Below are 56412 nucleotides of genomic sequence, written 5' to 3'. Positions count from 1 at the left end.
TACGGCAGTATTGAGTGTGTTTGCGATCCCCCAGCCCGTGCTAGCGGGTTGCAGCGACGGACCGGCAGCGGCGGTGGATTGGACGGCCTGCTCAAAAGAACGCTTGATGCTGAACGGCATGGATATGACGGCGGGCACCTTCGAGAACGCCTTTCTGTCGGGGACCGGATTTAACGGGGCTTTGATGGCCGGGGCAAACCTGCAACGCAGCGAACTGGTGCGCAGTTCGTTCATCGGGGCAGATCTGACCGGGGCGAACCTCGAAAAGTCGCTGGCCAGCCGATCAGAGTTTGGCGGGGCCATCCTGCGCGGCGCGCGGCTGGTGAAGGCCGAGTTTCTGCGGGTCAGCTTTGCCAAGGCCGATCTGACCGATGCCGACCTGAGCGGCGGCGATTTCTATCGCAACGATTTCAGCGAGGCGCAGATGACTGGCGCGGATCTGCACGATGCAATCATCCCACGCGCGGTGTTCACGGGGGCCGCGATGAAGGGGGTAAATCTGGCGGGTGCCTTTTTGCTGCGAACGCATTTTGAGAATGTGGATCTGTCAGAGGTCACAGGTCTTGAACAGTCTCAGCTGGATCTGGCCTGTGGTGATGCGGCAACCATTCTGCCCGTCGGGCTCACCGCGCCCACGCACTGGCCCTGCTCCGGGGAATAGGCATTAAGCAGCAGACCCGGCCGCGCGGTTTTGCCGTCAGTCACTGGGTCACTGAGGAATAACAACTTAGACGTCAGCCATTCTGGTCGTGAATACCCATCATTCCCGCGAATGCGTGCGATAACGCTTGGTTCGGTTTTGAACCGGTTAGCCCGCTTCTCCGAATGGCAGCCCTGTCAAAATTGCTGCATAGACAACGCCGCGCAAGCAAATGACATTCCCGTCCTTCAGGTCAATCAGGCCGCACTGCAGCTGCAGCATGTTCCCATCGTGCGGTAGCGAACGGCAGCTAAGTCCCGCACAGCTGCCAGCCACATCAGACAAAACCCATAGATACAATTCTCGGGTCAAATACGGTCGCTTGCGCCAAGGACAGAACCGCCTGAGTTCTGTCCGCCGCCACAGGTCGACGTGAAGAGCCGTTAGCTGGCCGCCTGCAAAACGGTGTAGTTTCCAAGATCCGCGACCACCCCGAGTTCTTTCATGAATGCGGCGGGATTAAATCCTTCCTCCGCCTGTCGGGACACAGCGCGCTTCTTTGCCGCTTCATAGCATTCACGGTCTTTCCATTTCACCAACGTGACGATGTTGTATTGTCCCCGACCGTCCACCTGTTCGGGGATGAAGTTTTGCTCACAGCCCGCGGCGGCATCCATAGCATCATGTGTCACGGTCAGCCGTCCGAGAAAGCGATCCTTTGTGATCGCAGGAACGACGAACTTGTCGATCCTGAACACTGGTTTGTTCTGCATCCATAGCCCCTGTTGAATAACGCCAGACAACCGTGCCCCGCTGGTCGATGTCACCGAGGCGGGCCGCCATTCATATTCCAAGGCAGACAATGCTCGGCGGGTATGGTTGGAAGGTCTCGCCTTGACGATCGAAACGCGCGACGTCGATCAGGCGGTTTTGCTTCTGAGACGGGTAAGGGCACAATTGTCGGGCATCTGAGCCTGACAGACCCTGCCCTCTCTGCTGATGTACTGCTCAGCCTACCACTCGACCGGTATGCCTTGGAGGTGGCACCAGCAGCCCCAAGCGCTAACGCCCGGTTAACCATAACCCCAACTCGGCGGATTAACCCAATAAAAACAATGGTCCCGAGTTGGGACCATGCCTAATCAGACCTCGCTGACCAAAACCTTGTCAATCCGCAGCCCATCCAAGTCGATCACCTCAAACTTGTAGCCCTCGGCCACGAACACATCCCCCAGCACCGGCATCCGCCGCAACTGATGCAGCACCAGACCCGCCACGGTATCGTATTCCCCCGCGAGCCCGCGCGACAATCCCAGCCGATCACAGAACTCATCCGCTGGCATCCACCCCGACACCAGCAAACTCCCATCCGCCCGCACCAGCAAGGCAGGCTCGTCCGCGTCAGCCGAGCTCTCCGCCCCGGTGATCGCTTCCAAGACATCATCGGTGGTGATGATGCCCTCAAAGTGACCATACTCATCATAGACCAGCGCAATATGATGCAACGATTTATGCAGCACCACCAAAGCATCCAGCGCATCCGCCTGATCGGACACCACCGGAACATCCACCACCAGCGCCTTCAAATCCAACGCTTCCCGCCGCGACACGATGTTGAACACGTCGGCGAGGGTGACAATCCCCACCACCTCACCCGTGGCGCGGCTTTGCACCAGCATCCGTGGCCGCGCGATCTTGCGGATCATCGCCACCGCCTCCGCCGAGGTGGCCTCCAGCTCCAGCATCTGCACCTCATGCCGCGGCGTCATCAACGCCCGAGCAGTCCGGTCGCCCAGACGCATCACGCCCGCCATCATCTCGCGCTCGCCGTCCTCCAGAACGCCGCCCTCATGCGCCTCCGACAAAAGACTATGGACTTCTTCTTCCGTCACCTTGTTGCCGCCAACGCCGCGCTGGCCCAGCAGCCACAGCACCGATTTGCCGGACTTATCCAGCAACCACACCACCGGAGTCGTCACCTTGCTGAGGATAGCCATCGCCGGAGCCACCCGGATGGCCACCCCTTCAGCATTCCGCAAGGCAAGTTGCTTAGGCACCAACTCGCCAATGATCAACGAAACATAAGTGATCGAGACCACAACCCCGCCCACACCGAAGGTCGAGGCCCAATCGGAATCCACGCCCAAGCCAATCAGCCAGTTGGTCAGCCGCAGGCCCAAGGTCGCACCAGACAACGCCCCGGACAAAACCCCAACCATGGTGATGCCGATCTGCACAGTCGACAAGAACCGGCCCGGATTCTCGGCCAGCTTCAGGGCCGCAGCTGCACCCTTACTTTTGCCTTCCAGCGATTTCAGCCGCGCAGGCCGCGCCGAGACGATCGCCATTTCAGACATCGCCAACACGCCGTTCAAAACGATCAGCGCAGCCAGAACAAGAATTTCTATAATCATGATGTCGCTAAGATCAGGCCCACACGCAGAAATGGCAAGGGGTCACAACGCCACCCCATGACGCGCCGCCAGATTGCAGAAAAATTGCCACGCCACCCGGCCCGACCGACTGCCCCGCGTGGCCTGCCATTCAATCGCCTCGGCCCGCAGCACATCAGCCGCAACCGCCACCCCATAAGCCGCCACATAGCCGCGGATCATCTCCAGATATTCATCCTGCGAACAGGGATGAAAGCCCAGCCACAGCCCGAACCGATCCGACAGCGACACCTTCTCCTCCACCGCCTCCCCCGGCGTGATCGCAGTGGAGCGTTCATTCTCAATCATATCGCGCGGCATCAGATGCCTGCGGTTCGAGGTGGCATAGAGCAGCACATTCTCAGGCCGCCCCTCAATCCCACCATCCAACACCGCTTTCAGCGATTTGTAGTGCTGATCGTCATGGCTGAACGAAAGATCATCGCAGAACAGGATGAACTGAAAGGGAGCCGCCCGCAAATGCGACAGCAAGCGCTGCACCGAGGGCAGATCTTCGCGCGATAGTTCCACAATCTTCAGATCATGGCCTTCCGCGCGCACCGCCGCATGGATCGCCTTCACCAAGGATGATTTCCCCATCCCCCGCGCGCCCCACAAGAGCGCGTTGTTTGCAGGCAGTCCCCGCGCGAAATACCGGGTGTTCTCCCATAAGGTATCGCGCGCGCGGTCCACCCCGATCAGCAGACCGATATCGACCCGGCTCACCTTGGCGACAGGTTCCAGCCGATCCGGCCCGGTGTGCCAGGCAAAGGCCTCGGCGCTGAAATCAGGGCTTGGCATCGCCGCCGGAGCCAATCGCTCCAGCGCCTCGGCAATTCGCAGCAAGGGGTCACTCATTCTTCCGGGTCCACCCAAGTACCATCCGCGCGCTCTTGCGCCTCACGCTTTTTCTCGAACCCGGCGATCAGCCAGATCGAAAGCTCGTACAGCGGATAAACCGCGAAAAACATGATCAACTGGCTCATCACATCCGGCGGGGTTGCCACGGCAGCAACGGACAAGATCGCCACCACCGCGTATTTCCGCGTCGCACGCAGCCCGTTGGATGAGATCATCCCCGCCTTGCCCATCAGCGTCAGCAACACTGGAAGCTGAAAACACAGCCCAAACGCCATGATGAACTGCATGGTCAGTGACAGGAAGCTTTCGACCGAACCCTGATACAGCACCCCCGCCGCCGCACTGGTGATCGACGGCGCGACAGGTTCCGCACCGGGGTTCATCGCCGCCGAGAAATCACCCTGATAGCTGAGGAAGAAGTGAAACGCCCCCGGCAAGATCATGTAATAGGCAAACGCTGCCCCAGCGATAAACATGCCAGGCGAGGCCACCAGGAACGGCAAAAATGCGCTCTTTTCATTGCGATAAAGCCCTGGCGCTACAAAGCGCCACAGCTGGAACGCGATCACCGGGAAAGACATCGCAAAGCCTGCCCAGACCGCGATTTTTACCGCAACGAAGAAGCCTTCCTGCAACTTGATCAGCACGAACTGACACTTCTGGCCGTAATCCGCCATCGCATCACACATCGGGATCGAGAGCACATGAAAGATCGGGATCCACAGCAGGTAGCCCACCAAACATCCCACGCCCAGCACCGCAATCGAGATCAGGATGCGGTTGCGCAGCTCTTTCAGATGCTCGATCAGCGGAGCTGCGCTGCTGTCCACATCATCGGTATGGCTCATACTTCATCCGCCTTCTTGGTCTTGCGAGGGGCTGTGGTTCGGGGGGCTGTTGTTCGAGGCGCGCGGGGTTTCGGCGCAGGTTTGGCTGCGACCACGGGCACAACCGCAGGTTCTGCCGCAGCGACAGGCTTGCGCACCCTGGGCTTCACGGCTGGCTTCACCTCGGCCTTGGAGGCAGCTTTCGCCGTTGTTGCCCCCGTATCCACGGCTTTCAGCTTTTCAGCCGTCTCGGCCAAAATCGCCTTCTTCGCCGCTTGTTTGTCCATCAACGCCTGAGTTTCAGGCCCCAGGATTTTCGGTTCTACCACAGCCGCAGGCGCAACTTCCGCTGCCGCAGGTGCGGCTGGCATCGGTGGCGGCACCAACGGCTTGTTGGCCACGGTGGGTTTGGCGGCATTCTTGATCGGATCCCATTTTTCGAACCGATCCGCCGCTTCTTTCACCTTGCTCAGCCCGAGATTGGCGGGCGAGGCCGCTGCCTTCAGGTCATCCGCCACATCCTTGACGCCAGAGTCCTTGGCCGCCTGCTCCATCGCACGGGAAAACTCGCGTGACATCTGGCGCAGTTTGGCGGTGAACCGCCCGACCTGTCGGAACATGTCCGGCAGATCCTCTGGCCCAATCACAATCAGCGCCACAATGCCGATCAGCATAATCTCGGTCCAGCCGATATCCCCAAACATCTTCGCTTAGCCCCTTCGCGGCGTGTGGCCAAATGGCCCGTAGTCAGGTCTCAGCCCAAAGTGGCAAGCCTCAGACCTTGTCTTTGTCGGTCGGAACCACGGTTTCGGCAGGGGTCACGTCGCGCGCAGCCTTGGCCGCCGCTTCTTTTTCCAACTCGGTCGAGCCATCCGCGACGCCTTTTTTGAACGCGGTGATGCCGCGACCAAATTCGCCCATCAGGTTTGAAACTTTACCCCGGCCAAACAGCACGAGTACGACAATCGCCACCACCAGCAGGTGCAACGGGCTTAGATGCATGATCAATCCTCCAATAAGCAGCGGGTGCTGCGGGTCTGGCATAGACTTAGGCAGGGAACCCGACGAAATGAAACCGAAAATCCCCCGAAACCACCCGCTTTACCCGCATGTAGCTGACAGCTATATGTCAGTTGCCTATGCTCTGAAAACTCCAATCGGGAAAACCGATGCGCCGCACCGACCGCCTGTTTGACCTGATCCAGATCCTGCGCGATGGCCGTTTGCACCGCGCCTCGGATATATCCACGCGTTTGGGTGTTTCGGTCCGCACGATCTGGCGCGACATGGATACGCTGATGGCCTCTGGCCTTCCAGTCGAGGGAGAGCGCGGCGTCGGCTATATTCTGCGCGCGCCAATCACGCTGCCGCCAATGATCCTGAATGCGGTGGAACTGGAAGCGCTGCGGCTTGGCTTGCGGCTGGCTGCCGAGGGCCCTGACGCTGCGCTGGCAAAAGCCGCCCGCGCTTTGGCAAAACGTGTTGCCGCGGTAACACCCGCCCCGACGCATGACCCCGGCGATCTGTTCGCCTTCCCCGGCCAAACCGACAACCGCGCGCCGAAACACCTGCCCGCCCTGCGCCGCGCCATCAAAGCGCATGAGCGCGTTACTATCACCTATATCGACCCGCGCGGCACCGAGAGCCACCGCGATATCCGTCCGCTAGCACTGGAAAAGCACGCGAAAATCTCGACTCTCGCGGCCTTCTGCGAAGCGCGCGGCGACTTTCGCAGCTTTCGTGTTGACCGTATCGTGGCGGTGACCTTGACGGGCGAGCGCTACCCGGATGAGCCCGGTCGCACCCTGCCCGATTACCGCGCACGGCTGGAAGCCGAGACGGTTCGCGATCAGGGTTAAGCCCGCGCTCCCAAGCCCTTAGCTGGCAGGAAACACATAGCAGCGATCCCGCCGGATCATCAACCAAAGCGGCGTCTCGGCTTTCGGCAAAAACACCCCCGGCACCGAGGCCGTCAGGATCGAGCCATCAAACTCCATCCGAAACTCCACAAGGCTGGCATGGCCCAAATATCGCGCCCGCCGCACCACCCCCCGTGCTGGCGTGCCCTCCGGCACCGTGGGATTGGGCCCGCGCCCCGCCCGATCAAAGTCGATTTTCAGATGCTGCGGGCGGATGACAATATCCACCTCGCCGCCATCCGCATGGCCCGGCGTCAGAAACGCCCCAAACGGCGTCTCGGTCAGCGCCCCGCGCGAGGTGCCCCGGATCACGTTGATATCGCTGAAGAACGCCGCAGCCGCGCGATCCACGGGCGCGTTGTAGACGTTGTAAGGCGCGCCCCGCTGCACGATCTTGCCGTCCCGCATAAGCGCAATCTCATCCGCCATCCGCATCGCTTCTTCCGGCTCATGCGTGACCAGCAGCACCGCCGCGCCCTCGGCCTTCAAGACCTCCAGCGTTGTATCGCGGATGCCATCGCGCAAACGGTTGTCGAGGCCCGAAAACGGCTCGTCCATCAGCATCACCCGCGGGCGCGGCGCAAGCGCCCGTGACAGCGCCACCCGCTGTTGTTCGCCGCCCGAAAGCTCATGCGGGTGCTTTGTGCCAAAGCCGGAAAGGTTCACCTTTTCAAGCAGTTCATCGACGCGGCGCATCTTGGCAGCCTTGTCGCCCGACAGCCCGAACGCCACATTCCCCGCCACTGTCAAATGCGGAAACAGCGCGAAATCCTGAAACATCAGCCCAACACCGCGCGCCTCGGGCGGCAGGTTTACCCCGGCCCCGAACACCTGCTGCCCGTCGATCAAGATCCGGCCGTGATCCGGGGTTTCCACCCCTGCAATCATCCGCAACGTCGTGGATTTTCCGCAGCCTGACGGCCCAAGCAGGCACATCACCTGACCCGCTGCCACTTGCAGCGACACATCCGAAACCACGGCCCGCCCACCAAACGAGCGGGCAAGTCCCAGTATTTCCAGACGTTCTGGCACTTCCAAGCGTTCAGATGCGGCGGCCATGATCATCCCGGCATTTTATCCAGACTTCCCTACCAGCCGCCTCCGAGCGTCGCAAGTTCACATCGTCGCGTTCATAGCGCCGCCGTCCAACAGGATATTCTGCCCCACCATATACCCCGCATACTGGCTGCACATGAACGCACAGGTGGCGCCAAACTCTTCCGCCGTGCCGTAGCGCCGCGCCGGAATGCCCGCCGCGCGTTCCGCCTGCGCCTGCGCCATCGTGATCCCGCGGGCTTTCACCACGCCTGCGTCCAAGGATACGGCGCGATCCGTTGCGTGAATGCCGGGCAGCAAGTTGTTGATAATCACGCCATATTCCGCAACCTGGCGCGAGGTGCCACCAACATATCCCGTCAACCCCGCCCGCGCCGCATTCGACAGACCCAATTGCGGAATTGGTGACTTTACCGATTGCGAGGTAATGTTCACCACCCGGCCCCAGCCTTTGGCAATCATCCCCGGCAGCAGCGCTTTCATCAGGGCAATCGGCGTCAGCATATTGGCATCCAGCGCTTTGATGAAATCCGCACGCTCCCAATCCGACCAGATCCCCGGAGGTGGGCCGCCTGCGTTGGTCACCAGAATATCCACCGACCCCGCCGCCGCCAGCACCGCCGCACGGCCCTCGTCCGAGGTAATGTCAGCGACCACCGCAACGACCTTGACGCCAAAGCCGCGCAACTCTGTCGCCGTCGCCTCCAAAGCCTCGGCCCCGCGCGCGTTGATCACCAGATCAACCCCGGCTTCGGCCAAAGCCATCGCACAGCCACGCCCCAAACCCTTTGACGCCGCACAGACCAGCGCCCGTTTGCCTTTGATCCCCAAATCCATCGCCACATCTCCTTCGTTTGCGCCAGCCTAGCAGCCGATCCATCGCGACGTAACCCGCAGTAAAACCACAAAAACGGCCACTGGGCCAAAATTTTACCCCAATTTTGATTTCTACAGGCTTGAGCCGCCCGCGTGCACGGTTCATATCCAGTCTTAACCATTACCCGGTAGCCTTCGCATCATGTCAGTCAAAAACGCCCCTCCTCCCCCCGGTCACGCCTGTCAGGTTCTGTCAGGGGATGCGATTTATGTGATCAACGGGGTGAACAACGGCGATGGGCTGACCGGCCCGGAAGAGGTCTGTCCCGGCGACATCTACGCGTTGGACGAAAGCCAACAGCCGCTGCGGCTGGTGGTGACCCGCGCCGAAGGCTTGCAACGCGTCGGCATGGGCTCGGAAATTGGCCAGCCTGGCGACGCGCTGCGCTTTGAAGCGCGCTACACCATGATGAGCAGCGACGGCGATCAGGTTGATCTGGTGCTGATCTCTTTGCCGGATGGCACGCGCATCGTGCTGCCGTTGTCGCCGATGGCGGCGCAAAACGACTACACGCTGTTAAAGATCGGTGATGCCCCGCAAGACACCGGCCTTGCCGATCTGCTTTGTGTCTCGTTCGCGCGCGGCACCATGATCACCCTTGCCTCGGGCCAGCAGCGCGCGATTGAGTCGCTGAAGATCGGTGACAAGGTGCTCAGCCGCGATCACGGCGGTCAGGCGATACGCTGGATCGGCTCCACCACCCTGCGCGCCGTCGGGGCCTTTGCGCCTGTGGTGATCACGGCGGGCACTTTGGGTAATTCTGGCGATCTTCTGGTCAGCCAGCACCACCGCATGTTTCTCTATCAGCGCAAGCGCAGCCCTGGTTTGGCAACGTCAGAGCTTTTGGTGCAAGCCAAGCATCTTGTTGATCACAAATCGGTTTTCATTCAGGAAGGCGGCTTTGTCGATTTCTTCAGCATCGTGTTTGACCACCATGAAATCATCTATGCCGAGGGCGTTCCCGCCGAAAGCCTGATGGTCAACGACGCCACCGTCAACCGCCTGCCGACCGAGTTGTCAGAGGATGTAAAGGCGCGCTTTCCCGGCCTTAGCCAGAACCAGCATTTTGGCACCGAAGCCGGTCGGCAATTTCTCGATTCCATCGGGCCCGAGGCTTTGTTCAAATCGCCCCGCACAGCCCCTGCGCGGCAACGGTAGACGCGCGCGGCGCTTTCGGCTAAAGCCCGCGCATGCTTGACAATCGCCCGACCCTCCCGCCCGAAATCGCCCGCCGCCGGACCTTTGCGATCATTTCGCATCCCGACGCTGGCAAAACCACGTTGACCGAAAAATTCCTGCTGTTCGGTGGTGCGATCCAGATGGCAGGCCAAGTGCGCGCCAAGGGCGAAGCGCGGCGCACCCGGTCGGACTTCATGAAAATGGAGCAAGAGCGCGGGATTTCGGTCTCGGCGTCCGCGATGTCGTTCGATTTCCGGCAGTATCGCTTTAACCTCGTCGATACTCCCGGTCACTCGGATTTCTCGGAAGATACCTACCGCACGTTGACCGCCGTTGACGCCGCAATCATGGTGATTGACGGTGCGAAAGGCGTGGAAAGCCAGACCCAAAAGCTGTTCGAGGTCTGCCGCATGCGCGACCTGCCGATCCTGACCTTCTGCAACAAGATGGATCGGGAATCGCGCGATACTTTTGATATCATTGATGAAATTCAAGAGAATTTGGCGATTGACGTAACGCCCGCCTCGTGGCCAATCGGCATGGGCCGCGACTTCGTCGGCGCCTATGATCTTTTGCACGACCGCCTTGAAATCATGGACCGCGCCGACCGCAACAAGGTTGCCGAAACCATCCAGATCTCGGGGCTGGACGACCCCAAACTTGCCGAGCACATTGCGCCAGAACAGTTGAAGCAACTGCGCGAAGAGCTTGAAATGGCGAAAGAATTGTTGCCCGCCTTTGATCGCGCCGCTTTCCTGAACGGCTCGATGACGCCGATCTGGTTTGGTTCGGCGATCAACTCGTTTGGCGTCAAGGAATTGATGGACGGCATGGGCGAATACGGCCCGGAACCGCAGCCGCAGAAAGCCAAAGAGCGCCAGATTGACCCGGAAGAACAAACGGTTACGGGGTTTGTTTTCAAGGTTCAGGCCAATATGGACCCCAAGCACCGCGACCGCGTGGCGTTTGTGCGGATGGCCTCGGGGCATTTCCAGCGCGGCATGAAACTGCTGCATGTGCGCTCGAAAAAGCAGATGGCCATTGCCAACCCGGTGATGTTCCTCGCCGCTGACCGCGAGTTGGCTGAAGAGGCTTGGGCAGGCGACATCATTGGCATTCCGAACCACGGCCAGTTGCGGATTGGGGATGCGCTGACCGAGGGCGAAGCCCTGCGTTTCACCGGCATTCCCTCGTTTGCGCCGGAACTGCTGCAAGTGGTGCGCGCCGGTGATCCGATGAAGGCCAAGCATCTGGAAAAAGCCCTGATGCAATTCGCCGAAGAAGGGGCTGCGAAAGTGTTCAAACCGATGATCGGCTCGGGCTTTATCGTCGGCGTGGTGGGGGCGTTGCAGTTTGAGGTTTTGGCCAGCCGGATTGAGCAGGAATACTCCCTGCCGGTGCGGTTTGAACCGAGCCAGTTCACCTCTGCGCGCTGGGTGTCAGGTGCCAAGGCCGAGGTCGATAAATTCATCAACGTCAACAAGGGCCACATCGCCATCGACAACGACGGCGACACGGTGTTCCTGACGCGCCTGAAATGGGACATCGACCGGATTGAGCGCGACTATCCCGAGGTCAAGCTGACTGCCACCAAGGAAATGATGGTTTAAGCAGCGCGATTCTTGCAATGTTCCAGAGACCTACCTAAAACTCCGGCAAAATTCGGAGATCATAATGGCCCTGCCCCTGCATGAACTCGCGGCCCTCGGCTCTGCAACCTGTTGGGCCACCACCGGGCTGTTTGCCGCCGATGCGGTGCGTAGCCTAGGCGCATTTCACTTCAGCCTGATCCGGCAGCTGTTCGTCACCCTGCTACTGGCGCTGATTGTGTTGGCCACGGGCGGCTTCGGCGTGCCGGACAGCGCAGCACTGCTGACCCTCGCGATTTCGGGCGTGATCGGCATCCTGCTGGGTGACACGCTGAACTTTGCAGCCGTCGGTCGCATCGGCCCGCGCCGGGCAGGTGCGGTGTTTGCGCTGAACGCGCCGATGGCCGCGCTGATGGGCTGGGCGCTGATGGGCGAGGCGCTGCCGTGGCGCGCCGTCTTCGGCATCGGCCTGACTGCCAGCGGTGTGGCCTTGGCTATCTTAGGTCGCCCCAGCGCCAATGCGCATCGGCTGGAAACCCTGCAAGGCACCGCCATCATTGGCATTCTGTTCGGCCTTGGCGCGGCCTTCGGTCAAGCTGCGGGATCGTTGATCGCCCGCCCGGTGATGATGGCGGGGATGGATCCTTACCTCGCCTCGCTGTTCCGCGTCGGCGCTTCGGGTCTTGTGATGGGTGCACTCGCCGCAACCCCAATGGCGCCACCGACGCCAAAATTCAGCCGCGAACCTTTGTTCTGGACAGCAGCAACCGCCTTTGTCGGTTTGCTGGTTGGCATGACTTTGTTCCTCTATGCGCTGCAAGGCTCGCAAACCGGCATCATCGCGACACTTTCGGCGACATCTCCCGTGATCATCCTGCCTATGCTGTGGCTGCGCACAGGTCAGCGCCCAAGCGCCTTGAGTTGGGCCGGTGCTGCACTGGCGGTGTTGGGGCTGGGCTTGATCTTTTCGCGCTTGGGCTAAATTTTTCAACCGGACAGCTTGCTGTTTTTCGCCGGAAACCTTGGGCGATCCGTAGGGATTTGCCCTGCATAATGCCGGATGATTCCGGCGATATGCCTGAAATTTGCAGCAAACCCGCAATGCCCCGGCTGATCCGCCCCCTTGCGCGCGCTCGCGTAGGCCTGCTTATTGCGGCAAATTCCCTGCAAACGAGGCCGCCGATGTCGCTGAATACCGAAGTGCAAACCCTGCTGGCTCAGCTTGGCGTCACCCCGAAAGCCGGCCCGATGCCAACCCGCTCTCCGATCACCGGGGAGTCTCTTGGCTCTATTGCCGAACACACCGCCGCCGAAGCCGAAGCCGCAATCCAGGCCGCCCATCGCGCCTACCGCGACTGGCGCAACGTGCCCGCGCCGCAGCGTGGGGAACTGGTGCGTTTGCTGGGGGAAGAGTTGCGCGCCAACAAAGCTGCCTTGGGCCGTCTGGTGTCGATCGAGGTCGGCAAAGTGGTGTCCGAGGGCTTGGGCGAAGTGCAGGAGATGATCGACATCTGTGACTTCGCCGTGGGTCTGTCGCGGCAGCTTTACGGCTATACGATTGCATCCGAGCGCCCCAGCCACCGCATGATGGAAACCTGGCATCCCCTTGGTGTGATTGGGGTTATTTCAGCCTTCAACTTCCCGGTGGCGGTGTGGTCGTGGAACACGGCGCTGGCTTTGGTCTGCGGCAATGCCGTGGTCTGGAAGCCGTCCGAGAAGGCCTCGCTGTCGGCGCTTGCCGCCCATGCCCTGCTGGAGCGCGCTTTGCACCGCTTCGCAGATGCGGGCCACCACGCCCCCGAGGGCCTGTCCAGCCTGCTGATCGGTGGTCGCGCCTTGGGTGAAGCGCTGGTTGACAGCCCGAAGGTGGCACTGGTTTCCGCCACCGGATCGACCCGGATGGGCCGTGAGGTTGGCCCGAAAGTCGCCGCCCGCTTTGGCCGCAGCCTGCTGGAACTTGGTGGCAACAACGCGGCTATCGTCACCCCCTCCGCCGATCTTGACCTCACCCTGCGCGGCGTGGCGTTCGCGGCGATGGGCACCGCAGGCCAGCGCTGCACCACTTTGCGCCGCCTGTTCCTGCATGACAGCATCTATGACGCTTTCCTGCCGCGTCTGAAAGCGGCCTATGCTTCGGTCAAAGTCGGTAACCCACTGGAAACAGGCGTGCTGATCGGCCCGCTGATCGACGACGGTGCATTGGACGGCATGGCGAAAGCGTTGGAGCAAGCCCGCGCCGCTGGCGGCACCGTACATGGTGGCGCACCTGTCACAGGTCTGGGCGGCGCTTACGCGCATCCCGCACTGGTCGAGATGCCCGCGCAAGTCGGCCCCGTGGTGCACGAAACTTTCGCACCAATCATTTATGTGATGCGTTACAAGGACTTCGACGATGTTCTTGAGAAACACAATGAAGTGCCGCAGGGGCTTTCCTCGTCGATCTTCACCAATGATCTGCGCGAGGCCGAGGCGTTCCTCTGCGCCCGTGGCAGCGATTGCGGCATCGCCAACGTCAATATTGGCCCCTCGGGTGCTGAAATTGGTGGCGCGTTTGGCGGTGAAAAGGAGACCGGCGGCGGCCGCGAAAGCGGCTCGGACGCTTGGAAAGCCTACATGCGCCGCGCCACCAACACCATCAACTACGGCACCACCTTGCCGCTGGCGCAGGGTGTAAGCTTCGATATCGGCTAAGATTGGCGCTTCGCAGGCCGATTCTCCCACAAACCTTGACCTTCCGCGCAAATTCGGCTATCCGCGCGGAAGGGCCATAGCGCCCAGACGCCGGGGCGCCCGGGAAAGCAGCGTCCCTTCATTTCATGCGGGCCGAACCCGCATCTTTAGGACGCAGATGACCAAATTCTCAGATCTCGCGCTGGACCCCCGCGTGCTCAAGGCCGTGGCGGAAGCTGGCTACGAAACCCCTACCCCGATTCAGGCGCAAGCCATCCCGCACGCGCTGCAAGGCAAAGACGTGCTGGGCATCGCCCAGACCGGCACCGGCAAGACCGCCAGCTTCGTGCTGCCGATGATCACGTTGCTGGGCCAAGGCAGGGCCAAAGCGCGGATGCCGCGCTCTCTGGTGCTGGCACCGACGCGCGAACTGGCGGCGCAAGTGGCGGAAAACTTTGAAACCTATGCCAAATACACCAAGCTGACCAAGGCTTTACTGATCGGCGGCGTTTCGTTTGGCGAGCAAGACAAGCTGATCGACCGTGGCGTTGATGTGCTGATCGCCACCCCCGGCCGCCTGCTGGATCACCACGAACGCGGTAAGCTGCTGTTGACCGGCGTGCAGATCATGGTCGTGGACGAGGCTGACCGGATGCTCGACATGGGTTTCATCCCCGATATCGAGCGCATCTTCAGCCTGACCCCGTTCACCCGCCAGACCTTCTTCTATTCGGCAACGATGGCACCGGAAATTGAGCGGATCACCAACACGTTCCTGTCCAATGCGGTCAAGATCGAAGTGGCGCGGCAAGCCACCGCTTCGCTGACGATCGAGCAAAAACTGATCCAGTTCACGCCGTCGCGTAAAGACAAGAGCTTCGCCGAAAAGCGCGCCGTGCTGCGGGCACTGATCAAGGCCGAAGGCGAATCCTGCACCAATGCGATCATCTTCTGCAACCGCAAGATGGATGTGGATGTGGTGTCGAAGTCGCTCAAGGCGCATGGCTTTAACGCCTCGCCGATTCACGGCGATCTGGATCAATCGGTGCGCACCAAGACGCTGGACGGTTTCCGCGATGGCTCGGTGCATCTGCTGGTGGCGTCGGATGTGGCGGCACGCGGGCTTGATATTCCGGCGGTGAGCCATGTGTTCAACTTTGACGCACCCTCGCATCCCGAAGATTACGTTCACCGCATTGGCCGCACCGGGCGCGCAGGTCGTTTGGGCAAAGCCTATACCATCGCGGTGCCGTCGGATGACAAATACATCAACGCCATTGAAGCGCTGGTGAAACAGCCGATTCCGCGTGGTGAAGTGCCAGAAGGTGCGCTGGAAGGTGCATCGGATACGCCAGAGCGTCCACGGGAAGAGCGTTCTTCCTCGCGCAGCCGTGGTGGCCGTGGCGAAAGCAGCCGGGGCGAAGGCCGCTCGCGTGAGCGCGCGCCGCATGAAGATAAGCCGGTGGAAGCCGTTGCCGTGGTGGAAGCCGCAGCCGAGGCCCCTGTCCGCGCCGAGCCTGCCGCCCGCCCCGAGCGCACAGAGCGCCCGCGTCGCGAAGATGACCGCCGGTCAGAGCCGCGCGGCGAGCCACGCTCGGAAGGTCGTTCGTCGGAAGGCCGTTCGGAGCAGCGTCACGAACACCGCTCGGAACCGCGTGCCGACACGCGGAACGAGCCCCGCCGGGATGATCGCCGCGACTATCGTGGCGGCCGTGACAATGGCGAGCGTGTGGTTGGCATGGGCGATCATGTGCCCGATTTCATCCTGCGCAGCTTTGCGATCACCACGATGACGGCCGATGAGCCGGAAGAATTGGCCGCGACCGGCAGCGAAGGCTGATCCCAAGCGACAGAATGCAAAGGGCCTCGCAATCTGCGAGGCCCTTTTCATTTCAACGGCTTGTTAGGTTATTCAGCCGCCAGACGGCTGACCACAACGATCACTTCGGGCTTCTTGCCGATCTCTTCCATCGAGACTTGCCGCACGATCTTGCGCAAGGCTTCGTCCATCTTGTCGTCGTTCGACAGCAGCTTGCGCGCCGCGCCATCGAGGAACTCGGTCAGCTCGGTCTCCAGCGTTTCGGCCAAAGCCCGCCCGCCTTTGCCGGTTTCCGGCAGGCCCATCAGCTCGACCCAAGCCTCGCCCAACGGTTGATCCTGCTCGTCCAAAATCACCGTCACCATTGCGAGGCCATTCAGCGCCATGCGGATGCGGTTGCGCACCACACCATCCAGCGCGCCGATCAGCACCGAACCGTCGAGATAGGTGCGGCCCGCTTCGATATGTTCAGCCAATTTCGGCACATCGCCGGTAATGTCCATCATCATACCGTTGGTGACAACGGCCGAGGCGATGCCAGCCTCAAGACCGATGCGGGCATGTTCGCGCAGGTGGCGGTGTTCGCCATGCATCGGGATCAGCATGTCGGGCAGGAACAACCGGTGCACATGCTCCAGATCCGGGCGGTTGGCATGGCCGGATACATGGTAAAGCCCATTGTTATCATCAACGATATCAACGCCTTTTTCCGAAAGAGCGTTCACAATCGCATAAACGCCGCGTTCGTTGCCGGGGATGATCTTGGACGAGAACAGGAACGTATCGCCCTCTTTCAGCTCTATCCCCAGATACTTGCCGCGCGACAGCTGCGCCGAAGCGGCACGGCGTTCACCCTGTGAGCCGGTCACGATCAGCATCAGGTTCTTGCGCGGCACTTCCAGCGCTTGTTCTGGGGTGATCGTCGGCGGGAAATCTTTCAGCACGCCGGATTCTTCCGCCGCCGACACCATCCGTTTCATCGCCCGGCCCAACAGGCAGACCGAGCGATCCGCCATCCGGCCCGCTTCGGCCAAGGTTTTCAGACGGGCGACGTTTGACGCAAAGGTCGTTGCCACCATCATGCCGCCCGCCGATTTGATCAGCTCGGCAATCGGGGCTTTCAGCGTGCTTTCCGAGCGGCCTTCGTGCAGCGAGAACACATTTGTGCTGTCGCACATCAGCGCTTTGATCGGGCGTTCGGCGGCAATCGCCTCCATCACCGCATCATCCCAGCCTTCACCGACAATCGGCGTGGCATCGCGTTTGAAATCGCCGGAGTGGAAAATCCGACCTGCGGGCGTGTCAATCACCAAGCCACCAGATTCCGGGATCGAGTGCGCCACCGGCACGAACTGCACCTTGAACGGGCCAGCTTCAACCGTGTGGGGGCGCGATTCAACCAGGGTGATGGCGTCTTTCGGCAGGCCGTATTCTTCAAACTTCAACCGACCGATGGTGGCGGTAAAACGGCGTGCGTAGACGGGTTTGCGCAAGGACGGCCACAGATGCGCCAAAGCGCCGATATGGTCTTCATGCGCGTGGGTGATGAAAATCGCCTCAAGCCGATCCAGCTTGTCGGCCAGCCACGAAATATCCGGCATGATCAGATCAACGCCCGGAGAGGTATCCATATCCGGGAAAGCCACGCCAAGATCGACCAGTATCAGCCGTTCTTTGCCCTTCGGGCCATAGCCATAGACATAAGCGTTCATGCCGATTTCGCCGGCCCCGCCCAATGGTAGATAGATCAGCCGCTCACCGCTCATGCCGTTTCCTTGTTATAGTTGTTGATCAGGACAAGGCCATGCATGGTCAGATCGTCCTCAATCGCGTGAAATAGCTCAGTTCCCTGAGCAAACAATGATGCCAGGCCGCCGGTGGCAATTACTTTCATCCCAAGATCACGCTCGCGGCGCACTTCCCGGACAATGCCTTCGATCAAGCCAATATAGCCCCAATACACGCCCGACTGCATACAAGCCACCGTATTCGTGCCAATCACCGTTGCGGGCTTGGCGATGTCAATATGCGGCAAGGCTGCTGCGGCCATATGCAACGCCTCAAGGCTGAGGTTGACGCCGGGGGCAATCACACCGCCGACATAAGCGCCGTCGTGGTCCACCACGTCGAAGGTGGTGGCGGTGCCAAAATCGACCACGATCAGATTGCCGCCGTGGCGGTCAAACCCTGCGACCGTGTTGACCAACCGGTCCGGCCCCACCGTGGTGCCCTGATCGACCCGAGGCGGCACGGGCAGGTTGCATTCCGGCTTGCCCACCACCAACGGGCGGCAGTCGAAATAGCGGCTGCACAGCACGCGCAAATTGAACACCACGCGCGGCACAGTCGACGAAATGATCGCCTCGGTGATCTGGGCTTCGGTTTTGGTCAGCATCAACAGGCTGGACAGCCAGACGAAATACTCATCCGCCGTGCGCTTGTGATCGGTGGCGATGCGCCAGGTGGCGATGAATTTCGCGCCGTTCCAGATCGAGAAAACCGTGTTGGTGTTGCCGCAGTCGATGGCCAGAAGCATCAGGTAGCCCCTTTAGAAAAACACCTCTGCCGCAGGAATTGCGACAGGGCCGGAGGACATCCGCAGGATCAGATTGCCCGCCGGATCAATGGTTTCAAACACGCCTTCACGGGTCTGGCTGCCGGTGCGGGCGCGGATGGTGTCACCAAGCCGCGCCGCATGGGTCAGCCATTCTTGGCGCAAAGCGGTGAAGCCTTGATTGACGAATTTCATCTCCCACGCTGCATAGGCCGGGGCGAGGGCATCAAGGAAGGCCTCAGGCGTTACGCGCAAACCAGTCTCGGCCAGCAGGCTAACCGGGATTATCGCTCCCGGCTCCACCGCTGCGGGATCCGGCGCACCGATCAGATTGACGCCGATGCCGATGGCAAGATCGAAGCCGCCGCGTGTGTTCGCGGTGCTTTCCAGCAAAATCCCCGCCACCTTGCCGCCGTTCAGCAGCACGTCATTCGGCCATTTCAGCGCAAAGGCTGCGGGCAACCCAGTCAGACTGACAAAGGCATCGCGCAGGGCCAGACTGGCGGCAAAACTGCGCAGGGCAATCTGCTCGGGCGGCTCATGCGGATGCAGCAGCAATGTGCCGTAAAAATTGCCGCGCGGAGAGGCCCAGGGCCGCGCCCGCCGCCCACGCCCCGCCGTTTGCTCCAACCCCATAAACCACGCAGGCCCCGGTGTTTCCGGGGCCATGCGCAAGGCATAGGCATTGGTGCTATCGACCGATGCAAGGACGTGGCGCGCCACGCCCGCAGGCCATGCGGCTTTAGCCGACAAGCGCTTGTGCCGCCGTTGCCGCCACCGCTTCGATGCCGAACAGATTGACCACACCCAGCAGCATCACCGCCGAAACGGCAACCAGCATCAGCCACTGCACGGGAACCATCCGGCTGGTCGCACCTTCGGTCTCACGTCCGAAATACATGAAGAACACGATGCGGAGGTAGTAGAACGCGCCAATCACCGAAGCCACAGCACCCGCCAGCGCAAGCCAGGTCATGCCCGCATCCACTGCCGCCTTCAGCACATAGAACTTCCCGAAAAAGCCTAGCATCGGCGGCACACCGGCCAAGCTGAACATCAGGATCAGCACGGCAAGCGCCTTCAACGGTTCACGCTTTGAGAACATGTTCAGGCTGTCGATATCGCTGATCGACTTGCCATCCTTCTCCAGCGACATGATGAACGCAAAGGTGCCAAGGTTCATCGTGACGTAAATCGCCATGTAGATCAGCATGGCTTGCACGCCTTCAACGGTGCCAGCCGCCAGACCAACCAAGGCATAACCCATATGGGCAATCGAGGAATAAGCCATCAGCCGCTTGATATCGCGCTGCCCAATCGCGGCAATAGCCCCCAGGAACATCGACAACACCGCCAGCGCTGCCAGAACCTGGCTCCACTGTGCCGGGATCGCGCCAAAGGCATCAAACACCACACGGGCGATCATCGCCATCGCCGCGGCCTTGGGGGCCGTTGCGAAAAACGCGGTCACTGGGGTCGGCGCGCCTTCATAGACATCCGGCGTCCACATATGGAACGGTGCCGCCGAAACCTTGAACGCCATGCCTGCGATCAGGAACACCAGACCGATCACCAGCCCAAGATGCAGCTCTCCACCCAGCGTTGACAGGATGCCGCTGAACAGCGTGGTGCCTGCAAAGCCATACACCAGCGACGCGCCATAGAGCAGCAGACCAGAGGACAGCGAGCCCAGCACGAAATACTTCAGGCCCGCCTCGGTCGATTTCACGCTATCACGGCGCATCGCGGCCACGACGTAAAGCGCGAGGGATTGCAGCTCCAGCCCGAGATACAGCACCATCAGATCGCCCGCCGAGACCATGAACATCATGCCGACAACCGCCAGCGCCACGAGGATCGGATATTCAAACCGACCCATCTCGTTGCGCGCGAGGTAGTCTTGCGACATCACCAAAACGCCCGCAGCCGACAGCAGGATCACCACTTTGGCAAAGCGCGCGAAAGCATCATCAACGAACATGCCTTCAAAACCCAGGTTCGCGCCCTCACCCGCAACGCCGATATATGCAGCAAGGGCGACGAAAACCCCGGCGGTGGCCCAAGTCACCACCCCGGTCAGCGCATCCTTGCCCGCGTAAACACAGCCCAGCAGCGCAGCCATCGCATAAAGCGCCAGCAAGACCTCGGGCAGAACGATATGAAAGTCTAAAGCGTTCATCTGGTCTGTCCCTTAGTTCGCAGCAAAGGCCGTCACGGCCGTTTGGTAATTATCGACAAGCACCTTGACCGACGGCCCGATGATATCCAGCACCAGCGCCGGATAGACGCCCAGCAGCAAAGTCATCACGATCAGCGGCGCGAAGATTGCGCGCTCACGGCGGCTCATGTCTTGGATGGTGGCCAAGGCCTCTTTCACCAGCGCCCCGAAGGCGACACGGCGGTAGAGGTAAAGCCCGTAAGCCGCCGAGAAGATCACGCCAGAAGTGGCGACGGCAGCGACCCAAGTGTTGACCTGGAAGATGCCTGCCAGCACGAGGAATTCGCCGACGAAACCGGAAGTCCCCGGCAGGCCTACGTTGGCCATGGTGAAGAACATGAACACCAAAGCGTAAGCCGGCATCCGGTTGACCAAGCCACCGTAAGCGTCGATTTCCCGCGTGTGCATCCGGTCATAGATCACGCCGACACAAAGGAACATTGCGCCCGAGATAAAGCCGTGGCTGATCATCTGGAAAATCGCGCCATCCACGCCTTGCTGATTGGCGGCAAAAATCCCCATCGTCACATAGCCCATGTGGGCGACCGAGGAATAGGCGATCAGCTTTTTCATATCCGACTGCGCCAGCGCCACCAGCGAAGTGTAGACGATGGCAATAGCGCTCATCCAGAACACCAAAGAGGACAAAACCTCTGCACCCACCGGGAACATCGGCAGGCTGAAGCGCAGAAAGCCATAGCCGCCCATTTTCAGCAAGATCGCCGCCAGCACCACAGAGCCTGCCGTCGGGGCCTGAACGTGCGCATCGGGCAACCAAGTATGCACCGGCCACATCGGCATTTTCACCGCAAAGCTGGCGAAGAACGCAAGGAACAGCAGCGTTTGCAAACCGCCGGTGATGCTCATCCCCAGCACCACCATCGGCGCAGAGTCGAATTTGAACGTCATCAACGTCGGAATATCGGTCGTTTTCGCCGCCCAATACATCGCGATCATCGCAACCAGCATCAGCACCGAGCCGAGGAAGGTATAAAGGAAGAACTTGAACGCCGCGTAAATCCGGTCCTTGCCGCCCCAGATGCCGATGATCAGGAACATCGGGATCAGACCTGCCTCGAAGAACAGATAGAACAGCACCAGATCGAGTGCCAGAAACACGCCAAGCATCAGTGTTTCCAGCAGCAGGAAGGCGATCATGTATTCCTTGACGCGGTCGGTAACAGCCCAGCACGAGAGGATCGTGATCGGCATCAGGAAGGTCGTCAGCATCACGAACAGGATCGAAATGCCGTCCACGCCCAGCTTGTATTTCAGCCCAAGGATCCAGTTCGCCTCTTCGACAAACTGAAAGCCCGCGTTGCTGGCATCGAAACCCTTCAGCACGAACAGCGAGACGATGAAGGTCGCCGTGGTGGCAATCAGCGCCAGCCATTTCGCGTTATTGGCGGTGGCTTCATTCGAGCCGCGTAGGAACAGCGCCATAATGGCGGCCGCCACTGCGGGCAGGAAGATGATGATGGAAAGAAGGTAAGTCATGCTCTTAGTGCCCCACCGTAAGCGTCATCCAGGTCAGCAGGGCAGCAATCCCCAGCACCATCGCGAAGGCATATGTAAAGACGTAGCCCGATTGCCAGCGCCCGGCGAGTTTGGTGAAGAACGGGATAATCCCCATCGCCACACCGTTCAGTGCGCCGTCAATCACCACACCGTCGCCCTTCTTCCACAGGAAGTTGCCCAGCCAGAACGCGGGCTTGACGAAGATCACGTTGTAAAGCTCGTCAAAGTACCATTTGTTCAGCAGGAACAGATACAGCGGGCGCTGTTGCGCCGCGAGTTTGCCCGGCAGTTCCGGGCTGCGGATGTAGAATTTCCACGCCAGCAGGAAGCCCAACACCATCGCGATAAACGGCGAAACCTTGACCCATTTCGGCGCTTCATGCGCCGCGTGCAGCACATGATTGTCCGCGCCAAGATAGATCGCACCTTTCGGAGCGACACCCGGCTCTAGATGCAGAGGTGCAGCAGCAGCTTCAGTGCCCTCGGTCGCATGGGTCTCTGGGGCCGCTTCGGTCGTCGCAGCCACAGCAGTTTCTGTCGCAGGAGCGGCCTCGGTCGCTGTGGCAGCCGGAACTGACGCAGTCGTGGCAGTCTCAGGTGTCGCAGCCGGAGCCGTTTCGGTCACAGGCGCTTCAGCACTGGCAGCCGGAGCCGCCTCTGCCACAGCTTCCACGGCGTGGCCTTCCTCAGCCGCCTGCTCATGCACAGGTTCCATGTTGAACCAAGCGCGCATCTTCGCCTCATCGCCGAAGAAGCTGTTGTACCAGACCATGCCCGAGAACGCAGCACCCAAAGCCAGCACTCCCAACGGGATCAGCATTGTGAGCGGGCTTTCATGCGCATGATCATAGGCATGGGTGTCGCCCTTCGGCTTGCCGTAGAAGGTCATGAACATCAGCCGCCATGAGTAGAACGAAGTCATAAACGCCGCGATCACCAGCAAGGTGAAGGCATAGTTCGACCCGACCCAAGCGCTTTCGATCACCGCATCTTTCGACAGGAAGCCAGCAAAGCCGTAATGCGTCAGCGGAATCCCCACGCCGGTGATCGCCAAAGTGCCGATCATCATCGCCCAGAACGTCAGCGGGATCTTTTTCCTGAGGCCGCCGTAATTCCGCATATCCTGCTCATGGTGCATCGCCGTGATCACCGAGCCTGCGCCGAGGAACAGCATCGCTTTGAAGAAGGCGTGCGTGAACAGATGGAACATCGCCACCGGATACATGCCCACGCCGGCTGCCACGAACATGTAACCCAACTGCGAACAGGTAGAATAGGCGATCACCCGTTTGATGTCGTTCTGCACCAGACCCACGGTCGCCGCAAAGAACGCGGTCGTCGCACCCAGCACCACGATCATCGTCTTGGCATCCGGCGCATATTCATAAAGCGGCGACATCCGGCAGACGAGGAACACCCCTGCCGTCACCATCGTGGCGGCATGGATCAGCGCCGACACCGGGGTTGGGCCTTCCATCGCATCCGGCAACCAGGTGTGCAGGAACAGCTGCGCCGATTTGCCCATAGCCCCGATGAACAGCAAAACACCGATCAGATTTGCGGCGTTCCAGTCAGCCCACAAGAAATGCAACTGCGTCTGTGCCAGTTGTGGCGCGGCCGCGAAAACCTCATCAAACTTGATGCTGTCGGTCAGATAATACAGCGCGAAAATCCCCAGCGCGAAGCCGAAGTCACCAACGCGGTTGACCACAAACGCCTTGATCGCGGCGGCATTGGCGCTTGGCTTGCGGTAGTAGAAGCCGATCAGCAGATATGAGGCAACGCCCACGCCCTCCCAACCAAAGAACATCTGCACCAAGTTGTCAGAGGTGATCAGCGCCAGCATCGAAAAGGTGAAGAACGACAGATACGCGAAGAAGCGGGGCCGATAGCTTTCGCCATGCGCCCAGTTCTCATCATGCGCCATGTAGCCTTGCGAATAAAGATGCACCAGGGCCGAAACCGAGTTCACCACCACCAGCATGATCGCCGACATCCGGTCAAGCCGGATGCCCCATTCGGTCGAAAGCGTGCCGGATTCGATGAAGCGCAGCACGGTGATATGCTGGGTATCGCCTTGAAAGGTCAGGAAAGTATACCATGACAGGATGGCGGCGATGAACAAAACCACCGTGGTTAGCCACGTCGCTGCCTTCTCGCCAATCAACCGCCAGCCAAAGCCGCACAGGATCGCGCCGACCAAGGGTGCAAACAGAATGATCTTGGCGCTGAGTTGCATATCCATGATCTCAGCCCTTCATCACGTTAACATCTTCGACATCAATGGTGCCGCGGTTGCGGAAGAACACCACCAGGATCGCAAGACCAATCGCAGCCTCTGCCGCCGCCACCGTCAGGATGAACATGGTGAACACCTGCCCCACCAGATCGCCCAGCTGCGACGAGAAGGCGACGAAGTTGATGTTGACCGCCAGCAGCATCAGTTCGATCGACATCAGAATGACGATGACATTCTTCCGGTTCAGGAAGATGCCAAAGATCCCGATGACGAACAAAGCCGCCGCCACCACAAGGTAATGTTCCAGTCCTACCATTTTCGTCCCTCCGGGTCGTTGCCCGTTGTCGTTTTCTGCGTTGCACTTGAAGTGCTGCTGGCCACACAGGTGGCCAGCGTAATGACTGCCCTTACGGCATCGTCTCAGGGTAGTAGAGCGAGCAGCCGCAATCGCCCCGCGAGGCTTTCGGGGTATAGGCTTTCGCGAGTTGACCCTTGATCACTTCGTAGCCGCCGCGCTGTGCGTTCTTGATGAACAGATCCTCGTTCGCCAGCTTTTTCTTCGCCCGCAGCGCGTCGACGAAGGCAAACAGATCGCCATGCCCCGGCAGGCCTTTGCTGGAATCCTTCAGCAGATATTCGGCATTGATCTGCACCAGTTTGCGGGTCGCGCAATTGACCAGCGTGTATTTCTCTTTGGTGCCGCTGGCATCGGACTCGTCGGTTTCAAAGCCGACATAGCCGTTGCCCTCATCAATCGCGGGATTTTCGCGATGCTTGCCAAAGGCATTGGTGGCCTCGCTGCCGCATTTTTTCAGATCGCGCACGACCTGCTTTTGGTCTGCCATAGCCGGGCCGACCGTTAACATAGCGACAAGAAAGGGAAGTACGAAAGATCTCATTTGCACCACTCCACGCTTACTATTTAGAGGCCCTGCCCCGGTTTCGGATCCATCAATTCCATCGCCTTTGCCGGGTCGCGCCACATCTGGTGCAGCACGTTCTGGCGTTTCACATCCTTGCGGTGGCGCAAGGTCAGCAGGATTGCGCCGATCATCGCGACCAGCAGCACCAAGGCCGAAAGCTGGAATAGCAGCAGGTATTTGTCATAGATCAGCAGACCCAATGCGCGGGTGTTTTCCACTTGCGCCAGATCCGGCGTGATCGCTGCACGCAGACCCATCGCACCATCGGCCTGCACCCAAGCGCCGACGCCGAGTACCAGTTGCATGATGATGATCACGCCGACCAGCAGACCCAGCGGCATGTAGCGCGACATCTCGCCTTTGAGTTCCTCAAAATCCACGTCCAACATCATCACCACGAACAGGAACAGCACGGCAACCGCACCGACGTAGACGATGATCAGCAGCATGGCGACGAATTCCGCGCCCAGAAGCACGAACAGACCCGCCGAGGACAAGAAGGCCAGGATCAGCCACAGCACCGAATGCACCGGGTTGCGCGACAGCGTCACCAGCAAACCCGCCGCAACCGTCACGGTGGAAAACGCGTAAAAGGCCAGATCTGCAACGCTCATGGCGCTTTCTCCTCGGTTTCAGCAAAGACGTCCTGAGCTATCTCAAGCGCCTTCTGCATGGCGGGCGGGCCGCCGAACATCGACATCTGCCAGATCACCTCGGCGATCTCGCGCTTTGTGGCCCCGGCGGCCAAAGCATTCTTCACCGTCACCCGCATCTGCGACTCGCCAAGCGGACCGAGCACGGTGAGTGCTGCAATCGTCACCAGAAACCGCGTGCGGGCATCCAGGCCCTCGGGGTTGAAGGTCTTGCCAAAGAACGCCTCAAGCATTTCCTTCGGCATCGCCGGGAACAGCTTTTCAAACGCCTTCACATCGACGCCCTCCAAACCGGGCGCGAAGGCCTTGGCCATCTGGCTGCCCTGCTCCATCATCTGCTTGAAGATCTGGTTGAATGCGTCTGTCATCATATCACCGGTACGGGGCGTCGAGTTCAAGGTTGCGGGCAATCTCGGCTTCCCAGCGCGCGCCATTCGCCAGCAGCTTGTCCTTGTTGTAGAACAGTTCCTCGCGGGTTTCGGTGGAGAATTCGAAATTCGGCCCCTCGACAATCGCATCCACCGGGCAGGCTTCCTGACAGAAACCGCAATAGATGCATTTGGTCATGTCGATGTCATAGCGCGTGGTGCGGCGGCTGCCATCCTCGCGCGGTTCCGCGTCAATGGTAATCGCCTGCGCCGGGCAAATCGCCTCACACAGCTTACAGGCAATGCAGCGTTCTTCGCCATTCGGATAGCGGCGCAACGCATGCTCGCCCCGGAAGCGCGGGCTCAAGGGCCCCTTTTCATGCGGATAGTTCAGCGTCGATTTCGGCGCGAAGAAATATTTGAAGCCAAGACCGAAGCCTTTGAAGAAGTCCATCAGCAGGAAATACTTCGCTGCGCGGCGGTAATCGGTTGTGCGTGCCGGACCCATGGCTATTTCCTATCCTTCATTGCAGTGCCTCAACCTTGCTTCGAATTTCCAACCGAGCTTCTGGCGGGAAGGTTTCATAAAAAGCCGCAACCGCCTTTTGTTGTTTTGCGCTTCCTGCATCATCAGCAGGCTGCCAGCAATCCACCAACGTATCGAGAGCAAGCAATAGTGCCGCGTCAGCTGTTTCAGGAGATTTCTGAAAGACCAATACAGCACCACCATAAGCTGGCGCGACCAAGAACCACCTGTGCTCAACGTCCGATAATGCCTCAGCCATCGTTTTCCCACCAAGCGTCTCCATTGGTCCGCTTGGCACTGACTTCACGAATTTGGCTGCCGCAGCATCGCAATCGGCGGCTGCGCATGCGTGCCCCACGACCACAACACTGAATAGGAAAGCCAATCTAAACACGCCTCAGCCTCCCATCGTCCAGCGCGCCCAAAAGCCGCCGAACACTTCGTATTTTGCCAAGAACGACACGATGACAACCCAGCCCAAGGACAGCGGCAGGAACACTTTCCAGCCGATCCGCATCAACTGGTCATAGCGGTAGCGCGGCACGATGGCCTTCACCATGGCGAACATGAAGAAGAACACCCACATTTTGGCGACCATCCACCACCATCCATCGGCCAAGAACGGGAATGGCGACAGCCAGCCGCCGAAGAAAAGCAAAGAGATCAGCGCGCACATCAGGAAGATCGCGATATATTCGCCGGCCATGAACAACAGATATGGCGTCGAGGAATATTCCACCATGAAGCCCGCGACGAGTTCGGATTCCGCTTCGGGCAAGTCGAACGGCGGGCGGTTGGTTTCGGCCAAGGCGCTGATGAAGAACAAGAACACCATCGGCAAATGCGGTATGAAATACCAGTTCAACATGCCCAGATTGCCCGATTGCGCATGCACGATCGACGAAAAGCTCATCGAGCCGGTCGAGATGATGATGCCGATGATGATCAGGCCGAGGCTGACCTCATACGAAATCATCTGCGCCGCTGACCGCAACGACCCAAGGAACGGGTATTTCGAGTTCGACGCCCACCCGCCCATGATCACGCCGTAAACCTCAAGCGAGGACGCCGCGAACACGAACAGGATGGCGACGTTGATATCTGCCAGCACCCAGCCGCTATCAAACGGGATCACCGCCCATGCAAGGATCGCCAGCACGAAGCTCAGGATCGGGGCGAGGAAAAACACCGCGCGGTCGGCCCCAGCGGGCACCACGATTTCCTTCACCACATATTTCAGCGCATCGGCCACCGATTGCAGCAAGCCAAACGGCCCCACCACGTTCGGGCCCTTGCGCATCTGCACCGCCGCCCAGATTTTGCGGTCGCCGTAGACAAGGAACAGCAAGCTCAGCATCACAAAAGCAACGATGGCAAGGCTTTGCAGCGCTATCAACAGCGCTATCCCCAGCCCGGTTTGCAAAAAGTCAGCCATGATCCCTCACGTTCCCTTAACTCATCGGCCTTATCTTAGGCCTTAAACCGTCGGTATCCCCTGCGCACCACAATCGCGCACGGTCACTTCGGCATCTATCGTTTTCACACCGCGGGGCAGCGACGCCGAGATGGTGTAAACTGCATCCCCCCGCCAAACGCCACCCTTTATCGCCACATTCGTCCGCACATGCCGCGCAAATCCAAAGCCCCGGATCAGCGCATATTGCGCCGCCGCACAGGCCGCATAAGCCGCCACATCCTTGTCATCCCGCGCACCCGTCATCGCCACCCGGAAATTCACCAGATCGCCGTCAAGCAGGATGGTCTCAATTCCGTTGTAGCTCGGATTGAACGCCATATCCGCCGCAGGTTTCTCCGCCGCACAGCCGAACAGGCTGCCCGAGGCAGCCAGTCCGATGGCAAAGGGGCCTGCAAGCCGCATGACCTACTCCGCCGCCATCGGGGTTTTGGCCCGATCCGCTTCCAGCGCCGCCATCTCGCCCATCACCTTCGAGGCGCGTGCAATCGGGTTGGTCAGATAGAAACCTTTGAAAGCATTGCGGAAATCTGCTTTGCCCATATCCCGCAACGCCACCGGCTGCCAATCATTGCTTGGCACATGGTCGATCATCCCCAGATGCGGATGCGCTGCGATCAGCGCCTTGCGCAAAGCCGCCAGACTATCCCACGGCAGGGTCTTGCCCACCTCTGCCGAGAATGCCCGCAAGATCGCCCAGCCTTCTTTCGCCTCACCAGGCGCAAAGCCTGCGCGCTGCGCCAACTGAGGCCGGCCTTCGGTGTTGACGAACAAGCCGCTTTCTTCCGTGTAAGCCGCCGCCGGGAAGATGATATCGGCGCGGTTCGCACCACGGTCGCCATGCGAGCCTTGATAAATCACGAACGGACCCGCAGCGATCTCGATCTCATCGGCGCCGAGGTTGTAGATCACCTCTGCGCCCTCGGTCGCCGCAGCCAACCCACCCTCGGTTACAGCGCCAACATCCATCGCACCGACGCGACCCGCAGCCGTGTGCAGCACCAGCAATTTGCCGCCCGCACCTTCGGCATAAGCCATCGCATGCGCCAGAACCGCCTCACCATCGGCCTCGTTCAAAGCGCCCTGCCCGACGATCACAATGGTATTCGGCTTTTCCGTGACCTTGCCAACCAAAGCCGCCAGCGCCGCGCGATCCGTGCCCATGTGTTTGTAATCATAGGTCAAATCGACCGCTTCACCGATCAGCCCGACATTCGCGCCCGCCGACCACGCCTTGCGGATCCGTGCGTTCAACACCGGAGCCTCAACGCGCGGATTGGTGCCAATCAGCAAGATTGTCTTGGCGCTGTCGATATCCTCAATCGCCGCCGTCCCGACGTAAGCCGAACGGTTGCCCATCGGCAAACGCGCGCCATCGGTGCGGCTTTCGACCATGCCACCCAAGCCTTCGATCAAAGCCTTCAGCGAATAAGCCGCCTCAACCGAGGCCAGATCGCCGACCAGACCAGCGACCTTCTTGCCCCTCACGGCAGCCGCCGCCAAGGTCAAAGCCTCGCCCCAGCCCGCTTTGCGCAGACGGCCATTCTCCCGCACATAAGGCGTGTCCAGACGCTGACGACGCAGCCCGTCCCAGATGAAACGGGTCTTGTCCGAGATCCATTCCTCGTTCACGCCATCATGGTTACGCGGCAAAATCCGCATCACTTCGCGGCCTTTGGTGTCGATACGGATGTTGGACCCCAAAGCATCCATCACGTCGATGCTTTCGGTCTTGGTCAATTCCCAAGGCCGCGCGGTGAACGCATAGGGTTTCGAGGTCAAAGCCCCCACCGGGCAAAGGTCAATGATATTGCCTTGCAGGTTACTGTCCAAAGTCGCGTTCAGATACGAGGTAATCTCAGCATCCTCACCGCGCCCGGTCTGGCCCATCTGCAAGATGCCCGCGACTTCCGAGGTAAATCGCACACAGCGGGTGCAGGAAATGCACCGCGTCATCTTGGTTTCCACCAGTGGCCCAAGGTTCAGATCCTCGGACGCGCGCTTCGGCTCGCGGTAGCGCGAGAAATCGACGCCAAACGCCATCGCCTGATCCTGCAAATCACACTCGCCGCCCTGATCGCAGATCGGGCAATCCAAGGGGTGGTTGATCAGCAGAAATTCCATCACGCCCTCGCGGGCCTTCTTCACCATCGGCGACGTCGTTTTCACCACCGGCGCTTCGCCATTCGGGCCGGGCCGCAAATCGCGCACCTGCATCGCACAAGACGCCGCAGGCTTCGGCGGGCCGCCGACAACCTCAACCAGACACATCCGGCAGTTGCCCGCAATCGTCAGCCGCTCGTGATAGCAGAACCGCGGAATCGCCACCCCGGCGACTTCCGCCGCCTGAATGATCGTCATCGCGCCATCGACTTCAACTTCGATCCCGTCGATGCTGATTTTCTTGAGGTTCGACATCCGCTTACTCCGCCGCCATTGGGGCACAAGCATGGGTTTTCCACGCTTGCGCTTCTTTCAGATAAGACCAGCCAAAGGCATGATCCGTATTACCGTTGTCCTGCAAGTGCCGCCAGCGCGCCATGCCTTCAGCGGAGGTCGGGCGCTCACCCTCAGCCACCCACCACAGCACCAGATTGCCGTTGCCTACCGCGTCATACCATTCGGCCTTGCGGGCATAGAACTGGCGATGGACAGTTTTCCAGACAAATTGTTCCAGCGCCTCAACGCTTTCCCAGATCGAAAGCGTTGCCGCCAAATCTTCATGCTCCAGCCGCGCCCGATCCTCTGGAGCGAGATCCGAAACCACGGCCCCATCGGTCCCCACGTCCGCATCGGTCGCGCGCCACACAAAGCCATTGGCCCGATCAGCAACGCCATTGACCAAATCCAGCCCCTCAACAAAGGCGGCGCTCCGGGGGTCGTCCCACCCGTGGCGCAACATTCCAAAGTTGTACTCGGCCAGATGCATCTTTACTCCGCAGCCATTGGTGCGCAGGACCGGATTTGCATCCCCTGCGCTTCGTTCAAATAAGACCAGCCAAACGCCCGGTCCGTATCGCCGTTTGCTTGCAATTCTGCAAGCCGTTCAAGGGCTTCATCCAGCGAGGGTTTATGCCCAACCGGCACCCACCACATCACGAAATGCATCTTGCCCAAAACTTCAAACCATTCAGCCCGGCGTTCGTAGAACACCCGGTGCACGGTGCCGAACACGAAGTTCTCCAATGTCTCAGCAGTTTCCCAAACCGTCAGGTTTGAGACAAACTGCGGATCGCCGCCGATCTTGGCTTCGGTATTGCCGGTGCCCGGTTCGCCCGAGCCTTCCATCATCCAGACAAAGCCCGGCATACGTTTGCCAAGCCCGTTCACCCGGTCCAGCGCGCCCATGAACTCCGCCACGCGCGGATCGTCCGTGGGGGCCAACAGGCGCCCCACGTTCAATTCGGCCAGATGGTATCCGGGCCTGTTGGTCATTTGTACGACCTCAGCAATGACCCGGCCAAAGTGCCCTTGGCGATTTCGTCACGGCCAACTTTGCAGTAGCTTTCCACGTCACCCTCAACCGCACCGGCGGCTTTAAGATAGTCCGCCGCCAAACCCTTGATGCGGGCTTTTTCCACCTTGTTTTTGCGGAACGCCTCGACCTCGTCCTCGGTGTAACCCTTGGCACGCAGGTAGGATTTCAACTCGTTCCACTTCGACAGCACGGTGAACATCTTGGCGCTGATTGACGGACAAGTATTGCGGATCGTGTCGCCCACCCGCACCGCCACCAAAGACTCGGTGACACGGGCGTCCTTGTTCAGCGGCTCCAGGGCCAGCGCCGGGGTTGCGGCGATCACAGCAACCAGCGTCAAACTACGGAAAATCTTGGTCATTTTGGCCTCCTTGGCATCGACAGCCCGGACCATATCCCGCGACGTCGCTGATATCCCATGACAAGCCCGTGACCTGCGCAGGTTATCGCCTCTCAAAGCTGCCCGGATCATGCGCAGCCCCCTTTGAACAGCCAGGCACCGCCAACATAATGGCCGTAAGCCGCGCGGCTGACCGCGCGCCCGCGCGAGCCACAAAACGCTTCCGCCGCCCGCTTGGCCTCAAGCCCTTCAAAATTGCCGAACGCCGCACCATCGCGCGTCATCGCCAAAACTGCCCCCGATCCAGACGGCTGCAGATCGGCGATGTAGGACTTGCCCGCCAATTCCACCGAAACTGGCCCGCTTTCGGCCAAAGACATCGGGCGGGTTCCACCCACGCAGCCCGCCAGCCCAGCAAATCCGATCACCACAGCCGCCCGCATCATATGCAAGCTCCCGTGAACATCAGCTGACCCTTGACCAGTTTCGGCTGCACTGCGCGAAAGGAATACCCCTCACCCGCGCAAGCATCCTTGACCAAGGCCTGACCAATCTTGCGCTCGTAGGCCATCGAGCCCCCGTCAATCCGCCACACCCGCGCATCAAACGGCCCTGCGGTATCTTCGGCGGTGATCTCAACCATATATTTCACGCCACGATGCTCGGCCGGAAGCTGCAAACCCGGATACGCCTCAGCACCCGCATGAAGCGGGGCCAAAGCCATTCCGATTGCCAGTACCAGCCGAAAACGCATCATTTACTCCGCAGCCATCGCGCCCATGCGCCCGGTTTTCTTCGCCTTGATCCGGTCCTCGATTTCCTCACGGAAATGCCGCACCAGTCCTTGAATCGGCCAAGCCGCCGCATCGCCCAAAGCGCAAATCGTGTGGCCTTCAACCTGCTTGGTCACCGAGATCAGCATGTCGATTTCTTCAACCTCGGCCTCACCGCGCACCAGACGATCCATCACCCGCATCATCCAGCCGGTGCCTTCGCGGCAGGGCGTGCATTGGCCGCAAGACTCGTGCTTGTAGAACTTCGACAGCCGCCAGATCGCCTTGATCACATCGGTCGATTGATCCATCACGATCACCGCCGCCGTGCCGAGACCCGAGCGTTGCTCGCGCAGCCAGTCGAAATCCATGATCGCATCTTCGCATTGCGCCGCGTTCAGCATTGGCACCGAAGACCCGCCCGGGATCACCGCCTTGATGTTCTTCCAGCCGCCACGCACGCCGCCGCAATGCACATCGAGCAACTCGCGCAGCGAAATCGACATGGCTTCTTCCACCACGCACGGATTGTTCACATGGCCGGAAATCCCGAACAGCTTGGTGCCGGCATTGTTTGGCCGACCAAAGCCTGCAAACCACTCTGGCCCGCGCCGCAAAATCGTCGGCACAACCGCGATCGATTCCACGTTGTTTACCGTGGTCGGGCAGCCATACAGCCCCGAGCCTGCCGGGAACGGCGGCTTCATCCGTGGCATGCCCTTCTTGCCCTCAAGGCTTTCCAGCAAAGCGGTTTCTTCGCCGCAGATATAAGCGCCAGCGCCATGATGCAGGTAGCAATCAAAATCCCAGCCGGATTTTGCGGCATTCTTGCCCAGCAGGCCCGCGTCGTAGCATTCGTCCAAAGCGGCCTGCAAAGCCTCACGCTCACGGATATATTCGCCGCGAATATAGATGTAGCAGGCATTCGCCCCCATCGCGAAAGATGCAATCAGCGCGCCTTCGATCAGGGTATGCGGGTCGTGCCGCATGATCTCGCGGTCTTTACAGGTGCCGGGTTCGGATTCGTCGGCGTTGATCACCAGATAAGACGGGCGGCCATCCGATTGCTTCGGCATGAACGACCATTTCAACCCGGTCGGGAACCCTGCCCCACCACGCCCGCGCAACCCCGAGGCCTTCATCTGCTCGACAATGGTATCACGCCCACGCGCAATGATTTCTGCCGTGCCGTCCCAATGCCCCCGCGCCCGCGCGCCCGCCAAGGAACGGTCGTGCATGCCGTAAAGGTTGGTAAAGATGCGGTCCTTATCGTCGAGCATAGCTGCCCCTTCCTTACGTGCGGCGCGCGCGCCAAATTTGATACGTCACGACCAAGGCCCAGATGAACCCGGCCAAAGCCGCCAGATCGAGCAGCAGCGTGTATTTCAGCGGCAAACCCAGTTCAGCCCCAATCTGCTGGCCCGCCATCCACAAGATCATCGTGCCTGCAATCACCAAAGCCACCAGCCTGGTCTGCCGCGCCGTCTTATCCTGTGGACCCGGAGCAGCCATCTCAGTGATGCCCGTGGCCATGATCATCGCCCGCAGGACCATGATCATCCGTTACCGTCAATTCCACCCCGCCGTTGCCCAACAGCACGGCGTAAACCCCGAACACCACCAACCCGACGATTACCATCGCGGAAGCACCGACCTCGCCCAGCCAAACCGCCAGCCCTGCTGCGATCAATGCCGCCACAACAGCAACAAGCCAGCCACCGGCCCAAGGCCCATCAACGCTCGCATGATCGTGTGAGTGATCCATCATCGCCCTCAATAATCATTCGATTTGGCGCGTATCAGGAAGGCATCCAGCCCGATCTCACCAATCAGTTTGGCCTGCGCCACCCATTTATCCCGGCTGACCCGGCCCTTGAAGCCTTTCAGGTTGCCATCCATCCACGCAATTTCGGCAGGGCCAAAGCTGGCGATCTGGTCAAAGTGGAAGATACCCAACCCGTGACACAGCTTTTCCAGCACCGGGCCAATGCCCTCGATCTTTTGCAGATCATCCGCCACGCCCTTACGCGCCGCCTTCAACGCTTTCGGCTGGGTGCCGCCCTCAGAGGCAACAGCCGCCGGCTCAAGCTTTGCCTTCGGTGCAGCCTTGGTCGGTTTTGCCGAAACGACTGCCTCTGGCCTACCCACCGGCATCACAGGCGCTTCCTGCACGGTCACGCCGGTCCTGTCGGCCACCGCCGCCGCCCCCGGTTTCGGTTCAACCGCCACACCAACGGCAGGCGTCACAGCCTCTGGCATCGCCGCCAGTTTCGGATCAGATTTCACAACCTTCGGGATCCACGGCGTCAACAGCGGCACTTCGGTGCCATCAATCCGCTTCACCGTATCGCCAATATCCACCGCATTCTGCACCGAAGCGTTATAAGGCTTACGCCCCGCTTCATGCGCTTTTAGCGAAGTCAGCCCCGACAAAGGCTCGGACGCATAGCGCCCATTCTGCGGCCCCGGCACCGGAACCTCACCCTTCGAGAACCGCCCGATCAACGCGCGCAGCTTGTCCGCCGTCAGATCCTCGTAATAATCCTTGCCGATCTGCGCCATCGGCGCATTGGTGCAAGCCCCCAGACATTCGACTTCTTCCCAGCTGAATTTGCCATCCGCAGACAGTGCATGCGCCTTATCCGCGACCAGCTCGCGGCAAACCGCAATCAACTCCTCCGCCCCGCAAATCATGCAGGAGGTGGTGCCGCAAATCTGGATATGCGCAACACTTCCAACCGGTTGCAGCTGGAACATGAAGTAAAAAGTCGCCACTTCCAGCGCACGGATATACGCCATCCCCAGCTTATCCGCGACATGCTCAATCGCAGGACGGGTCAACCAACCCTCTTGCTCTTGCGCGCGCCACAGCAGCGGAATGATCGCCGAGGCCTGACGCCCCTCAGGGTATTTCGCAATCTGGCCCTCAGCCCAAGCCAGATTGGCCGGGGTAAAAGCAAATGACGCGGGTTGTTCTTTGTGCAGACGGCGAAGCATTAGCGGTCGACCTCCCCGAACACGATATCCATCGTGCCGATGATTGCAGAAACGTCGGCCAGCTGGTGGCCTTTGCAGATATAATCCATCGCCTGCAAATGCAGGAAACCCGGCGCGCGGATCTTGGCGCGGTACGGCTTATTGGAACCATCCGCTTTCAGATACACGCCAAACTCACCCTTCGGCGCTTCAACCGCTGCGTAAACCTCCCCTGCGGGCACATGGAAGCCCTCGGTGTAAAGTTTGAAGTGGTGGATCAAAGCCTCCATCGAGGTCTTCATCTCGCCGCGTTTCGGCGGCGACAGCTTGCCGCGGGTCAAAACTTCACCCGGTTCGGCCCGCAGTTTGGTGATGCACTGCCGCATGATATGCAGCGATTGCGTCATTTCTTCCATCCGGCACAGATAGCGATCATAGCAATCGCCGTTCTTGCCGACCGGAATTTTGAACTCAAATTCGTCATAGCATTCATAGGGTTGGCTACGCCGCAAATCCCACGGCAGACCCGATCCGCGCACCATCACACCAGAAAATCCGTATTTCTGGATGTCGTCTTCCGTCACCACGCCAATATCGGCGTTGCGCTGCTTGAAGATGCGGTTTTCGGTCAGAAGCCCGTGCAGATCTTCCAGCACTTTCGGGAAGGTCTCGGTCCAAGCCTCGATATCGTTGATAAGATCGGGCGGCAGATCCTGATGCACGCCACCGGGCCGGAAATAGGCCGAGTGCAGTCGCGCGCCGGAAGCCCGCTCATAAAACACCATCAGCTTTTCGCGCTCTTCAAAGCCCCAGAGCGGCGGCGTCAGCGCCCCCACGTCCATCGCCTGCGTGGTGGTGTTCAGCAAATGGTTCAGGATCCGGCCGATTTCCGAATAAAGCACCCGGATCAACGACGCCCGGCGCGGCACAGCCGTGCCGGTCAGACGCTTAATCGCCAGACACCAGGCATGTTCCTGGTTCATCGGCGCCACATAATCCAGCCGATCAAAGTACGGCAGGTTTTGCAGATAGGTGCGGCTTTCCATCAGCTTTTCGGTGCCACGGTGCAGCAGGCCAATATGCGGATCGCAGCGCTCGACAATCTCGCCGTCCAACTCCAGCACCAAACGCAAAACACCATGCGCCGCAGGGTGTTGCGGGCCGAAGTTGATGTTGAAATTGCGGATGCGCTGCTCGCCCGCCAAGCTGTCGGCCGTGCCATCATCATAGGTGTTCACGCGGATATCGCCGTCCATCATGCGAAGCCCTTTTCCATATTCTTGCGCCAAGCTTCTGGCAAAGCCGGAAACATCGCAGCGACATAATCGTATTGTGGCCGCAGCCAGAGCAAAGCCCGCGCCCGCAAAGCCTCGGGCAGCGTCACCGATTTACCTTCATGCACCCGGCGATCCAACGCGGCAGGCGCGGCACTCAAGCCCAGATGTGCCGACAGCTTTGCGATCCCCGGCAGCGTCATCAGCTCTTCCTGAAACTGCACCAGCAGCGATTTTGCCGGAACCGCCCGCAGCAGCTTGGGCAAAATCCGCGCATAATCGCCGCGCGCCACGATGCCCTTGCCCTCGCCCGACAGATCACCGTCGAGGATTGCCGCCATCTGCGCCTCAGCCGCCTGCGCCAGCCGATCCGGTGCGGTGCGCGCCGCAATCATCCGCACATGGCTCCACAGCCGCGCCAGCGGATCGCGGATCAGATAGACTACCCTTGTATCCGCAGCCACCCGCGCCAAGCCAGCCAGATCCTGCTCGGCCATCAAGCCATAAGCGGGCGTCACATCGCCCACCAGCCGCGCATCGCCAGCGCCCTTGGTCAGAAAGGCGCGGTAAGTCGGCAGATCAATCGCCCGATGCGCCAAAACCGCGCGCCATTCGATCAGATCGGCCAAACGCTGCGCCACCGCGGCTTTGCGCTCATACGGCACCGCATCCAGACGCGCCTGCATTTCGGCAATCTGCCGATCCACCCCGCGCAAAGCTCCGTCGAACTGCGCTTCAGTCTTCAGGGTGAAGTAGTGCAATTCCTTGATCGTGCGGAAATGACACTCTGGATGCGCGGACAGATGCTCGTAAAGCCAGGATGTCCCGGCTTTCGTCGCCCCCACACAAAACAAGAATGTCGGCTGCTTGCTCACCGGATCAGGCTTTCTTCTCATCACCCGGAAGGATGTATTTCGCACCCTCCCACGGGCTCATGAAATCAAACTGACGGTATTCCTGCACCAGATTGACCGGCTCATAGACCACACGTTTTTGCGCTTCGTCGTAGCGCACTTCGGTATAGCCGGTGGTCGGGAAATCCTTGCGCAAAGGATGGCCGCGAAAGCCGTAATCCGTCAAAATGCGGCGCAAATCAGGGTGGCCCGAGAACAAAATCCCGAACATGTCGAACACTTCACGCTCGAACCAATTCGCCGACGGATGCACCAGATGGATCGACGGCACCATATCATCTTCGCTGACAGCCACCTTCAGCCGGATACGGGCGTTGGTGTACATCGACAGGAAGTGATAGATCACATCAAAGCGCTCTACCCGCTCGGGGTGATCCACGGCGGTGATATCGACCAGCGAGGAAAACTTGCAGGCCGGGTCCACCGTCAGAAAACCGATGAACGACACCAGTTGATCCAGACCAACCGTCACGTTCAATTCACCAAACGCCAGTTCCGTGCCCAGCACCGCATCCGGGCGCTTTTCAGTCAGATAGGCGGCGAGTTCAACCAAATCAGCCATATCGCCCCCTTAACGCACAAGCGTGCCAGTGCGGCGGATTTTCCGCTGCAACTGCAAAATACCGTAAAGCAACGCCTCGGCTGTCGGCGGGCAGCCCGGCACATAGATATCTACCGGAACAATGCGGTCACAGCCGCGCACCACCGAATAGGAATAGTGGTAATAGCCGCCGCCATTCGCACAAGACCCCATCGAGATCACATAGCGCGGCTCTGGCATCTGGTCGTAAACCTTGCGCAGCGCCGGGGCCATCTTGTTGGTCAAGGTGCCCGCGACGATCATCAGATCCGACTGCCGCGGCGACGCGCGCGGGGCGGTGCCAAAGCGTTCAAGGTCATAGCGCGGCATCGAGGTGTGCATCATCTCAACCGCACAACACGCCAACCCAAAGGTCATCCAGTGCAAGCTGCCGTTGCGCGCCCAGTTGATGATATCTTCCGTCGTGGTCAGCAGGAAACCCTTGTCCTGCAACTCGCGGTTCAACGCCTGCGTGGCAACCTCGCGGTCCGGCCCCGCCGTGTTCGCACCAGTCATCACGCCCATTCCAGCGCTCCTTTTTTCCACTCGTAGGCAAAGCCCACGGTCAAAACACCCAGAAACACCATCATCGACCAGAACCCGACCATGCTGATCTCGCCAAAGGCCACCGCCCAGGGGAACAGGAAGGCGACTTCCAGATCGAAGATAATGAACAGGATCGAGACGAGGTAAAACCGCACGTCAAACTTCATTCGCGCATCGTCAAAAGCGTTGAACCCGCATTCATAGGCCGAGACCTTCTCGGGGTCGGGGTTGCGCACAGCGATCAAAGCGGCAGCGAGGATCAGCACAAGCCCAAGCCCCACCGCGATCGCAAGAAGAATAAGGATCGGCAGATACTCACGAAGAAGATGGTCCACGCGAAGCGCTCCTTCTGCTGGCAAACCGCGTCGCAAGCGCTTTGGCTCCCGTCGCTCTTGCCCATTCGTTTATCCCGCCGCCTTGGCGGGGTCAACCAAAGCCGACAGGAAAAGATGCCCCTGCGACGCGCTAAGCCCTTGGTTTTTGCGGGATAATTGATGAGTGTTTTGCTAAGGAATTGCCGCATCCTCCGTCCTCTTGTGCAACTGCAGCAAACCGCCCATCTAACAGACAGAAATCATTGGGAAGCCCGCCACATGCGCCTGCTCACAGCCCTCGCGCTTACCCTGTTGCCCATCGCCGCCCAAGCCGAAGAAATCGGGCGAGTCGGCGTCGACTGGGTCGGCAATGACATCATCGTCGAGGCGATCCCCGATCCAAAAGTCCAAGGCGTCACCTGCCACATCAGCTATTTCGAGCGTTCGATGTGGGACCGGCTGTCAAAGGGCAACTGGTTCGAAGACCCGTCGAATGCTTCGATCGCCTGCCGCCAGACCGGCCCGATCACCATTGGCGACATCGACACCTCCGCGTCCGGCGAGAACGTGTTCAGCGAAGGCCGCTCGCTGGTGTTCAAATCATTGAACGTCACCCGGATCTTCGATCAGAAAAACCAAGTGCTGGTCTACCTGACCCATGCCACCGAACTCAGCGACGGCTCGGCGAAAATGTCGATCTCAACGGTGCCGCTCTACAACGCGGCACTCACCCCGCAGACCCCGTAGCCCTAGCCAGAATTTGCTGTCATCTGCCTTGGACAGACCACGAAGCCATGCAGCAAACCACCGCCGCAACTTAGCCGCACCAATTCCGCCGCGCCTCACCGTGATAGTCCACGCCCAGACCTTCGCCAATCATCACCGCCGCCACATCGCGCCCCGCCACCGTGATCAGCACCAGATCCCGCCCGTATTTCTCGGTTCCCTTCGGGTAGATCACCACATCTGGCCCCGAAAGCAGCCCGCGCAGTCGCTCCGTCGCCCGCGCCCCCCATGCCGCCTCGGACTTGCATTTCGGCGATCTCACTTCCGGCGCGTCAAAGCCCACCAAACGGCCGACGCGCTTCTCGGCCCCGCACCGCAACGCCACCGTGTCGCCGTCAATCACATAGCCGATGCGACAGGCGGCAGGTGCACCGTGATAGGGCGCAAAGCGATCCGCTGCGGCCCAAAGCCCCAGCAGCGTCAGCGCGATATAGGCCGTCAAATACGGCGTCAGCTTCACTGAATAACCGGCAACACCACAGCCTCAGGCTCTGGCCCCTGCCCCACCACCAGCGCCTCAGCCCGAATGATCCGCGCAATCTGAGCACAATCCGCGACCGAGAACGTCAACGGCACCCGCATATCCACCAGCCCGGCCAAAATCCGGTCGGTCTGCGGCAGGTTCTGCACCTCGGCATAGCCCCAATGCTGATAGCGCGAGGTAAACGCCACCGGATCAGCCGCGCCAAACCATTTCAACTCGACCCCGCGCGCCAACACCCGGCCCAGAAGCGCGCCAACCCGCGCCGCCGACCAATCCGGCAGCAGAAACTGGAACGACGACCCGACATAGGTTTCCTCCGCCGGACGCTCCACCAGCACCAACCCCGGCACGCCCTTCAAGCCCGCCTCCAACGCCCGATAGCGCTCGCCCCACCGCGCCACCCGCTCCGCCAGCAGCGCCAGTTGTGGCCGCAAAATCGCCGCCCGCAAATTGTCCATCCGGCCAGAGATGTTCGGGGTCTCCATCCGCACCGCCTCAAAGGCCGCCACACTCGGCGCTGCCCTATGCCGCCCATACAGCATATACGACCCCGACAGCAGCACCGCCCGCGCCATCACCGCCTCGTCATCCGAGATCAGAAACCCGCCCTCGCCGGAATTGATATGCTTGTAGGTCTGCATCGAATAACACCCGATCAGCCCCGACCGCCCCGAGGCCACGCCCTTCCAGGCCGCCCCCATCGTATGCGCGCAATCCTCGATGATCAGCACACCAAGGCGGTCGCACAGCGCCACCAAAGCCTCCATATCGCACAGATGCCCGCGCATATGGCTCAGCATCAGCACCCGCGCGCCCGAGGCCACGGCCTTCGTCTCCAGATCGCCAAAGTCCAGCACCAGCTGTTCCGTCACCTCAACAAACACCGGACGCGCGCCGACCGAGGCAATCGCCCCCGGCACCGGAGCCAACGTAAAGGCATTGGTCAGCACCGCATCTCCGGCAACCACCCCCACCGCCCGCAAAGCACAGCCCAAAGCATAGCCACCCGAGGCCACAGCAAGGCAGAACTTCGCCCCCATCAACTCGGCGAATTCTTCCTCCAGCAAAGCCGCCTCAGCGACCTCTCCCGGTGCAGTATTATAGCGGTGCAACCGCCCATGCCGCAGCACGGCGATGGCGGCCTCAATCCCGGCTTCAGGGATCGTTTCCTGCTGGGTGAAACTGCCGCGAAACACGTCTTCCGTCACAACCGCTTCTCCTCAACCGGCACGATCAGCACGAACATCACCAACGTCAACGCCATCCCGGCCCCTGCCACAAAGAACGCCACATCCGGCGACTGCCAGCCACCCGGAGCCATGAAATAGCCAAAGATCTGGCTGAAAAACACCGTCCCCGCCAACATCGCCACGTTCATGATCGCCGAAATCCCACCCTGCAACTCGCCCTGCGCATCATCCGGCACCACCTTGGTCATCATCGCCGTCAGCATCGGATGCACAAATCCCTCCGGCCCATGCACGATCATCAACACCACCACAACCGTCAGCGAGCCCGCCAAGCCATAACCGGAAGCCGCGATCAAGGCCGACACCAGCCCGATCAGCGCCAGCCTACGCTCGCCAAACCACGTAACGCCCAGCCCGGTCAAGCCGCCCTGAAACCCTGCCATCACCACGCCAAACACCGCCAGCGTCAGGCCCACCATCGCCGGTGACCAGTCAAACTTCGCCATGCCCCAATAAGACCAGATCGCCGGATACACGCTGGTGAAGAAGAAAAACGAGAACATCACCGCGCACATCGGAATGACGCCATGATAGCTGCGAAACACCTTGAACGCGCCCAACGGGTTTGACCGTGCCAAATCAAAGCTGCGGCGGTTCTGCGGTGCCAAAGTTTCCGGCAGCACGAACCAGCCGTAGATGAAGTTCAGCCCCGAAATTCCCGCTGCCACGAAGAACGGCACCCGCGGCCCCAACTCGCCCAACAGCCCACCCAAGGCCGGGCCCAGCACAAAGCCCAAACCAAACGCCCCACCCATCATGCCGAAATACTTCGCCCGCTCCTCGGGTGCGGTGATATCGGTGATAAACGCATTGGCTATCACCCAGCTTGACCCACAGACCCCGGCAATCACCCGGCCCACGAACAGCCAGCCCAGTGTCGGAGCCAACCCCTGCAACAGGTTGTCCAACCCCAGCCCCGCAATCGCCAACAACAGCAACGGGCGGCGGCCAAAGCGGTCCGACAGGTTCCCCATCAACGGGCTGAATACGAACTGCGCCATTGAAAAGGCAAAGAACATCCAGCCGCCAATGATCGAGGCCTCAGCCAGACTGACTTGCCCCACTTGCTCGATCAGTTCCGGCAGCACCGGAATGATCAATCCAAAGCCGATCATGTCCAACAGAACACACAGCAGCACAAAGATAATCGCGTGGCGGGACGGCGCTTTGGTCATGGCCGCAACCTAAATCGGCCTCCCAGGACTGTCAAACCACCAGCCGGCCCACTAACCCCGGCAAATCCTCATACCGATCCAGCAACGCCTCTGGCCGCAACCGCGCCACCCCCGCCCCCTCCGGCCCAAACGTCACCAAAGCCACCGGCACCCCCGCGGCCAGCCCGGTCTTCCGATCCGTCTCGGTATCGCCGATCAGCATCGAGCGCCCGACCGCCCCGCCAACCCGCCGCACCACCTCGACATAGGGGGCCGGATCAGGCTTGCGCACCGCCAACGTATCCGCCCCCACCAGCGCGCCGAACAAATGCGCCACCCCCAGCCGCCGCACCAGTTCCACCGCCAGCCCCTCGGGTTTGTTGGTGCAGATCGCGGTGCGATACCCCGCACGCAGCAAAGCCTCCACGGCGTCAATCGCCCCCGGATACATCCGGGTATGCACATCAATCCCATCGGCATAAGCGGCCAGCAGCACCGGATACTGCGCCGAGATATCGTCCTCGGAATACCCCACCCCCAGCCGATCAAACCCCGCCCGCAGCATCGCCCGCCCGCCGTGAAACGCCGTCAGCACATCGCGCTGATCCAACACCACGCCATGCCCCAACTGATCAAAGCACGCATTCGCCGCCGCCAGCAAATCCGCACTGGTATCCGCCAGCGTGCCATCCAGATCAAAGACAACCGTTTTCATTATGTAACCTTGCGTGAAGAACCACCCCTTGCGGCCCCGCCGATCCGGGGTAAAACGGGTGCAAAAGAAAAGGAAGAGGCAGATGTCGGTTTCATTCATCATATTGGCGGCAGGCATGGGAAGCCGGATGAACTCCGACACCCCAAAAGTGCTGCACCACATCGCAGCCGCCCCGCTGTTGCACCACGCCCTGACCGCCGCCCGCAGCTTGGAGCCTACGCGCATCGTCGTCGTCACTGGCCATGAGTCCGCAGCGGTCGCCAAATCCGCCGAAGCCTTCGACCCGTCTGTCGAATGCGTCCTGCAAGACCCGCAACTTGGCACCGCCCATGCCGTCGATATGGCCGCCCCCTTGCTGGCCGACAGCAGCGGCGAAGCCATCGTGCTCTACGGCGACACCCCCTTCATCCGCCCCGAAACGCTGGAGGCCATGCTGCACGCCCGCGCCCGCCATTCGGTCGTGGTGCTGGGGTTTGAGGCGAAGGATCCGGGCCGCTATGGTCGTCTCGTCGCCTCCGGCGAAAACCTTGAAAAGATCGTCGAATACAAAGAAGCTACCGATGAAGAACGCAGCATAACCCTCTGCAATTCCGGCGTAATCTGCGCCTCTGCCAAAACCCTGTTCGAACTGATCGCCCAAGTCGGCAATTCCAACGCGGCTGCCGAATTCTACCTGACCGACATCGTTGAAATCGCCCGCGCCCAAGGCCTGTCGGCAGGCGTCGTCACCTGCGACGAATCCGAAACCCTAGGTGTGAACACCCGCGCGCAACTGGCCGAGGCCGAAGCCGCCTTCCAATCCCGCGCCCGCGCCGAGGCACTGGAAAATGGCGTCACCCTCACCGCCCCCGAAACCGTGTTCTTCGCCCTCGACACTCACATTGGCCGCGATGCCATCATCGGCCCCAACGTGATTTTCGGCCCCGCCGTCACCATTGAATCCGGCGCCGAGATCAAAGCCTTCTGCCATCTCGAAGGCTGCCACGTCTCACGCGGTGCCACTGTCGGCCCCTTCGCGCGCCTGCGCCCCGGTGCAGAACTCGCCGAAGATGTCCATGTCGGCAACTTTGTCGAGATCAAGAACGCCATTCTCGACGAAGGCGTCAAAGTCGGCCACCTGACCTATATCGGCGACGCTGACATCGGCGAATTTACCAACATCGGCGCAGGCACCGTCACCTGTAACTACGACGGCGTGATGAAGCACCGCACCAAAATCGGCAAACGCGCGTTCATCGGGTCCGACACCATGCTCGTCGCCCCGGTCAGCATCGGCAACGACGCTCTGACCGCCTCGGGTTCCGTCATCACCGAAAACGTGCCGGATGAAGCCCTCGCGGTTGGTCGCTCCAAACAAGTCAACAAACCGGGTCTCGCCACCAAGCTGATGGCCCGCCTCAAGGCGATCAAAGCCGCGAAAGGGAAGTCGTAAATGTGTGGAATCGTTGGTGTTCTAGGCAATCACGAAGTCGCCCCGCTGCTGGTCGAATCCCTCAAACGGCTTGAATATCGCGGCTACGATTCTGCGGGCATCGCCACCGTCAACAAAGGTAAACTCGACCGACGCCGCGCGGTGGGCAAGCTGGTGAACTTGTCTGATCTGCTGGTCCACGAACCCCTCGCGGGCAAGGCGGGCATCGGCCACACCCGCTGGGCCACCCACGGCGCCGCCACCACCACCAACGCGCACCCGCACCGCTCTGGCCCCGTGGCCGTGGTGCACAACGGCATCATCGAAAACTTCCGCGATCTGCGCACTGAATTGGCCGCCGAGGGCCTCACCCAAGAATCCGAGACCGATACCGAGACCGTCGCCCTTCTCGCACATATGTACATCACGCGCGGAGCCACCCCGATTGAGGCCGCCCGCCAAACCCTGAAACGCCTGCACGGCGCTTTCGCCCTGTGCTTCCTGTTTGATGGCGAAGAAGACCTGATCATCGCCGCCCGCAAAGGTTCCCCCCTCGCCATCGGCCATGGCACCGGCGAAATGTTTGTCGGTTCCGACGCGATTGCCCTCGCCCCAATGACCGACCGCATCACCTATCTTGAGGAAGGCGACTGGGCCGTCGTCACCCGCGCCGGGGCTACGATCTACGACGACCAAGACCGCCTCGCCAACCGCGCCGAGGCTCGGATTCAAGTCGATGCCACCCGCATCGAAAAGGCTGGCTACAAGCATTTCATGGCGAAAGAAATCGCCGAGCAACCCGTGGTGATCGCCGACGCCCTGCGCCGCTACGTCCAGAACGGCGCTTTGCAATTGCCCACCGAGGTCGATTTCACATCCGTTGACCGCCTCACTATGGTCGCCTGCGGCACCGCCAGCTACGCCTGCCACGTCGCGAAATACTGGTTCGAGCAAATCGCAGGCCTGCCCTGCGAGATCGACATCGCCTCGGAATTCCGCTACCGCGAACCACCGCTGTCGCCGAACCAATGGGCGCTGTTCGTCAGCCAATCCGGTGAGACCGCCGACACCCTCGCAGCCCTACGCTACACCCGCGAAAAGGTCGCCAAAATCGTCGCCGTGGTCAACGTTCCCACCTCGTCGATCGCCCGCGAAGCCGATCTGGCCTTGCCGATCATGGCGGGGATCGAGGTTGGCGTTGCCTCGACCAAAGCCTTCACCTGCCAGCTGACCACCCTCGCGCTGCTGGCGCTGAAAGCCGCGCAAGACCGGGGTCGCCTCACCCCAGAAACCCTCGCCCAACACCTGAATGACCTCGCAGCACTCCCCGGCCTGATGAACCATGCCCTCGCGCTCAGCACCACCATCGCCGCCATTGCCGAGGAACTCTCTGAGGCCCAAGACGTGCTGTTCCTAGGCCGGGGCGCGATGTTCCCCCTCGCCCTCGAAGGTGCGCTAAAGCTGAAAGAAATCAGCTACATCCACGCCGAAGGTTATGCATCAGGTGAACTGAAACACGGCCCAATCGCGCTGATCTCGCCGCAAGTCCCGGTGATCGTGCTCGCCCCCCGTGATCATCTGTTCGAGAAAACCGTCTCTAACATGCAGGAAGTCATGGCCCGCCACGGCAAGGTGCTGCTGATTTCCGACGCCCAAGGCATCACCGAAGCTGGCATGGATTGCTGGAAAACCATCACCATGCCCGAGGTTTCCGACGCCTTCGCGCCAATCCTCTACGCCATCCCCGCGCAGCTGCTGGCCTACCACACCGCCATCGCCAAAGGCACCGACGTCGACCAACCCCGCAACCTCGCAAAATCGGTAACCGTCGAATGATCGCCGCCAATCAGCTTGAACAGGCCCTCGCACAACTTCACGCCCTTGCCGATCCGCAAAAAGCCATCGAGGCGCAAGCCTATCACAAGACCGAGCGCCCCTATCTCGGCCTGAAAGTGCCGCAGATTGAGGAACTCACCACCGTCTGGCGCGCCGAATCCAGCCTTGAAGACCGCATCCAACTGGCAAGCGATCTGTGGGACAGCAACATCCACGACGCCCGCATCGCTGCCGCCAAACTGCTGACCCAAGCCCGCATCAAGCCCGATGATACCGCCGCTTGGGATCTGATCTGCCAATGGGTGCCGCAGTTTGACGCCTGGGCCATCGCCGATCACGTCTGCATCGCCGCTCAAAAGCGCATCACCGCCGACCCGTCCCGCATCGACACGGTCGAAGGTTGGACCATGTCCGAGAACATGTGGACCCGCCGCGCCGCCCTGGTCGCAACCCTACCCTTCACCAAGCAGAACTTCCCGAAACCCTTCGAGCTGGACATCCGCGACCGCGTGCTCGGCTGGGCTGCCATCTATATCGACGACAAAGACTGGTTCATCCAGAAAGCCGTCGCCTGGTGGCTGCGCGATCTGTCAAAACACGACCCCGCCCGCACCGCCGCTTTCCTCGACCAGCATGGCGAACGGATGAAGCGCTTTGCCCGCAAGGAAGCCGCGCAATACTTAGGCTGACCGCTTTTGGTCATCCTCTGTGCGCAAAAATCCTCAGGGGTGAGGCCGACAGGCCGAGGGGCAGAATGCCCCTTACTCACTGCGCGTAGATCGTGACCTCTGGCAAATCGGTCAACCCCAGCCCCAAAGCCCGGAACGCCGCCAGCGACAGCGAAGCAGCCCCCGTCCCCGGCAACAAATCCACCGCCACCGATGCGCCGCTTTCGGTCACCACCCGGCCCTTGGCCTTGGCGACCACCAGCGGCGATTTCACCCAAAGCCCCTGCTCGGCCGGGCTGCCCAAAGCCACCACGGCAGTCCCCAAAGCCCGCTCGCCGCCCGCAGGCTTCGCCGCCACAGCCGCCGCCCGCTCGGCCTCCGTGGTCTGATCCAGCGCAGCCGCCGAAGCGCCAACGCCGATCGCAGGCCGCGCCATCGGCGCCGCCGCAGCCTCAGGCGCGACCGGTTGTTTCATCGCAGCACAGCCCGAAAGCCCCAGCGCCACACTCATCAGGATCAAAGCTTTTTGCATCATGCCCGCAGGATACCGTGGCGCGTCCCAACCCGCAACCGTCGCATTCCACCTTGCCGACCGCCCGCCGCGCGCCTACCTTAACGCTATGACCGAGTTGCCCCTCATCGACCCCTTCGCCCGCGCGATTTCCTATCTGCGCGTCTCGGTGACCGACCGCTGCGATTTCCGCTGCGCTTATTGCATGACCGAGCACATGACCTTCCTGCCGAAAGCCGAGTTGCTGACGCTGGAAGAACTCGACCGTTTGTGCAGCAATTTTGTGGCCTTAGGCGTCGAAAAACTGCGCATCACCGGCGGCGAACCCTTGGTCCGCAAAGGCATCATGACGTTCTTCGAGTCGATGTCCCGCCATCTCAACTCCGGCGCGCTGAAAGAACTCACCCTCACCACCAACGGCTCGCAACTGCGCAAATACGCCGCCGAGCTCGCCGCCTGCGGTGTCAAACGCATCAACGTCTCGCTCGACACCCTCAATGCGCAGAAATTCGCCGAGATCACCCGCTGGGGTCGCCTTGCGCAAGTGCTGGACGGGATTGAGGCCGCGAAAGAAGCAGGCCTCAAGGTCAAGATCAACGCCGTGGCCCTGAAGGGCTTTAACGAGGATGAGCTTTTCAGCTTAACCGCTTGGTGTGCCGCCGAAAATCACGATCTCACCTTCATCGAAGTCATGCCGATGGGCGACATGGGCGAAGCTCAACGCATTGATCAATACTGGCCTCTGCGCGATCTGCGCGCGCAACTCGCCACCCGCTACACCCTACAAGACCTGCCCGACCACACCGGCGGCCCCGCCCGCTATGTCCGCATCACCGAGACCGGCCAGCGCGTCGGCTTCATCACGCCCTTGACCCATAACTTCTGCGAAAGCTGCAACCGCGTCCGCCTGACCTGCACCGGCGAGCTTTACATGTGCCTCGGTCAAGAAGACATGGCCGACCTGCGCGCGCCCCTGCGCGCCAGCCGCGATGACACCGCCCTGCGTGCAGCCATCCGCCACGCCATCAGTCACAAACCCAAGGGCCATGATTTCGACTACACAAGGCAAGTCGTCAAAGGCCAGATGACCCGGCACATGAGCCATACCGGCGGTTAAATCCGGTCCTCGGCAGGCGCAAACCGCGCCGCCATTGCCCCCACCAGCAGCGTCACCACTGCCAAAACCAAGCCCAGCACCGCCCAGATCAGGCCGCTGCCCGCCCCCAGCAGCGCCGCGATCACCGCACAGGCCGCCAGCCACGGCACCGCCAGCGCCAGCGCAAACCAGATCCGATACCGGCCACGCGGCTTGCCCGGCCCGACCAAAGCCTGCGCATAATCGCGGCCCTGACCTTCCACCACTCGCAAGGTCAGATAGGAATGGCCGTTGCGGAAAATCACATCAATCAACAGCTGCAACACCCGCAGATTGTCAAAATAGGCCAGATGCGCTGCCCCCGGATTGGGAAACACCAGACTGGGCACATGCACATTATCCACCTGATTGGCAAAGCTCTGCCGCCCGGTCGGTGAGGCCAGCGGCCCCGAGATCACATCCGCCTCATCCCAGAAATTGATCCAATGCACCCAAGGCTTGGCATGGCGCCCCGGATTAAGGCTGAACGGCGCTGTGGTGATATCGCCGCGCAGGGTCTCCACAACCCGCAGATAGCGATGCGATCCCGACCGCACCGTTTCGAAGAAATAATTGATCTTATCGATCGGGCTGCCCATCGTGATGAAATGGCTGATCAATTTCAGACAGACTGCCCCCGTCATGCCATCGGCCTTCTGCACCACCAGATTGCGCTTGCGCAGATCCAGCAGCGCGTCATGCGCCACCGAAGTGCCAAGCGAATGCGCCACCACCACAACCCGCTCACAGCGCCCCTGCGGATTTGGCTCGCCCAGCCCGTCGAGCACCCCGTCCGCCAACACATGCGCCATCAACCCCGAGGTGGTCTCGATCACCGCCGCCCTTGCGCGGTTTTTCTCGTTGGTTTCCTCATAGGTTGACCAGATTTCCACATCGCCCATGTAGTCGGTCAAGAACGCGACAAACCCCAAAGCCGTGGCCACCGTCGCCAGCACCGCCACCGCTTGCGACCAGCCGGGTTTCAGATACGCGGCCAGCGCTTGCCCGATCAGACTATCCGCCCCCAGAACGGCTGAGAATGCGCCCGCCTGCACCAGCGCCCAATGCGCCGCCCAGATCAGCCCCAGACCCGCCAGAACCAATCCCAACAGCATGCTGATCAGCACAGCGCCGTTCTGCCATTCCGTCTTGCGGTAATGCGCCCGCCAGGCCCGCGCCAAAGCCGTCAGCCGCGCCAGTTCCCCCTCTGCGAGATCCCGCTCTGCCAAAAAGGCCAAAAAGCCATCAAAACTGCCATCCGCGTCGCGGCGCTGAGCGTCCAGTTTGTCAAATCTGTCATAAAGTTGCAGCAAGTCCTGCCAGTCCTGCGTCTGTGCCCCGGCGGCATCCGGGCTTTGATCGCGCAAATCCGCCAAAGCCGCGCGCCGCAGACGGTGCAATTCCCGCCACGGCGCGCGCAAGGTGGTCAGCGGGCGAAACGCTTGTCGGGCAATCCATTTCAGCACACCAAACGCCGATTTCTGTCCCGCCATCAGCGGCGCCCAGTAGCTTTCATAAATCCGCACATCGCCAAAAGCCGCCCCGCCGTCTTTCGGCACCAGCTTGGCTTTCACAAAGGTCACCGCCCCGCCAGCCCCACTCCGACAGGGCTCCGACTCTGGCTTGATTTCGCGCAGACGCCCCAACGCCGCGCCCTCTGCGTCCAGAATCTCGCTTTCCAACACCTGATCCATCCGGTCAATCAGCCGCGCGCTTTCCTCATAGCGCCGCTGACTGCCCATGCCATGCACATAGATCACCGCCGTATAATTGCGCGGCTTCGGCGGTGTCGCGGTGGCGGTTTCAGAAACGCGTGCGGATTCCGGCATGAATGCACCATATGAAATATCTGACCAATGCCGCCTTCATAGCACAAATTCCGCAGTCACAAAACGCCCGCGCAGAAGGCAAAACAGCCTTCAAATTGCTCTTTTCAAAATACTCCCGCGCGGAGCGCTTCCGACATTTCAGCCCTCAAACCCCCGCCAGAACCGCCCCAATCGCCAGCGCGCTCGGCAAAGCCTGCACAAACAAGATCCGCCGCGAGGCCGTCGCCGCCCCGTAAATCCCGGCGATCAGCACGCAAGCCAAGAAAAACAACGCCACCTCACGCCCCTCAGACCCCAGCCACAAAGCCCACACCAATCCCGCCGCCAGAAATCCGTTGTAAAGCCCCTGATTGGCCGCCAGCACCTTGGTCGCCGCCGCAAATTCCGCCGAGGTGCCAAACACCGCCCGCGTCCGCGGCGCTTGCCACAGGAACATCTCCAGCACCAGAATATACACATGCAGCGCCGCAATCAGCGCGATCAGACCCGTCGCAATCATCCCAAAGCCCTTTCACAGTGGCAAAAATACTCCCGCCGGAGGCTCCCCTGGCGAAACCCTCCCGCACCTGTCAAAACCGCTGCCAGCCCCACCGCATCCCCCACTGCCCCCCGATGGCGGTGGGGTGGGTGGGTGGGAACCGCCTGAGGGGGGCAGTTCCTTACGCCGCAGGCATCCGCGCCTCGACCATCCCGGCATACCAGCTTGACCCAAACGGGATCGCATTGTCGTCAAAATTATAGGCCGGATGATGCACCATCGCCGTGTCACCATTGCCGACGAAAATATACGCCCCCGGCCGCTCCAGCAGCATGAAGCTGAAATCCTCGGCTCCCATCAACGGCGGCGTATCGGTATTCACCTGCCCCGAAACCGCCCGCGCCACGTCCGCCGCATATTCGGTATTTTCCACCGCATTCACCGTCACCGGATAGCCGCGCTGATAGTCGACCTGCGCCACCGCGCCCAAAGCCTGCGCCGTGCCCTCCGCAATCGCCTTCACCCGGCCCTCAACATAATCCTGCACGCCGAAATCCATTGTCCGCACCGTGCCTTTCATCTTCACCACCTGCGGGATCACGTTATGTGCGGTGCTGTCCGTCGCCACCGTGCAGACCGAAACCACCACCTGCTTCAACGGGTCCACGCCGCGAGACGCAATCGTCTGCAACGCCACGATGATATGCGCGACCACCACAGTGGTATCAATGCAGTCATGCGGCTTGGCGGCATGGCCACCCTTCCCCGTCACCACAATCTCAAACTGATCCGCCGCCGCCATCATCGCACCCGGACGAATGGCAAAATGCCCCACCGGAATCCCCGGCATGTTGTGCATGCCATACACCTCTTGGATGCCCCAACGGTCCATCATGCCATCGGCGCACATCTCGCGGCCACCGCCGCCGCCCTCTTCCGCAGGTTGGAAAATCAACACCGCCGTGCCGTCAAAATTCCGCGTCTCCGCCAGATATTTCGCAGCCCCTAGCAGCATCGAGGTATGGCCGTCATGCCCGCAAGCATGCATCTTCCCCGGCACTTTGCTGGCATAAGCCACCCCGGTCTGCTCGATAATCGGCAAAGCATCCATATCCGCCCGCAAGCCGATCACCCGGCCGGACGTATCGGTTTTGCCTTTGATAACAACCACAACCCCGGTGCGCCCGATGCCCTCGGTCACCTCATCGCAGCCGAACTCCCGGCACAATTCCGCCACGCGGCCCGCGGTGCGATGCACCTCAAACAGCAACTCGGGGTTCTCGTGGAAATCCTGCCGCCATCCGGCGATCTCGGGCAGCATCTCGGCAAATCGGTTCTTTACGGGCATGACGGCTCTCCTTTTGCGTGCAGCCTGAGCCAATCCTGCCCGCGCTGCAACCCCTCAGCCGCGCGCCTCGACCATCCCCGCCAACCATGCCGCGCCATAGGGCAGCCCCGCATCGTTGAACGCATAGGCCGGATGATGCAGCAAAGCCCCGTCGCCATTGCCGACAAACATGAACGCCCCCGGCACCCTGTTCAGAAATTCCGAGAAATCCTCCGACACCATCATCGGCGCCACATCGCCCTCAACCACCCCAGACAGCCCCCGCGCCACCGCCAACGCATGCGCAACACAAGCCGCATCATTCACCGTCGCAGGCGCATCGCGCAGATAATCTACCACAGCCTCCCCACCATGCGCCTGTGCAATTCCCAGAACCACAGCCCGCAAACGGTCCTCCACCAAATCCTGAACCGAGACTTCAAACGTCCGGACCGTTCCCGTCAACACCACCCGCCCCGGCACAACACAAGCCCCCGACCCATCGCTCGCCACGGTCGAGACCGCCAACACCGCAGGCTTCAACGGATCAACATTGCGTGCGACCACCGTCTGCAACGCCACCAACACATGCCCCGCGATCATCACCGGGTCGAGCGCCAGATGCGGTTGCGCCGCATGGCCACCGCGTCCGGTAATCTCAATCGAAAACATATCCGCCGCCGCCATGATCGGCCCCGGACGTGAGGCATACGCCCCCACCGCCAGCCCCGGCATGTTGTGCAAAGCGTAAACCTCATCCAGCGGATAGCGCGCCAAAAACCCCTCGGCCAACATCGCCCGCGCCCCGCCGCCCGCCTCCTCACCGGGTTGAAAAATCAACACCGCCTGCCCCGCGAAATCCCGCGAACCAGCCAGATATTTCGCCGCCGCCAGCAGCATCGCCGTATGCCCGTCATGGCCACAAGCGTGCATCACCCCCGGAACCTCCGACGCGAACTCCAGCCCAGACGCCTCAGAAATAGGCAAAGCATCCATATCCGCCCGCAGCCCAATCCGCCGACCCGGACCTTTGCCATTGATTACGGCGACAACCCCGGTGCCGCTCCACCCTGTCTCGACCACATCGCAGTCAAAGCCGCGCAGCAGCTCCGCCACCCGCGCCGCCGTGCGGTGCTCGGCAAAACTCAATTCAGGATGCGCATGAAAATCCCGCCGCCACGCCACCGCTTCCGGTAATAACGCTTCAATCGCCGCCAGCATTGCGCCCCCTCAGGAAAACTTCCGCCGCGCATCCAGCGCCAGCCCCGTACCGACCGAGCCAAGCATATCCCCGGTGGCAATCGCAACCCCCGGCAGCGCCGCCTGCACGCACCCCCGCAGCACCGGCAGACCCGACGAACCCCCGGTCATAAACACCGTGCCAATATCGCCAACGCCGACCCCCGCCTGCGAAAGCACCGCCCCCAGCCGCTCGGAAATCCGCTCCACCAGCGGCAGCACCGCCGCCTCAAAGGCATCGCGCCGCAGCATCGGGTTCGGCCCGCCGGTCAGCGCAGAGATTTGCAACCGCACCACCTCTTGATCCGAAAGCGAGATCTTCGCCGCCTCTACCGCCATCGCCACCGCATGACCCTGCCGCTCGGCGATCACCTTCATCAACCGATCCAGCAATTCCGGCCGATCAATCTCACGCCGAAACGCCTTCAAATCCGCGAGGCAGCGCTGGGTATATAGCATGTTGATCCGGTGCCAGGTCGCCAGATCGAGGAAATAATGGTTCGGCATCAGCCCCTTGCCGTGCTTGGTCGTGGCCTTGTAGCCCAGATGCGGCATCACTTCCGCCAGACTCAGAAACCGGTCAAAATCGGTACCGCCCACACGGATACCGTCATTGGCCAGAATATCCCCCGCTCGATCCGCCGCCCGCGCCCGTTCCGGCGATACCCGCACGATGGAAAAGTCCGAGGTACCGCCGCCAATATCGACGATCAGCACCAGTTCTTCGCGCGCAATGCCCTGCTCATACTGCAAGGCCGCCGCAATCGGTTCATACTGAAACGACACCTCACGAAAGCCCAAAGCCTTCGCGATTTCCTCCAGCGCCGTCTGCGCCTTCAAATCCCCGGCCTCATCGCCATCGACGAAATGCACAGGCCTCCCCAAAACCACCCGATCCGCCCCCGGCGCATGTTCCCGCAGTACGCCAACCATATGCCGCATGAACCGCGTCAGAACCTCACGGAACGACACCGCGCGCGACCCCACCGCCGTGCGCTCATCAATCATCCCCGAGCCGAGCGTGCTTTTCAGCCCCCGCATCAGCCGCCCCTCGTCGCCGCGCAAATAGGCCGCAATCGCCGCCCGGCCAAACTCCGGCGCGCCGCCGTCCTGCTCCCAGAACACCGCCGATGGCAACGTCGCCGCCTGATCTTCCAAAGCGATCAGCCAAGCGCGGTCTTCATCCGCCAGCGAGACCGTCGAGTTCGAGGTGCCAAAGTCGATCCCACAAAACAGCGTCATAGCAGCCCCCGAGCGTTCGCAAAACGCGCGGTGTAGCGATGCGGACAGCCGATGTAAAGCCGCGCTCAAATGTTAAGAAAGCGTGAACGGAGCAGGCCTAAGCCGTTGATTTCGCACAAATCACGGCCCTGTCCACACGCGGACAGATCGAAAACCCTTAGCCTAGAATCGCCAGAACGTAATTCTGCGTCTCATTGTAGGGCGGCACCCCACCATGCTTTTCAACCGCCAGCGGACCAGCATTGTAAGCTGCCAAGGCCAGCTTCCAGGTCCCGAAGCGATCATACATCATCCGCAGATACCGCGCCCCGCCCTCAAGGTTTTCCCCCGGATCGTTGATATCCACGCCCAGATGCGCCGCCGTCCCCGGCATCAGTTGCGCCAGCCCGGTGGCCCCCTTGACCGACACAGCCCCGCTATTCCAGCCGCTTTCCTGCTGCACCAGCCGCAAGAACACATCCTCGGGCACGCCATGCTTGCGGGCGGCAGCGCGGGCAACCTCAAGGTATGCCCCCTTATACTTGCCGCTGAACCGCCGCACCGGCCCACCCGTGCCAGCCTTGTCGTCGTCCTTGTTATAGTTCGGCTTCAACCGCTTCGAGCCATCATACTCAACCGCCAGCCGGCCATCCAGCAGCGCCATCTGCGATTTCAGCACGCTGGCGCGGTTCTTCTTGCCGCTCAGCTTCAAAGCCTCAGCCTCAACAGCCGCAGGCGCAGCCAAAGCCAAACCCGCCGCCACAACAATCTTTAGAAGCAACGGCGCAAATCGCATGCAAACCCTGTCATCAGCCTGACCCAAATCTCGCG

Annotated in this window: 60 protein-coding genes (1 of these 60 only partly in view); 12 read left to right on the top strand and 48 right to left on the bottom strand. The window is 60.8% G+C overall.

All coding sequences use genetic code 11. From position 1 onward, the window contains the following. Positions 1-661 carry the 3' portion of a pentapeptide repeat-containing protein gene (locus tag U1A24_RS01665; protein WP_322320258.1) on the top strand. It extends 47 nt beyond the left edge of the window, so the window shows 661 of its 708 coding nt (coding positions 48-708); the start codon falls outside the window, past its left edge; its stop codon occupies positions 659-661. Between the two features lie 422 nt (positions 662-1083). On the opposite strand, the gene U1A24_RS01660 is transcribed toward U1A24_RS01665, so the two are convergent. The 6 genes from U1A24_RS01660 to tatA all read right to left on the bottom strand — a co-directional run bounded on the left by U1A24_RS01660 (position 1084) and on the right by tatA (position 5762). Next, positions 1084-1413 carry a hypothetical protein gene (locus U1A24_RS01660; RefSeq protein WP_322320257.1) on the bottom strand — a complete coding sequence of 110 codons (330 nt, stop codon included), beginning with the start codon at positions 1411-1413 and terminating at the stop codon, positions 1084-1086. Positions 1414-1782: 369 nt separating this feature from the next. Continuing rightward, the gene (locus U1A24_RS01655) at positions 1783-3054 is read right to left on the bottom strand and encodes a hemolysin family protein (RefSeq protein ID WP_322320256.1); all 1272 of its coding nucleotides are present in this window, start codon (positions 3052-3054) and stop codon (positions 1783-1785) included. A gap of 42 nt (positions 3055-3096) precedes the next feature. Further along, positions 3097-3930, bottom strand: coding sequence for an ATP-binding protein (locus tag U1A24_RS01650; protein WP_322320255.1), 834 nt, complete (start codon positions 3928-3930; stop codon positions 3097-3099). Then, the gene (gene tatC / locus U1A24_RS01645; protein ID WP_322320254.1) at positions 3927-4781 is read right to left on the bottom strand and encodes a twin-arginine translocase subunit TatC; all 855 of its coding nucleotides are present in this window, start codon (positions 4779-4781) and stop codon (positions 3927-3929) included. The genes U1A24_RS01650 and tatC overlap by 4 nt, the downstream gene beginning before the upstream one ends. Further along, entirely contained in the window at positions 4778-5464 is a 687-nt protein-coding gene (tatB, locus tag U1A24_RS01640) for a Sec-independent protein translocase protein TatB (protein WP_322320253.1), read from the bottom strand. Before tatB ends, tatC begins: the two co-directional genes overlap by 4 nt. 70 nt (positions 5465-5534) lie before the next feature. Further along, positions 5535-5762, bottom strand: a complete 228-nt coding sequence (tatA, locus tag U1A24_RS01635) for a twin-arginine translocase TatA/TatE family subunit (RefSeq protein WP_304923669.1) — start codon at positions 5760-5762, stop codon at positions 5535-5537. Between the two features lie 167 nt (positions 5763-5929). On the opposite strand from tatA, the gene U1A24_RS01630 reads away from it, so the two are divergent. After that, on the top strand, positions 5930-6619 hold the full coding sequence (locus U1A24_RS01630) for a YafY family protein (RefSeq protein ID WP_322320252.1): 690 nt from the start codon (positions 5930-5932) through the stop codon (positions 6617-6619). Positions 6620-6637: 18 nt separating this feature from the next. Here U1A24_RS01630 and U1A24_RS01625 read toward each other — a convergent pair whose 3' ends face one another. Beyond that, positions 6638-7738 carry an ABC transporter ATP-binding protein gene (locus U1A24_RS01625; RefSeq protein ID WP_322320251.1) on the bottom strand — a complete coding sequence of 367 codons (1101 nt, stop codon included), beginning with the start codon at positions 7736-7738 and terminating at the stop codon, positions 6638-6640. 57 nt (positions 7739-7795) lie between these two features. Further along, positions 7796-8572: an SDR family oxidoreductase gene (locus U1A24_RS01620; protein ID WP_322320250.1), complete on the bottom strand. Its 777-nt coding sequence runs from the start codon at positions 8570-8572 to the stop codon at positions 7796-7798. A gap of 181 nt (positions 8573-8753) precedes the next feature. Here U1A24_RS01620 and U1A24_RS01615 point away from each other — a divergent pair, with 181 nt between their 5' ends. The 5 genes from U1A24_RS01615 to U1A24_RS01595 all read left to right on the top strand — a co-directional run bounded on the left by U1A24_RS01615 (position 8754) and on the right by U1A24_RS01595 (position 15890). Then, positions 8754-9770 (top strand): Hint domain-containing protein, encoded by a 1017-nt coding sequence (locus U1A24_RS01615; protein ID WP_322320249.1) that lies wholly within the window; start codon positions 8754-8756, stop codon positions 9768-9770. Positions 9771-9802: 32 nt separating this feature from the next. Next, the gene (locus tag U1A24_RS01610; protein ID WP_322320248.1) at positions 9803-11401 is read left to right on the top strand and encodes a peptide chain release factor 3; all 1599 of its coding nucleotides are present in this window, start codon (positions 9803-9805) and stop codon (positions 11399-11401) included. Positions 11402-11465: 64 nt separating this feature from the next. Continuing rightward, positions 11466-12362, top strand: a complete 897-nt coding sequence (locus U1A24_RS01605; protein ID WP_322320247.1) for a DMT family transporter — start codon at positions 11466-11468, stop codon at positions 12360-12362. Between the two features lie 200 nt (positions 12363-12562). Next, on the top strand, positions 12563-14071 hold the full coding sequence (locus tag U1A24_RS01600) for an aldehyde dehydrogenase family protein (protein WP_322320246.1): 1509 nt from the start codon (positions 12563-12565) through the stop codon (positions 14069-14071). A 157-nt stretch (positions 14072-14228) separates the two neighbouring features. Further along, a complete protein-coding gene (locus U1A24_RS01595) occupies positions 14229-15890 on the top strand; it encodes a DEAD/DEAH box helicase (RefSeq protein WP_322320245.1) in 1662 nt (553 codons plus the stop codon). A gap of 68 nt (positions 15891-15958) precedes the next feature. Here U1A24_RS01595 and U1A24_RS01590 read toward each other — a convergent pair whose 3' ends face one another. The 29 genes from U1A24_RS01590 to U1A24_RS01450 all read right to left on the bottom strand — a co-directional run bounded on the left by U1A24_RS01590 (position 15959) and on the right by U1A24_RS01450 (position 39558). Beyond that, complete coding sequence (locus U1A24_RS01590; protein ID WP_322320244.1) at positions 15959-17635, bottom strand: ribonuclease J; 1677 nt, start codon at positions 17633-17635, stop codon at positions 15959-15961. After that, a complete protein-coding gene (locus U1A24_RS01585) occupies positions 17632-18405 on the bottom strand; it encodes a type III pantothenate kinase (RefSeq protein ID WP_322320243.1) in 774 nt (257 codons plus the stop codon). The genes U1A24_RS01590 and U1A24_RS01585 overlap by 4 nt, the downstream gene beginning before the upstream one ends. 12 nt (positions 18406-18417) lie before the next feature. Next, a complete protein-coding gene (locus U1A24_RS01580; protein WP_416173446.1) occupies positions 18418-19146 on the bottom strand; it encodes a biotin--[acetyl-CoA-carboxylase] ligase in 729 nt (242 codons plus the stop codon). A gap of 19 nt (positions 19147-19165) precedes the next feature. Next, positions 19166-20602, bottom strand: a complete 1437-nt coding sequence (nuoN, locus tag U1A24_RS01575) for an NADH-quinone oxidoreductase subunit NuoN (protein WP_322320241.1) — start codon at positions 20600-20602, stop codon at positions 19166-19168. A 12-nt stretch (positions 20603-20614) separates the two neighbouring features. Beyond that, positions 20615-22138 (bottom strand): NADH-quinone oxidoreductase subunit M, encoded by a 1524-nt coding sequence (locus U1A24_RS01570; RefSeq protein WP_322320240.1) that lies wholly within the window; start codon positions 22136-22138, stop codon positions 20615-20617. A 4-nt stretch (positions 22139-22142) separates the two neighbouring features. Further along, positions 22143-24404 (bottom strand): NADH-quinone oxidoreductase subunit L, encoded by a 2262-nt coding sequence (nuoL, locus tag U1A24_RS01565; protein WP_322320239.1) that lies wholly within the window; start codon positions 24402-24404, stop codon positions 22143-22145. A gap of 4 nt (positions 24405-24408) precedes the next feature. Next, entirely contained in the window at positions 24409-24714 is a 306-nt protein-coding gene (nuoK, locus tag U1A24_RS01560; RefSeq protein WP_299474701.1) for an NADH-quinone oxidoreductase subunit NuoK, read from the bottom strand. A gap of 91 nt (positions 24715-24805) precedes the next feature. Then, the gene (locus tag U1A24_RS01555; protein ID WP_322320238.1) at positions 24806-25243 is read right to left on the bottom strand and encodes a hypothetical protein; all 438 of its coding nucleotides are present in this window, start codon (positions 25241-25243) and stop codon (positions 24806-24808) included. A 77-nt stretch (positions 25244-25320) separates the two neighbouring features. Continuing rightward, entirely contained in the window at positions 25321-25935 is a 615-nt protein-coding gene (locus U1A24_RS01550; RefSeq protein ID WP_322320237.1) for an NADH-quinone oxidoreductase subunit J, read from the bottom strand. Then, complete coding sequence (locus U1A24_RS01545) at positions 25932-26342, bottom strand: carboxymuconolactone decarboxylase family protein (protein ID WP_322320236.1); 411 nt, start codon at positions 26340-26342, stop codon at positions 25932-25934. The genes U1A24_RS01550 and U1A24_RS01545 overlap by 4 nt, the downstream gene beginning before the upstream one ends. 4 nt (positions 26343-26346) lie before the next feature. After that, the gene (nuoI, locus tag U1A24_RS01540; RefSeq protein ID WP_322320235.1) at positions 26347-26850 is read right to left on the bottom strand and encodes an NADH-quinone oxidoreductase subunit NuoI; all 504 of its coding nucleotides are present in this window, start codon (positions 26848-26850) and stop codon (positions 26347-26349) included. 16 nt (positions 26851-26866) lie between these two features. Beyond that, positions 26867-27151 (bottom strand): hypothetical protein, encoded by a 285-nt coding sequence (locus U1A24_RS01535; protein WP_322320234.1) that lies wholly within the window; start codon positions 27149-27151, stop codon positions 26867-26869. 114 nt (positions 27152-27265) lie between these two features. Then, positions 27266-28303: an NADH-quinone oxidoreductase subunit NuoH gene (nuoH, locus tag U1A24_RS01530; RefSeq protein ID WP_322320233.1), complete on the bottom strand. Its 1038-nt coding sequence runs from the start codon at positions 28301-28303 to the stop codon at positions 27266-27268. Positions 28304-28345: 42 nt separating this feature from the next. Then, complete coding sequence (locus U1A24_RS01525; RefSeq protein WP_322320232.1) at positions 28346-28747, bottom strand: hypothetical protein; 402 nt, start codon at positions 28745-28747, stop codon at positions 28346-28348. A gap of 3 nt (positions 28748-28750) precedes the next feature. Further along, a complete protein-coding gene (nuoG, locus tag U1A24_RS01520; RefSeq protein WP_322320231.1) occupies positions 28751-30760 on the bottom strand; it encodes an NADH-quinone oxidoreductase subunit NuoG in 2010 nt (669 codons plus the stop codon). 4 nt (positions 30761-30764) lie between these two features. Further along, complete coding sequence (locus U1A24_RS01515; protein WP_322320230.1) at positions 30765-31271, bottom strand: DUF3291 domain-containing protein; 507 nt, start codon at positions 31269-31271, stop codon at positions 30765-30767. A gap of 2 nt (positions 31272-31273) precedes the next feature. Then, entirely contained in the window at positions 31274-31777 is a 504-nt protein-coding gene (locus tag U1A24_RS01510; RefSeq protein WP_322320229.1) for a DUF3291 domain-containing protein, read from the bottom strand. Beyond that, entirely contained in the window at positions 31774-32181 is a 408-nt protein-coding gene (locus U1A24_RS01505; protein WP_322320228.1) for a DUF5333 domain-containing protein, read from the bottom strand. The genes U1A24_RS01510 and U1A24_RS01505 overlap by 4 nt, the downstream gene beginning before the upstream one ends. Before the next feature lie 107 nt (positions 32182-32288). Beyond that, positions 32289-32606, bottom strand: coding sequence for a hypothetical protein (locus U1A24_RS01500; protein ID WP_322320227.1), 318 nt, complete (start codon positions 32604-32606; stop codon positions 32289-32291). Then, positions 32603-32914, bottom strand: coding sequence for a hypothetical protein (locus U1A24_RS01495; protein ID WP_322320226.1), 312 nt, complete (start codon positions 32912-32914; stop codon positions 32603-32605). Before U1A24_RS01495 ends, U1A24_RS01500 begins: the two co-directional genes overlap by 4 nt. 3 nt (positions 32915-32917) lie before the next feature. Further along, positions 32918-34213 carry an NADH-quinone oxidoreductase subunit NuoF gene (gene nuoF, locus U1A24_RS01490; protein WP_322320225.1) on the bottom strand — a complete coding sequence of 432 codons (1296 nt, stop codon included), beginning with the start codon at positions 34211-34213 and terminating at the stop codon, positions 32918-32920. Positions 34214-34226: 13 nt separating this feature from the next. Continuing rightward, complete coding sequence (locus tag U1A24_RS01485) at positions 34227-34487, bottom strand: DUF5337 domain-containing protein (protein ID WP_416136379.1); 261 nt, start codon at positions 34485-34487, stop codon at positions 34227-34229. Next, positions 34447-34701 (bottom strand): hypothetical protein, encoded by a 255-nt coding sequence (locus U1A24_RS01480; RefSeq protein WP_322320224.1) that lies wholly within the window; start codon positions 34699-34701, stop codon positions 34447-34449. Before U1A24_RS01480 ends, U1A24_RS01485 begins: the two co-directional genes overlap by 41 nt. A 5-nt stretch (positions 34702-34706) precedes the next feature. Further along, complete coding sequence (locus U1A24_RS01475; RefSeq protein WP_322320223.1) at positions 34707-35930, bottom strand: NADH-quinone oxidoreductase subunit E; 1224 nt, start codon at positions 35928-35930, stop codon at positions 34707-34709. Continuing rightward, positions 35930-37168, bottom strand: coding sequence for an NADH-quinone oxidoreductase subunit D (locus tag U1A24_RS01470; protein WP_416173445.1), 1239 nt, complete (start codon positions 37166-37168; stop codon positions 35930-35932). The genes U1A24_RS01475 and U1A24_RS01470 overlap by 1 nt, the downstream gene beginning before the upstream one ends. Further along, the gene (locus U1A24_RS01465) at positions 37165-38058 is read right to left on the bottom strand and encodes a sulfotransferase (protein ID WP_322320222.1); all 894 of its coding nucleotides are present in this window, start codon (positions 38056-38058) and stop codon (positions 37165-37167) included. Before U1A24_RS01465 ends, U1A24_RS01470 begins: the two co-directional genes overlap by 4 nt. A gap of 4 nt (positions 38059-38062) precedes the next feature. Further along, the gene (locus U1A24_RS01460; protein ID WP_322320221.1) at positions 38063-38659 is read right to left on the bottom strand and encodes an NADH-quinone oxidoreductase subunit C; all 597 of its coding nucleotides are present in this window, start codon (positions 38657-38659) and stop codon (positions 38063-38065) included. 9 nt (positions 38660-38668) lie between these two features. Then, entirely contained in the window at positions 38669-39202 is a 534-nt protein-coding gene (locus U1A24_RS01455) for a NuoB/complex I 20 kDa subunit family protein (protein WP_202905545.1), read from the bottom strand. Then, positions 39193-39558: an NADH-quinone oxidoreductase subunit A gene (locus tag U1A24_RS01450; protein ID WP_322320220.1), complete on the bottom strand. Its 366-nt coding sequence runs from the start codon at positions 39556-39558 to the stop codon at positions 39193-39195. The genes U1A24_RS01455 and U1A24_RS01450 overlap by 10 nt, the downstream gene beginning before the upstream one ends. 258 nt (positions 39559-39816) lie before the next feature. Between U1A24_RS01450 and U1A24_RS01445 the strand changes: the two genes are divergently transcribed. Further along, positions 39817-40284 carry a CreA family protein gene (locus U1A24_RS01445; protein ID WP_322320219.1) on the top strand — a complete coding sequence of 156 codons (468 nt, stop codon included), beginning with the start codon at positions 39817-39819 and terminating at the stop codon, positions 40282-40284. A 70-nt stretch (positions 40285-40354) separates the two neighbouring features. Here U1A24_RS01445 and U1A24_RS01440 read toward each other — a convergent pair whose 3' ends face one another. From U1A24_RS01440 to U1A24_RS01425, 4 genes are read right to left on the bottom strand one after another with little or no spacing between them, the layout of a single operon-like run. Next, a complete protein-coding gene (locus tag U1A24_RS01440) occupies positions 40355-40783 on the bottom strand; it encodes a thermonuclease family protein (protein ID WP_322320218.1) in 429 nt (142 codons plus the stop codon). Next, a complete protein-coding gene (locus U1A24_RS01435) occupies positions 40780-42015 on the bottom strand; it encodes a DegT/DnrJ/EryC1/StrS family aminotransferase (protein ID WP_322320217.1) in 1236 nt (411 codons plus the stop codon). The genes U1A24_RS01440 and U1A24_RS01435 overlap by 4 nt, the downstream gene beginning before the upstream one ends. Next, positions 42012-43232, bottom strand: coding sequence for an MFS transporter (locus U1A24_RS01430; protein ID WP_322320216.1), 1221 nt, complete (start codon positions 43230-43232; stop codon positions 42012-42014). The genes U1A24_RS01435 and U1A24_RS01430 overlap by 4 nt, the downstream gene beginning before the upstream one ends. 31 nt (positions 43233-43263) lie before the next feature. Further along, on the bottom strand, positions 43264-43926 hold the full coding sequence (locus U1A24_RS01425) for an HAD hydrolase-like protein (protein ID WP_322320215.1): 663 nt from the start codon (positions 43924-43926) through the stop codon (positions 43264-43266). 82 nt (positions 43927-44008) lie between these two features. On the opposite strand from U1A24_RS01425, the gene glmU reads away from it, so the two are divergent. The 3 genes from glmU to U1A24_RS01410 are packed head-to-tail and all read left to right on the top strand — an operon-like array spanning position 44009 to position 47862. Further along, the gene (gene glmU, locus U1A24_RS01420; RefSeq protein ID WP_322320214.1) at positions 44009-45358 is read left to right on the top strand and encodes a bifunctional UDP-N-acetylglucosamine diphosphorylase/glucosamine-1-phosphate N-acetyltransferase GlmU; all 1350 of its coding nucleotides are present in this window, start codon (positions 44009-44011) and stop codon (positions 45356-45358) included. Continuing rightward, positions 45359-47173 (top strand): glutamine--fructose-6-phosphate transaminase (isomerizing), encoded by a 1815-nt coding sequence (gene glmS, locus U1A24_RS01415; RefSeq protein ID WP_322320213.1) that lies wholly within the window; start codon positions 45359-45361, stop codon positions 47171-47173. It begins immediately after the preceding gene. Next, positions 47170-47862 carry a DNA alkylation repair protein gene (locus tag U1A24_RS01410; RefSeq protein WP_322320212.1) on the top strand — a complete coding sequence of 231 codons (693 nt, stop codon included), beginning with the start codon at positions 47170-47172 and terminating at the stop codon, positions 47860-47862. The genes glmS and U1A24_RS01410 overlap by 4 nt, the downstream gene beginning before the upstream one ends. A gap of 76 nt (positions 47863-47938) precedes the next feature. On the opposite strand, the gene U1A24_RS01405 is transcribed toward U1A24_RS01410, so the two are convergent. Then, entirely contained in the window at positions 47939-48373 is a 435-nt protein-coding gene (locus tag U1A24_RS01405) for a hypothetical protein (RefSeq protein ID WP_322320211.1), read from the bottom strand. Positions 48374-48461: 88 nt separating this feature from the next. On the opposite strand from U1A24_RS01405, the gene moaA reads away from it, so the two are divergent. Continuing rightward, positions 48462-49469, top strand: a complete 1008-nt coding sequence (moaA, locus tag U1A24_RS01400) for a GTP 3',8-cyclase MoaA (RefSeq protein WP_322320210.1) — start codon at positions 48462-48464, stop codon at positions 49467-49469. On the opposite strand, the gene U1A24_RS01395 is transcribed toward moaA, so the two are convergent. From U1A24_RS01395 to U1A24_RS01370, 6 genes are all read right to left on the bottom strand, one after another. Then, on the bottom strand, positions 49466-51316 hold the full coding sequence (locus U1A24_RS01395; RefSeq protein WP_322320209.1) for a hypothetical protein: 1851 nt from the start codon (positions 51314-51316) through the stop codon (positions 49466-49468). The genes moaA and U1A24_RS01395 overlap by 4 nt on opposite strands. Before the next feature lie 145 nt (positions 51317-51461). Further along, entirely contained in the window at positions 51462-51815 is a 354-nt protein-coding gene (locus U1A24_RS01390) for a DUF1304 domain-containing protein (protein WP_322320208.1), read from the bottom strand. Positions 51816-51975: 160 nt separating this feature from the next. Then, positions 51976-53142 carry a M20 aminoacylase family protein gene (locus tag U1A24_RS01385; RefSeq protein ID WP_322320207.1) on the bottom strand — a complete coding sequence of 389 codons (1167 nt, stop codon included), beginning with the start codon at positions 53140-53142 and terminating at the stop codon, positions 51976-51978. Positions 53143-53196: 54 nt separating this feature from the next. Then, positions 53197-54342 (bottom strand): amidohydrolase, encoded by a 1146-nt coding sequence (locus U1A24_RS01380; protein WP_322320206.1) that lies wholly within the window; start codon positions 54340-54342, stop codon positions 53197-53199. A gap of 9 nt (positions 54343-54351) precedes the next feature. Next, entirely contained in the window at positions 54352-55602 is a 1251-nt protein-coding gene (locus U1A24_RS01375; protein WP_322320205.1) for an Hsp70 family protein, read from the bottom strand. A gap of 157 nt (positions 55603-55759) precedes the next feature. Beyond that, complete coding sequence (locus tag U1A24_RS01370; RefSeq protein WP_416173444.1) at positions 55760-56377, bottom strand: lytic transglycosylase domain-containing protein; 618 nt, start codon at positions 56375-56377, stop codon at positions 55760-55762. Positions 56378-56412 lie beyond the last annotated feature (35 nt).

It is taken from the genome of Cypionkella sp. (assembly GCF_034376685.1).
Classification (GTDB): Bacteria; Pseudomonadota; Alphaproteobacteria; order Rhodobacterales; family Rhodobacteraceae; genus Cypionkella.
Note: the sequence above shows the minus strand (reverse complement) of the source record. Positions and strands in the feature narration are given on the sequence as shown.

Bases quoted from the DNA above. Each gene is read 5' to 3' on its own strand.
- U1A24_RS01660 (WP_322320257.1), bottom strand. From the start codon at position 1,413: ATGCAGAACAAACCAGTGTTCAGGATCGACAAGTTCGTCGTTCCTGCG.
- U1A24_RS01655 (WP_322320256.1), bottom strand. From the start codon at position 3,054: ATGATTATAGAAATTCTTGTTCTGGCTGCGCTGATCGTTTTGAACGGC.
- U1A24_RS01650 (WP_322320255.1), bottom strand. From the start codon at position 3,930: ATGAGTGACCCCTTGCTGCGAATTGCCGAGGCGCTGGAGCGATTGGCT.
- tatC (WP_322320254.1), bottom strand. From the start codon at position 4,781: ATGAGCCATACCGATGATGTGGACAGCAGCGCAGCTCCGCTGATCGAG.
- tatB (WP_322320253.1), bottom strand. From the start codon at position 5,464: ATGTTTGGGGATATCGGCTGGACCGAGATTATGCTGATCGGCATTGTG.
- tatA (WP_304923669.1), bottom strand. From the start codon at position 5,762: ATGCATCTAAGCCCGTTGCACCTGCTGGTGGTGGCGATTGTCGTACTC.
- U1A24_RS01630 (WP_322320252.1), top strand. From the start codon at position 5,930: ATGCGCCGCACCGACCGCCTGTTTGACCTGATCCAGATCCTGCGCGAT.
- U1A24_RS01625 (WP_322320251.1), bottom strand. From the start codon at position 7,738: ATGGCCGCCGCATCTGAACGCTTGGAAGTGCCAGAACGTCTGGAAATA.
- U1A24_RS01620 (WP_322320250.1), bottom strand. From the start codon at position 8,572: ATGGATTTGGGGATCAAAGGCAAACGGGCGCTGGTCTGTGCGGCGTCA.
- U1A24_RS01615 (WP_322320249.1), top strand. From the start codon at position 8,754: ATGTCAGTCAAAAACGCCCCTCCTCCCCCCGGTCACGCCTGTCAGGTT.
- U1A24_RS01610 (WP_322320248.1), top strand. From the start codon at position 9,803: ATGCTTGACAATCGCCCGACCCTCCCGCCCGAAATCGCCCGCCGCCGG.
- U1A24_RS01605 (WP_322320247.1), top strand. From the start codon at position 11,466: ATGGCCCTGCCCCTGCATGAACTCGCGGCCCTCGGCTCTGCAACCTGT.
- U1A24_RS01600 (WP_322320246.1), top strand. From the start codon at position 12,563: ATGTCGCTGAATACCGAAGTGCAAACCCTGCTGGCTCAGCTTGGCGTC.
- U1A24_RS01595 (WP_322320245.1), top strand. From the start codon at position 14,229: ATGACCAAATTCTCAGATCTCGCGCTGGACCCCCGCGTGCTCAAGGCC.
- U1A24_RS01590 (WP_322320244.1), bottom strand. From the start codon at position 17,635: ATGAGCGGTGAGCGGCTGATCTATCTACCATTGGGCGGGGCCGGCGAA.
- U1A24_RS01585 (WP_322320243.1), bottom strand. From the start codon at position 18,405: ATGCTTCTGGCCATCGACTGCGGCAACACCAACACGGTTTTCTCGATC.
- nuoN (WP_322320241.1), bottom strand. From the start codon at position 20,602: ATGAACGCTTTAGACTTTCATATCGTTCTGCCCGAGGTCTTGCTGGCG.
- U1A24_RS01570 (WP_322320240.1), bottom strand. From the start codon at position 22,138: ATGACTTACCTTCTTTCCATCATCATCTTCCTGCCCGCAGTGGCGGCC.
- nuoL (WP_322320239.1), bottom strand. From the start codon at position 24,404: ATGGATATGCAACTCAGCGCCAAGATCATTCTGTTTGCACCCTTGGTC.
- nuoK (WP_299474701.1), bottom strand. From the start codon at position 24,714: ATGGTAGGACTGGAACATTACCTTGTGGTGGCGGCGGCTTTGTTCGTC.
- U1A24_RS01555 (WP_322320238.1), bottom strand. From the start codon at position 25,243: ATGGCAGACCAAAAGCAGGTCGTGCGCGATCTGAAAAAATGCGGCAGC.
- U1A24_RS01550 (WP_322320237.1), bottom strand. From the start codon at position 25,935: ATGAGCGTTGCAGATCTGGCCTTTTACGCGTTTTCCACCGTGACGGTT.
- U1A24_RS01545 (WP_322320236.1), bottom strand. From the start codon at position 26,342: ATGACAGACGCATTCAACCAGATCTTCAAGCAGATGATGGAGCAGGGC.
- nuoI (WP_322320235.1), bottom strand. From the start codon at position 26,850: ATGGGTCCGGCACGCACAACCGATTACCGCCGCGCAGCGAAGTATTTC.
- U1A24_RS01535 (WP_322320234.1), bottom strand. From the start codon at position 27,151: ATGGAGACGCTTGGTGGGAAAACGATGGCTGAGGCATTATCGGACGTT.
- nuoH (WP_322320233.1), bottom strand. From the start codon at position 28,303: ATGGCTGACTTTTTGCAAACCGGGCTGGGGATAGCGCTGTTGATAGCG.
- U1A24_RS01525 (WP_322320232.1), bottom strand. From the start codon at position 28,747: ATGCGGCTTGCAGGCCCCTTTGCCATCGGACTGGCTGCCTCGGGCAGC.
- nuoG (WP_322320231.1), bottom strand. From the start codon at position 30,760: ATGTCGAACCTCAAGAAAATCAGCATCGACGGGATCGAAGTTGAAGTC.
- U1A24_RS01515 (WP_322320230.1), bottom strand. From the start codon at position 31,271: ATGCATCTGGCCGAGTACAACTTTGGAATGTTGCGCCACGGGTGGGAC.
- U1A24_RS01510 (WP_322320229.1), bottom strand. From the start codon at position 31,777: ATGACCAACAGGCCCGGATACCATCTGGCCGAATTGAACGTGGGGCGC.
- U1A24_RS01505 (WP_322320228.1), bottom strand. From the start codon at position 32,181: ATGACCAAGATTTTCCGTAGTTTGACGCTGGTTGCTGTGATCGCCGCA.
- U1A24_RS01500 (WP_322320227.1), bottom strand. From the start codon at position 32,606: ATGATGCGGGCGGCTGTGGTGATCGGATTTGCTGGGCTGGCGGGCTGC.
- U1A24_RS01495 (WP_322320226.1), bottom strand. From the start codon at position 32,914: ATGCGTTTTCGGCTGGTACTGGCAATCGGAATGGCTTTGGCCCCGCTT.
- nuoF (WP_322320225.1), bottom strand. From the start codon at position 34,213: ATGCTCGACGATAAGGACCGCATCTTTACCAACCTTTACGGCATGCAC.
- U1A24_RS01485 (WP_416136379.1), bottom strand. From the start codon at position 34,487: ATGGTCCTGCGGGCGATGATCATGGCCACGGGCATCACTGAGATGGCT.
- U1A24_RS01480 (WP_322320224.1), bottom strand. From the start codon at position 34,701: ATGATGGATCACTCACACGATCATGCGAGCGTTGATGGGCCTTGGGCC.
- U1A24_RS01475 (WP_322320223.1), bottom strand. From the start codon at position 35,930: ATGCTTCGCCGTCTGCACAAAGAACAACCCGCGTCATTTGCTTTTACC.
- U1A24_RS01470 (WP_416173445.1), bottom strand. From the start codon at position 37,168: ATGATGGACGGCGATATCCGCGTGAACACCTATGATGATGGCACGGCC.
- U1A24_RS01460 (WP_322320221.1), bottom strand. From the start codon at position 38,659: ATGGCTGATTTGGTTGAACTCGCCGCCTATCTGACTGAAAAGCGCCCG.
- U1A24_RS01455 (WP_202905545.1), bottom strand. From the start codon at position 39,202: ATGGGCGTGATGACTGGTGCGAACACGGCGGGGCCGGACCGCGAGGTT.
- U1A24_RS01445 (WP_322320219.1), top strand. From the start codon at position 39,817: ATGCGCCTGCTCACAGCCCTCGCGCTTACCCTGTTGCCCATCGCCGCC.
- U1A24_RS01430 (WP_322320216.1), bottom strand. From the start codon at position 43,232: ATGACCAAAGCGCCGTCCCGCCACGCGATTATCTTTGTGCTGCTGTGT.
- U1A24_RS01425 (WP_322320215.1), bottom strand. From the start codon at position 43,926: ATGAAAACGGTTGTCTTTGATCTGGATGGCACGCTGGCGGATACCAGT.
- glmU (WP_322320214.1), top strand. From the start codon at position 44,009: ATGTCGGTTTCATTCATCATATTGGCGGCAGGCATGGGAAGCCGGATG.
- glmS (WP_322320213.1), top strand. From the start codon at position 45,359: ATGTGTGGAATCGTTGGTGTTCTAGGCAATCACGAAGTCGCCCCGCTG.
- U1A24_RS01410 (WP_322320212.1), top strand. From the start codon at position 47,170: ATGATCGCCGCCAATCAGCTTGAACAGGCCCTCGCACAACTTCACGCC.
- U1A24_RS01405 (WP_322320211.1), bottom strand. From the start codon at position 48,373: ATGCAAAAAGCTTTGATCCTGATGAGTGTGGCGCTGGGGCTTTCGGGC.
- moaA (WP_322320210.1), top strand. From the start codon at position 48,462: ATGACCGAGTTGCCCCTCATCGACCCCTTCGCCCGCGCGATTTCCTAT.
- U1A24_RS01395 (WP_322320209.1), bottom strand. From the start codon at position 51,316: ATGCCGGAATCCGCACGCGTTTCTGAAACCGCCACCGCGACACCGCCG.
- U1A24_RS01390 (WP_322320208.1), bottom strand. From the start codon at position 51,815: ATGATTGCGACGGGTCTGATCGCGCTGATTGCGGCGCTGCATGTGTAT.
- U1A24_RS01385 (WP_322320207.1), bottom strand. From the start codon at position 53,142: ATGCCCGTAAAGAACCGATTTGCCGAGATGCTGCCCGAGATCGCCGGA.
- U1A24_RS01380 (WP_322320206.1), bottom strand. From the start codon at position 54,342: ATGCTGGCGGCGATTGAAGCGTTATTACCGGAAGCGGTGGCGTGGCGG.
- U1A24_RS01375 (WP_322320205.1), bottom strand. From the start codon at position 55,602: ATGACGCTGTTTTGTGGGATCGACTTTGGCACCTCGAACTCGACGGTC.
- U1A24_RS01370 (WP_416173444.1), bottom strand. From the start codon at position 56,377: ATGCGATTTGCGCCGTTGCTTCTAAAGATTGTTGTGGCGGCGGGTTTG.